Raw genomic sequence first — 56,883 nt, forward strand, 5'->3', positions numbered from 1 at the left:
CCAGAAACTGGGCGACTATTTGTTCAGCCGCGACTTGCTGATGGCAACCCAGGCACGCGTCGGTATGACCTAGCTCCAGCGCTTGCGGCGGGTTAGGGGAGGTGAAGCTGTGGTCATGCCGCAGGTCATTGGTCATATACAGCTTGCCGGGCATATGGCAGTTGATGCACCGCGCGCCAGGCGAGCCATTCGGGTGATTATGATGGGTTGGCGAGTCATAATTTTTGCTTTGCAGGCCGCTGCCCTGAATCGCCAGGCGAATGGGCTGGGCGTTGCCGTTGTGGCACTGGGTGCACACGCCATTCCCCGTTGCGCGCAATTCACCGCTGTGCGAGTTGTGACAGTCGGAACAGATGACCCCGGCGATGTACATCTTGCTCTGCTTGAAGGACCCGTACTCGAAGACTTCTTCCTTGATCTTGCCGTCTACTTCATACAGGTCCGCGCTGAGAATGCTTGGCAGAAAATCGTCCATCAACGCATTGCCGTGTTGGTAGCCGTCATCGAGCGGCGCGCGGCGACTGTGGCAGCGGGCACAGACTTGTACTTCCTCAGCGGGAGCGATAGCTAGGCTCGCAGCAAAGCCCATGGAGCCTTCTTGTTGCTTAGGCATGGGCGTAGCGCTGGCACTGTTCTTCTCAGCCCAGTCCAAGTGTTCCGCCGCAGGCCCATGACAGCTCTGACAGCCCACGCCGAGCGCTTTCCAATGGCTGGCGAAGGTATCGCCAGCGGCATCGTAGTCGCGCTGGAAGTCACTGGTATGGCACTCAATGCACATAAAGTTGGCATTCTGCTGGTTGCCGGTCCAATGCAGGCGGTCCTGATGATCCACGCCCTGGCCTTCGTAGAGGTGAAACCATGCCTGTTGCTGGGTATCCCAGGCCATGCCGTGGGCTTGCAAGCGCCCACCAGGCAATTCCAGCAGATATTGCTGCAGCGGCTCCAGGCCGAAAGTGTAAGCCACCTTGAAGTCCGCAGGCTGGCCGTCGGCACCAGGCGTTCGCACTACAAAGGCGTCGTCCTGGCGCAGAAACTGGTGGCTCTCGGTGTCGCTGTCGACCTGCTGGCCGCTGAAATCCCCGAGTACGCTCTGCGCGGTGGCTGGCTGCATGGCCAACTGATGATGTGAGCCTTGCCAATCGGCAAAGGCTGCGCTGTGGCAGCTCTGGCACTGGGCCTCTTCTACCCAATGGAGCGGGACTATATCGGTTATTTGCGTGACTACCGGCTCAGGTGCTGGCCGCGACTGTATCACCCACAAGGCAGCACCCAATGAGCCGAGCAATAGTAAAACCAGCAGCCAGATCCAATGCCTGCTCATGAGTGCGATTTAATCCCTGTGCCCATTAACGCGCATTATTGTGAGGCGTTATTTTATGGCTGGAGTATCGGGCCATCAAGCAAAGCGCGCAAGCAAAGGCTGACGGGGCAAGAGAGCGTTAGTTGCGCAATTTTGTGGGAGCGCTGGCCTCGGTGCGAAGGTGGGTTTCTCTTCGCTGCGAGGCTGCGGCTCCCAAGGTTTGGGGGGGGCTGGAGATCAGCCGGGTTGTGCGTCTGCTTGCTCCGGCGTCTCAATACACAGCTGATTGCGCCCGCTGTGCTTAGCGTGATACAGCGCCTTGTCCGCGCGCTTAAGGGCCGCTTCCACGCTGTCGTTACCCAACATAATTTCGGCAATGCCGATACTCACGGTGCAGCGCACCATATCATGAGTGTTGACCGGTACTTCCAGTGCCTGCACCGATGCGCGAATACGTTCCGCGCATTGGCTAGCCTCCTGCAGATCCGCTTCTGGCAACAGCACAACAAACTCCTCGCCACCGAAGCGCGCAACCAGATCATGAGTGCGGCTGTGTTTTTTCAAGGTTTGCGCGATGTTAACGATGACCTGATCACCGCAGCTGTGGCCGTATTGATCGTTCACGTGCTTGAAGTGGTCGATATCAATCACCAGCACGGCCAGTGGCGTACCCTTATTCTTCGCCAACTCCAGCAGATAGTCAGCCTCGGAAAAGAAGAATCGGCGATTGTACAGCCTGGTGAGCGGGTCGGTAGCGGCCTGTTTCTTCAGCTCCTCCTGGGAGGCGCGTATATCCTCCAGGATCTTGATCCGGTGGGAGATGATGAACGCCAGGGTCAGCGCTTCCAGCACTATGCCGATCCCCACGCCGTGGCTGTTTAGATAAGTGGGTGCAATGATGCCCTTGTAAAACAACACGGCGATACCATTGAAAACGACAAAAAAACTGTGTCCGACCAGGAAATACTTCACTAGCGGATTACCCTTGCGATACAGCGAGATGCTGACGGAAAAGGTAACTATCATCATCAGCGCCGCGAGGGAGCTGGCAGGCTTGAGCGCCGCGGAAATATCAAAAAAGCCCCAAACCAGCGTGCCACAGAGGAGCAGAAGCAGGCCCTGAAGAAAGCGGTGCTCGGTCGGATAGAAGCGTCTGGTTTCAAACACGGTCATCATGAACAGCAGCAGGAAGATCGGCATAGTGATCAACGATATATTCAGTTGGAATACATCGCTGCCATATACGTCGAAGAAGCTGGCAACCAGGCCGTAGGACAGCGCAATCCACACCAGTCCGGAGATCAGGTAGAACGAGTAGAAGATATTCTCTTTCTTGCTGGTGGCGAAATACAATAAACCGTTGTAAACAACCAGTGCGAGCAGCATGCCCACCATCAGCGCAATGTCGCTACTGATGCTGATCAGCGCGCGCCTGGAGGCTTGCTCATCAAGTATCTGCACGGCAAACCATTGATGCGAGTAGACATGGCTACGCAAGTACAATGTGGTGGATTGGGCGGCTGGTAACGTCAGGGGATAAACTGCGGTGCCGTTATACATAAGCTGGTTATCACCGACCTGCTCCAGATCGAGCACCTGCTGATCCACTAGTTGGCCATCGCGTTCTTGGTAAAAGTCGATTGAACGCACATGATAGGCATGTGGCAAGTGCACAAACAGCCGCTGTTCCAGACCGCTGGCGTTGTCCAGAATGACCTTGAACCAGGTGACCCTGGCGCTTGTGCCGAGCGTCGTTTTGCTGCCGGTGGTGGTAAAAGGCAGGGCAGTAACCTCTTCGTAGGACAGGCTCTGTGACAGGTCCACGAAGTAACCCATGCTGAACTCGCTCAGCGAGATTGGGCTTTGATCGATGATGACTCTAGGTTCGGCTGCTAACGGGCTTGAACTCATCACCAACAGCGATAGCAGTAGCAGTTTTCTGAGTAGGTCCATCTACGATTGCCTGTTTTGCTCGTGAGTGCACTGCATGGCAACCTACAGGCTGCCGCATTCCGTCGCATACCCGACAAATATAACCCCATTGACGGCCTAAGCCCAGCTTCGGGTCAGCGTTCGTTGACTCGAATGGCTGGCGCTACTGCTGCTTCCTGTTCATCCAGCCATGACCTGAGTCCCCTCTGCCTGCACCGCATCCTCCCGCTTGAGCTGCTTGTGCTGGTCCTCGTTACTACCCTGTTTCCAGTAACTGGAAATATACAGATCGCCTCGGTCTACCTGGCGCTCATCCCGAAAATACTGGCGGAGGGCGCGCATGCCGGTGAATTCGCAAGCAGCCCACACGTTTACGCGGCCGTCCGGCCAGTGCAACTGGCGCACACGGCTGGCGAGCGCTTCGGGGCGTTGGCCGGGCTGGTGATTGATGATCCAGATCAGTTCCATTCCGGCGGGCGCGTTGAGCGGTTGAATGTCGGCCTGGTCTATCACTTCCAGTATCGCGGCACCCTGAGCATCAGCGGGCAAGGCTTCGATATTGACGCTGATCGCTGGCAGCGCAGTCATGTCGCCTACCAGCAGGAAATAGTCCGCACTGTGGTCCAAGGGCTTTTTCAGGCCAGGACCGCCGACCATGATGCTGTCGCCGACCTTACAGTGGGTGGCCCAGTTTGATGCCGGGCCGCGGTCGCTATGCAGCACGAAGTCCACGTCCATCTGGTCTTCGCGTTGCTTGCGGATCGTATAGGTGCGCATTAGGGGTTTGCTTTCAGCTTCGGTGGTGAACATCAACTTGATGTAACCGCCAGCCTGGTCTTCGGGAAAGTCCAGCATGCCGTCACCACCCAGGGTGACGCGCAGCATATTGGGCGTAACGGTCTGCTTGCTGATGACGTGCAAGGTGCGGGGTAGTGCGCGTGCCATGGATGTTCCTCCGGAGGAATCAATGACCGGACGTGTGTCGTCCAGGTTGTAGGTCATATGCCAGGCAGATACGGAAAGATGCTTGGCCTCTGTCGGGCGCAAGTCAGGGTGCTCATATTAACGCAAAAGGTGAGGGTGGATCGATAGCAATAGGCTGTTGCAATGATCCTGGTGCTGGCATACCCCAGCCTGAGCATAATGCTGCCATTGGCCGAATGGAGTTCAGTTTATGCTTGGTAGCAGTGAATGGAGTAGTGCGGATGCGTCACGCATCATTGAAATGGCCTGGGAAGATCGCACGCCGTTTGAAGCAATAGAAGCTCTGTATGGCCTTAGCCAGCCGGCGGTGATTCAATTGATGCGCGCGCAGCTGAAACCAGGGTCCTTTCGCCTGTGGCGCAAGCGTGTCAGCGGGCGCAAGACCAAACACGGCGCGCTGCGGGATCCGGGTGTTATTCGTGGTTATTGTCCGACGCAGTACAAGCGTTGATGGCTTTTTCAAGCACAGCGGCGTCCCTGCCTGAGTGCTGCTTAGTTTAAATCCGGAACTGGCCGACCAACGTACCCAGACGGCCGCCAAGTGCCGCCAGTTCGCGTGCGGTCTTGGCACCATTGGCGGTTTCATCTGCCACGCTTTCAACCGCGGTGGCGATCTGGTGCACGCTGCGATTGATCTCTTCAGCCACTGCCGTCTGCTCCTCTGCGGCGCTGGCAATCTGGGCGTTCATGGAGTTGATGGTGCCGATCAGACGGGCAATCGCATCCAGTGACATGCCGGCTTTATTGGCGTGCTCACTGGTTACTTCGCCAGCATCGCTGGAACGGCGCATCGAGGCTACTGCCGCTTCCGTTCCCTGTTGCAGGCGCTCGGTCATACCCTGTATCTCTTGGGTGCTCTGCTGGGTACGGCTGGCTAGCGCGCGGACCTCGTCAGCGACCACCGCGAAACCCCGGCCAGCCTCACCGGCACGAGCGGCTTCGATGGCCGCGTTCAGCGCGAGCAGGTTGGTTTGGTCGGCAATCGAGCGAATCACACCGAGCACACTGACGATCGACTGCACGTCCTTCTGCAAGGTGTCCAGCGTAGTGCCGCTGCTACGGATGTCCTGCACCAGGGTATGAATCTGATCGATACTGCCGTCAACAATCGACTTGGCGTCCTGGCCTTCACGGTCGGTCTGTTGCGCTGCTTCTGCCGCGCCTTGGGCACTTCTGGCTACCTCGTGCGCTGCGGATGACATCTCGTTGATCGCTGCCGCCACCTGCTCAGTCTCGCTGCGTTGCTGTGCCATGGCGGCTTCCGAGCGCTGGGCCTGAGACGAAACGTCTGCCACCAGCAGGGTCAGTTGGCCGGTCATGTCGACCGTTTGCCTGACCAACCCATGCACTTTCTCCACAAAGCGGTTGAACGAGGTCGCCAGTTCGCCGATCTCGTCATCGCTGGTAACGGGCAGCCGGCGGGTCAGGTCACCTTCACCTTCGGCAATATCGTCCAGGTTGCGTTTGATCTGTTGCAGCGGGCGTAGCAGGGTATTGGCCAATATCACCCCGGCGATGCCAAATACGATTAGCAGGATGGTCGCGATCACCAGAATACTGGTGATAATGGTTCTCACCCGCTCGCTGATGGCAGCTTCCACCTCGGCGAGTTGCGCGTCTATACCGTCCAGATTGATGGCGGTGCCTACAGCCATGTCCCATTTGGGGAGATAAAAGCTGTAGGCCAACTTTGGCACCAATACCGCATCATTGCCGGGCAGCGGCGAGGAGTAATTGACATAGTAGGTATTGTCCTTCGCAACGCGGACCAGTTCCCGGTTGATATACACGCCGTTGGGATCACGTCGCTCCTTTAGGCTGTTGCCCACATCTAAAGGGTTGTCACCGCGGAAGAGTCGGACCACATCTGAGTCATGACCGAAGAAATAGCCATCTGCGCCGAATTTTATCTTCGACAGCACGGCGATGGCCTGCGCACGACTGCGCATATCGCCGTTACTGGCGTCGTCATAAAGAGTCTGAACCGAACCAATAGCGATCTGGATGTAGTTGCGCAGCTCAGTGCGACTCTCCAGCAGCAGCCGTTCCCGCGTGGTCTCAAGCTCATGTTCGGCAAGACCTTCGAGGATCTTCGCCGCCGCGCCGCTCAGCACCAGAGCAAATAGGATAACCGGCACCAGAGCCAGGAGGACAACTTTCGATTTAAGGGTCATGCGCATGTGTTTCTCTCTGAGGGGTCGGCAGTGACGCACATGCCGTATGTTGGCTATCGGCAGCGACAAGGGTTACTGAAGACAATGGCGCAAAGAAATCGCCTCGCAACCCCTGGGAGGGCCGAGTTCCACCTCGGCCAGCGTGCGGGCCTGCGATATCTGGGTCGAGATGGAACTCGACCGTCTTGGGGCACGCTTCGGCTGGCGGCATTCTCTCAGCTCAGCAAACCAAGCCAACCTGACAGGGCCAGCAACAGCCCCATCAACTGATTGAAACGACGCAAGCGGGTGGGCGATTGCAGGCGGGTCTGCGCTTGTACGCCCAGCCAGGCCCAGAGCAACATGCAGGGAATGGCTATCAACAGAAACAACAGTGCCAACAACCATGCCGGGGCGCTGGCACTGGCCATAAAAACGCTAACTACCGCCAGCGCAACGGTCCAGGGTTTGGGGTTGATCAGTTGCATCAACGCTGTTGCCCAGCCGCTCAAGGGGCGCCCATTCTCTATGGTGGTGTCGATATCAACTGGCGCGCACGAGATTTGCCAGCCCAGATAGGTCAACCAGAGTGCGCCCGCCCATCCAAGCAGTTGCGCCAGGACCGGGACTTCCAGCAGCGTGTGGCCGAGCCCCGTTCCCACGGCCAATACCAGCCCGGCTGATGCCAGACAGCCTCCGGTGATGATCGGCAGCGTAGCGCGCAAGCCGAAGCGCGCGCTGCTGCTCATGGCCAACAGATTGGTAGGGCCGGGGGTGATGGAAGCGACAAAGGCGAACAACAGAAAAGGTAGCAGATGAGTCAAGGTGGATCTCCCGAGAGTAGGTGTCGGGGAGCTATTCTCAGCGCTTGCTCAGATACCGTCTGGAAGGTGTGTGCAGCGCTGTCGATATCTTGCTGGTGTCAAGCCGTAGGCGCGTTTGAACCAACGTCCCAGATGGCTTTGGTCGGCAAACCCCAGGCTCGCGGCAACCAGTGCTGGCGCCTCACCAGCGGCCAATCTGCGGCGCGCTTGAGAAAGCCGCAGTTGAACCAGATAGGCGTGCGGCGCCAGTCCGAATGCAGCCTTGAAAGCGCGGTTAAGACGGAAGCGATCAACACCAGTCAGCCGGGCCAGTTCCGTCAGGCTGACATCGTCCTGTAGGTGGGTGTGCAGATAGTCCTGAGCCAGCCGAGCCACTTGCGGCATGCGTGGGTCGGATTCGGTCCGTCGGCGCCAGTGCATCTGGCTGGTAAGCTGGGTCAGCAGATAGTCCAGAGCCGTCTGCCGTACAATGCGCAGCTCCTGCTGGTGCAGGGTCTGGAAGGTACTGGCAATAGCAAAGATCAGCTGCGGGGATTGCCCCACGGTCATGCTCATGGCTGGCACGCAGTCTTCGGGCGCATCACCAAACAGGCCACGCAACTCCCGTTCCAGCCAGTGCGGGTCGAGATACAGCATGGAGTAAGTGAAACCTTCTGCCGTCGGTGCCTCACCATCGTGAATCTCGCCTGGCTCCATAAGCATGACTTTGCCTGGCACGCTGTCATAGCGCTGGCTTCCGCAATGGAAGCGCTGCACTCCCTGCTCGGTAAAACCCACCAGATAGCTGTCATGCCAGTGCGGATCATAGGCATGCCCCTCAAAATGCGCACGAATGGTCTCAATTCCGGTATCGGCATCCTGTTTGAGATCAATCCAGTTGCGTGCGCTCATGAGTATTCAGTCGGTAGACATGGGGATGCTGCATCATAACGCGAGGGGGGAGAGTGTCTGGAAGATTTGTGCAGAGCAGAGGGCGAGCACCCGATTTCCAGGGTGCTCGGTAGCAAGGTCTACCGCTGATTCGGCCCCATCCATTTAGCCACTTTAGGTGCCTCGTAAGCGTGTATCTTGGCCAGTACAGAGTCCACATCCGGCGACACTATCAGCATTTCGCGGTGGGCCTGCCTCATGAAGCCTTCGTTCATTGCGTGGTCGAGGAAGGCGATCAGTTTGTCGTAGTAGCCAGAGGCGTTGAACAACGCACAGGGCTTCAGGTGATGGCCGAGTTGGCCCCAGGTCCAGATTTCAAACAGTTCTTCAAAGGTGCCGACGCCGCCGGGCAGGGCGATAAAACCGTCGGACAGATCCGCCATCATCGCCTTGCGCTCATGCATGGAGCCCACTTCGCGCAGCTCGGTCAGACCTTCATGGGCCAGCTCACGCTCGACCAGATGACGCGGGATAACGCCGATCACTTCACCGCCGGCAGCCAGCGCCGCGTCAGCTACTGCGCCCATCAAACCGACTTGTGCGCCGCCGTATACCAAGCCGATTCCCGCTTTGGCCAGTGCCGTTCCCAATTGCTGGGCTGCTTCAATATACACAGGTTGATTGCCGGCGCTGGAGCCGCAGAAAACACAAATTCTCACAGGGATTCCTTAAAGGAGGTTGCGGGGGGGAGGGTTATCATACTTCTTTTGTCTGATTCGTGAGTAAGCCAGAGGTCGAAAAATAGGCAAAATGCAGGACGCGCACGCCGAGCTAGTCGCGTACAACACCGGACGGAGCGCCGCGCGATCCGAGCGCGAATCGGATCCACAGCCCATAACCATCATCAGGCCCTCAGTCACTGATACAAACGTCAGAGGCCTAATGCCGCCGCCAGCCCCCGGTAGATCGTTTGCATTACTACCCGACCTAGTCTGCCGGGAGGGCAGAGCACGGATGGCAATCCGAACTTGCTACTGGTGCCAGTTGTTAAATACAATCAATCTCATTTAGCTTCCTCCGCCCAGGCCCCTATATGACTGAATCAGCGCCGCCACAGGAACAGAGCCTGCACGCCCTGTATCGCGATCACCGCAGCTGGCTGGAAGGCTGGCTGCGGCGGCAGACGGGCAATGCCTGGGATGCAGCTGATTTGAGTCAGGACACCTTTATGCGAGTGCTGACCAGCTCGCAGAAGGTGGCTGATATCCATGAGCCCCGTGCCTACCTGTTGACGGTGGGCAAGCGGCTGTTGAACACCTTTCACACCCGCCGCAGTCTGGAGCAGGCTTATCTCAATGCGCTGCTTCAACTTCCCGAACACTCCGCGCCGTCGCCGGAACACCGTTGGGCGCTGCTGGAAACACTGCAGGCGCTAGACGAGCTGTTGGATGGTCTGCCGGCCTTGGTGCGCAGAGCTTTTCTCTGGAGTCAGCTGGACGGCCTCGGCTACCGTGAGATAGCCGCGCGGCTTGAAATATCCGAGCGTACAGTCAAACGCTACATGGCTCAGGCATATGAACACTGTTTGCTGATGGACCTGTGATGAAGGCTGCTCCGGTAACCAGTGAAACCCGCGAAATGACCCGTGCAGCGGCGCAGTGGCTGGCGCTGCTGGACTGTGATGAGTTCAGCGAGGCGGATCTTGCCCGTCTGCAGAATTGGCGCAACAGCCATCCTGGGCACGAGCGTGCCTGGCAGCGTGCTTTGCTGTTGCGCCAGCGTTTTTCTGGTTTACCGCCAGAGTTGGCAATGGCCTCATTGGATCGTCCGGACCTGGGCCGGCGTAGGGCGCTCAAACAGGCACTTGGCGTGGCGGTGGTATTACCAGCGGCCTGGTTGCTGGGCAGGCAATTGCCGGTGGAGGTGTGGCGTGCCGATCTGCACACCGGCACGGGGGATCAGCAGCAACTGACGCTGGCCGACGGCAGTTTGTTGCAACTGAATACCGATAGCGCAGTTGATCTGGATCTGCAGGCAAATCAGCTGAGGCTGGTGCGTGGAGAAATAGCGCTCAAGGTCCCAGGCAGTTCAGCGCTGAGCTTACTCCTGCCCTATGGTCGCGCTCTGGTCAGACAAAGCGAGGTCTGTGTGCGCCTGGATGATCAACATTGCCGTGTTTCGGTCGTCAGCGGTTCGGTGCAAGTGCTGTCCTCCGTCGGCGCGGCTCAGGTCATCAAGCAAGGCCAGCAGCTCAGCCTGCAGCGCTCTGGCTTTGGGGCGGTGCAGCCTTTTGACCCTTCGCTGCCGGATTGGCGCGAAGGTGTGCTGATGGCGCAAGACCAGCCATTAGGCGATTTTTTGCGCGAGTTGAGCCGTTATCGTCCAGGGCTATTGCGCTGGGACCCGGCGCTGGAGCGGCTGCGGGTCACCGGCAGCTTCCGCCTCAATGACACCGATCGCGTGCTGGCACTGTTGGCTGCAAGCCTGCCTCTGGCAGTGCAGTCGCGCACCCGTTACTGGGTCACCCTGGTCCCGCGGGAAAAAACGGCCTGAAGACTGTCCCTTTTTTATTTCTCGCCAGTCAGTGTGAGTAAGAGAAATAATTGAGGGCTTTATCTATGTTTGTAGTATCTCCTGGCCGTAACCGCTCAGCTCCTTTCCGTCTTCGTTCGCTGTTGCAACTGGGACTGGCAGTGGGCCTGAGCATCAGCCCCGTGGTGATCTCCACCAGTTGGGCCGAGGATGCCGAGCGTCGCAGTTATGAGGTCCCCGCTGGCAATCTGGGCGCCGCTTTGACGCGCTTCGCCAGTCAGGCGGGCATCAACCTCTCGGTTGATCCGGTGCTGATGAGCGGCCGACGCAGCGGCGGGTTATCCGGCGACTACAGTGTTGATGAAGGTTTTGCGCAACTGTTGCAGGGCAGTGGCTTGCAGATTCAGCCGGTGGGCAGCGACGCCTATACATTGATACCTGCACCTCAGCGCGGTGACACGCTGGATATGGCGCCCATGACGGTTATTGGCGCTAACGAGGGCAATGCGGAGGGAGCGCGATATGTCGGTGGTCAGGTGGCTGGCCGTGGCTCGCAAGGCCTGCTCGGCTCGCGGCACTTTATGGAAACGCCCTTCAGCATGACCAGCTACACCAGCGAGACAGTGAAAAATCAGAATGCGCGGACCCTGGGTGATCTGATTGCTGCTGACCCCTCGGTACGGGCGACCAACCCGGCGGGCGGACGTTTTGAACAGTTCACCATCCGCGGATTCAGCCTGTTCAACAGCGATGTAGCCTTCAATGGGCTCTACGGCATCATGCCGACCTATTCAATTGACATGGAAATGGCCGACCGCGTCGACATCATCAAGGGCCCGAGCCAACTGCTTAATGGCATCTCGCCCAGGGGGGCGGTAGGCGGTGGCATTAACCTGGTGTCCAAGCGCGCGACGGATGCACCGCTCACCGAGTTCACCGGTAGTTATGCCTCGGACAACCAGATTGGCGGGGCAGTGGACGTCGGCCGCCGGTTCGGGCAAGACCACCAGTTTGGCCTGCGTTTCAACGGCGTCAAGCAATCCGGTAATACCGAATGGGATCACCAGAGCGTCGAGCGCGAAATGGCCGTGCTAGGCCTGGACTTTCGCGGTGAACGTGTGCGCTTGGCCGCAGACATGGGGCATACCGAACGCGACACGGATGCGCCGCAGGAACGCGTGCTGGTGGGGGCCGCCGCCGGGGTGCCGGATGCCGACAAGGTACATGACAACTATGCGCAGGCCTGGAGTAAGGCGCGTACCGAAGATACCTTCGCGATGCTCAGCGGCGAGTTCGACCTGACCGATTCTGTGCTGGTCTATGGCGCGGCAGGCGCACGCGAAAGCGATCACGACTTCCTCCGCCACAACGTCTCCATCCTCAACGACGCCGGTGATTTCAACGTGCAGCCACGCGATTTCACCCGTGACGAGAGCGTCAGGACTGTTACTGCGGGCGTACGCAACGGGTTCAATACCGGGTCCGTCAGCCATGAGCTGAACCTGGCCGCCAGTTATTTCTATATGGACTTTACCAACGGCGGCGCCCGTTACGCCACGGCGCCGAGCAACCTCTACGATCCGCTGGCCACCCCGGCTCCCACCACACCGACGCGCCTTGACAATGAGGTCTATACCGAGAACCGCTTCAGCGGGGTAGCTCTGGCAGATACCCTTGGCTTTCTGGATAACCGTCTACTGCTGACTCTGGGTGCGCGCTGGCAGCGGGTCAAGGTCGATGATTGGACCAATGGTGTCAAAGGCGCCACGGCTTATGATGAAGAAAAGGTGTCGCCCTCGGCCGGGGTACTGTTCAAGCTGAGCGAGCAGTTATCGCTCTATGCCAACTATATGGAAGGCCTGAGCCAGGGCAAGATCGCGCCCTCGACGTCCGTTAACGAAGACGAGATATTCCCGCCGTTTACCAGCCGCCAGGTCGAGGTGGGCGCCAAGTTTGACCAGGGTACTTTTGGTGTGACTGCCAGTGTCTTTCGCATTAAACAGCCGGCCTACGAAACCAATGCCACCACCAAGGTTTTTGGGCCTAATGGCAAGCGCGAGAACAAGGGCATTGAGCTGAGTACCTTTGGCGAGCCGATCCAGGGCTTTCGCCTGCTTGGCGGCCTGATGTACATCGACAGCGAATTGACCGCTACCGTGGGAGGCATATCCGATGGTAATAGCGCTCCAGCGACGCCGGAGTACAGCGTCAACCTTGGCGCTGAGTGGGATGTGCCAGCCGTTTCAGGTCTGACCCTGACCGCACGCGGCATTCACTCAAGCTCACAGTACCTGGATCAGCAAAACAGCCAGAAGATTGATGGCTGGGAGCGCTACGACCTGGGTGGGCGCTATACCTTCCAGGCATCGGACAAGAACGTCACCCTGCGCGCCAGCATTGAGAACGTGATGGATGATCGTTCCTGGATCTCTGCCGGGGCATCGGACGACAGCGCAGCGGGGCTGACGATCTCGACGCCGAGAACCTATTTGCTCTCGGCAACCATTGGCTTTTGATGTGCCGGAGCAAATCGGAAGTGTTACCCTGAAAAGGCTACTTCATCGATAGTAGCCCTTTCAGGCTAACCATAAAAGCAGTCTGGATACGGTAATGCCCGTCACCAGGCTGAACGTAAAGCTCAGAAGTGTGCCCAGTAGCACATATTCCGACACTGGCCGCCTCGCTGTGTGCGTATCGTTGAAACGCATGATGCTTTTGGCCGCGAGGAGAAAGCCGATGGCCGACCACTGACCGAGCAGCACGAAGGTGAGAATCAAAAAGCGCTCTAGAAAGCCTATCAGTTTGCCCGCGTTTTTCAGCGAGGCTTCGTTGCTTAGGTCGGTATGGTTGAGCCAGGGCCGCAGCAACTGAGCGATCAGTGCAGAGGTGGGGTGTAGAACAAATAAATAGGCAATCAGCAAAATCAGTATCTTTGGTTCGAACAGCGCCGAGACCAGCACGCCTAGTTCTCGCCAGTTATGCGTGTGGCTGCACCAGATGGCCAGCAGCAATGCTAATGGCAGCAGATGAGTCAGCACCAGGTCTATGGCAAACGTCCGGGCTTTGAGCTGCTTCAGCGTCTCCATCAGTAGTTGGCTAGTGACGACCAGCAGTGCCGCAATCATACTCCAGCCGACGCCGCTGTTTGCGGCCAGCAATACAACGCCGACGGCTAGGCCGTAGGCCAATGCTTTGGCGGCCAACCAGTTGTGTCTGCGCCGCTGCGAAATGTCGGCGGACACGGGCGACATGCAGATAAAAACAGTCGCCAGGATGTGAATCAGCAGTAATAGCAACAGGGCGGCGCTATCAGGCATCTTGCAGCTCCTGTACCCATACGCGGGTGCGCTCAATGTAACGGTCGATCAGTTCAGCGTTGGCGCGTTGCAGTGCCTTGTGTACGGTGACGCGGGACTTGCCCAGCGTCTTGGCCAGGTCCTTTTGGCTGGACTGCTGCGTGGCGTGCAGGAAATAGGTCTCTGCCTCGACCCTCGTCCAGCTTTCGATGATGTTGGCAACAAATTCGGTCGGCAGTTCGGTGCGGTCTAGTAGTTGCTGGGCATGGCTAAAGATCCCCAGTGTCGTTTTCTTCATGGCGTCCAGTCCCCGGCCGGAAAGCACAAAGGCCTCGCCGTAGTGATTGACACTGGGCGCAGCGCCAATACCGATGGCAATACGCGCATCAAAGCGTTCGCCCTCAGGGCTATTGGCAATCAGCCCCGCACGCAATACTACTGCGCATTCAAATGCTCGCTCCGGGGCGTTGAGCGTTATCTGAAAGCCGTCACCACGATATTGCTCGGCTTTGAATTCATAGATGCCGGCGAGCTCTTGCAGCTGAGCCTGCAATTGCGCGATGTAGGCGTGGGTGTCTTGGACCGATTGCGAGTCGATCAGGTCGCCGGTAATGACTGCTGAGATATTCATCTGAACGTTCGCTATTAGAAGTTTGAAGTTAAAGCACGCGTTAAAAGTAGCCTATAAAGGATAATTTTTCAAAATTAGCACTATTTGGCTAATTAATCTGAGCAGGGTCACATTGCGATGACCCTTCGGACCCAGCTGTCGTAGAGCCTAGAGCGGGGAGAGCGGGGGTATTCCAGGCAGTCTATTTGCTTATCAACGCGGCCCGTCGGTTTTGGTAAAGCGTGGCCTATTGGCCATCGCAGTGCGGGCATTGAAAGCTTAAGGCTTTACCTCATGGCGTGTTACCGCTAACGTCAATGGCATCAACGAATTCGCACAGGGACGCCATGAATACCGACGCCAGGCCTACCGCACTGCAGGACTCCTCCAACGGCGCTGAAGCGACCGTCGCCGTACTGGTGGATTGCGACAACGTCCCACCCGAGATTCTGCCATATGCCCTGCGCGTGGCCGCGCAGTTCGGGCGGGTGGCATTGCGTCGTGGTTACGGCAACCACACCACCCTTGCAAATCGCTGGCAGGAGGCGCTTGTGCGGCAGGCATTCACGCCGCACCTGCAGTATCAGTATGCGTCCGGCAAGAACACCGCCGATATCGCGCTGGCGCTGGACGCCCTCGAAGCGATGTTCGACCATCGCGCCGACATTTTCTGCCTAGTCACCAGCGACTCCGACTTCGCCTACCTGTGCCGCAAGCTGCGCGAGCGCGGGTCACGCGTGTGCATTGTCGGCGAAGGCAAAACTCCGCAGGCGCTACGCAACGCCAGCGACCAGTTCTTTGAATGGTCACCGGCCGAATCCGACCCTGATGCCACCACTGACTCGGCAGAAAAGGCCCCGGCTAAAAAAGCCCAAGCCAAGCCGAAAGCCGCCAAGGCCGAGCCGAACAAAGAGCCTGCCAAAGAGCCGAGCAAGGACGCCAGCAAACTATCGACTAAACAGCGCCCGCGTTTCGTAGTGGACGCCGTGTCACTGTTGGCTAGCGAATCTTCTGAAGGCAAAGTCGGTTTGGGCGCGCTTGGGCAGTATCTCAAGCGCACCGATCCGGCATTTTCCCCGAAGACTTACGGGCACTCAGGGTTGCTGGATATGGTGAAGACTTATGACTTGTTGGAGTTGAAGCAGGAGGCGGGCGCTGGCTGGTTTGTATTGTTGGCGGATGCGAAAGGAAGTTAGGATGAAAGCGGTGTGGCTTGGGTAGAAATGACCATGAACCTACTCGAAATAACAGTGCTGTTTGTAGTGATGACGCTTTTGGCGCTGGTCCCCAGCACCAGTGTAGCTCTGGTGGTGGCTCGATCCTCGACCGTCGGATTCTGGAATGGCGTCGCGGTTGCGGCCGGTATCGTGTTTGGCGATCTGGTTTTTGTTTTTTTTGCCGTTCTCGGCATGGCTGCCCTGGCAGAAGTGATGGGCAGCTTTTTCCTGGTCCTGCGCTATCTGGCGGGGGGCTATCTGATCTGGTTCGGTATCAGCCTCCTGGGATCAACAGCGTCACTACCTGTAGGGGCTTCCGGCCGCTCGGTATCAAGCTTATCAGCAAGTTTTGCCTCTGGCTTAATCGTCACCCTGGGCGACGTGAAAGCCATCTTTTTCTATGCGAGCCTGTTTCCCGCCTTTGTCGATCTAGCCACCATCACTGCTTCAGATGTCGCAATAATTGCCGTGGTGACTGTCGTTGCAGTGGGTGGCAGTAAATTGGGTTATGCCTATGCCGCAGGCAAAGTCTTGGCATTGGTGAGTGGGTTCAAGGCGCGCCGCGCGCTAAACATGACCGCTGGCGGGTTTATGCTTGGCGCGGGCGTGTATGTCATGGCAAAGACTTGATGGTTTAATCCATCCTCAGTCATTCAAGACACCTTTGAGAATCGCGTAGACCACACCGGTGGTGACCACGACTAGCACAATGTCGGTGCCGACCCGTCGCCATTCGTACCCTTCGTATCTGGGCATGCCGCGCAGAGCTCTGTCATCCAAGCGTTTGCCGTAGCCTTTGGGTAGCGGCCGACCTTGTTGGATTGACACGCTGCGCGGGACCTTAGGGCCAGCGCCGATTTGTTGTCGGTTGCTGTGGAACAGGTTGTGCAATTCGGAAAAGTCCTCCGGCGGCGCAGCCGAGAGATGACGATTGTCAGCCTCTTTGCCGGGGCCACTCGATGGCCTATCCGCACGCTGCTCGGTACGTTGTGGGTCCTCGCGACGCGATTCGCGGCTTTGCGCCTGAGCCCCGGCTCCCGACGTCATCAGCATCAAAGCGGCTACGGCATAGCCAATCCGGCGCCGTGCGTGGTTGTTGAGGCGCCCGAGTATTTTGACCCGACGGCCAGGCTTTGCCGGCTCCGGGAAGCTGATCGCAGAGGCCGCGTCGATGCTGTTCTGCTGGCGGTAGGCAGACGACACCGGGCTGACCGAACTCCAGGAGGAGCCCAGCTCGGACAAGGGAAGCATCCTGGTCGTATTGCTGGTGGGAATGCGAATGCCGTTGTAAGTCATGATTACGTTCATGTTGATATACCCTCTTGCCACCGGGCCGATATGGCCACTGATGGGCACATTCTGGAAGCGGAGCCGTTAAGGCCCGGTTAAAGAGTTTTCACCTATTTTCGCCGTGTGAACGGATAGTAGAGCGTTAACCGATTCTTAACCCTGGCGAGCCGAAACTTCTGAGCTTGATCTTCGCCATCCCGGGCGTGATGATTGCCCGGCGTCGCTGGCGCTGCAGGCCGCACCTTGATGAGAGTGACACGACATGCTGGATATTCTGCTAGTGGAAGACGACCGGGACCTGGCCGCGACTGTTATTCAGTATCTGGAGCTTGAGGGCATCCGCTGTGACCACGCGGACAACGGCCTGATGGCGCTGGAGCTCAATCAACGCAATGCCTACGACGCCATGCTGCTGGACCTCAATCTTCCCAGACTCGATGGTATCGACGTGTGCCAGCAGCTGCGGACGGAAGGCAACGACGTGCCTATCCTGATGCTCACCGCTCGTGACCAGTTGAAGGACAAGCTTGATGGTTTTCGCGCCGGTACCGACGACTTTCTGATCAAGCCTTTCGAGCTACAGGAGCTCGTGGTGCGCGTAATTGCGCTTACGCGCCGACGTAGCGGGCAGATAAAAGTCCTGCAGTGCTCTGATCTGCGCATGGATCTGAATGCGCACGAGGCCTCGCGCGCGGGCACCGCCCTGAAACTCTCGCCCATCGGCTGGAAGTTGCTCGAGCACCTGCTCAGAGCCTCGCCGGCGGCAGTGCCCCGGCAAAAGCTGGAACAGGCAGTGTGGGGCGACGACGTGCCCGACAGCAACGCACTCAAGGTACATATGCATCACTTGCGCCGTGCCATTGATGGCGGGATCGGTCACCCTCTGCTACACACCGTGCCGGGCTACGGTTTTGCGATAAAGGAAACGGCGCCATGATCCGGCTGCTGGGTTTGAAGTGGCTGGCATTGCTGACGGCAATTACGCTGGGGATCGGGCTGTTGATCGGGTACACGCTGTTGTCGGCGCATTCCTATGTCAGCGGGATGGACAGCATCGTCTCTGGGCAGTTGGGCCGTGCGGCGATGCAGACTGTGGCCTTTGAAACGGGTCAGCCTATCCCGCGGGAGGAGTACATCATCACCCGCACCTGGGCTCAGCAACCGGCGTCCATTCGCGAAGCCTTCGACGAACCGCCGCAGCAACCAGGCGTGCTCTATAAGGTGCACGTGGGTGAGGTGGGGCCGCAGGGGCGTCTCTATTTTGCTATTCGGCAATCCACGCCCGCAGGCGATCGGTTCGTCACACAGCAATTGGGGCCTATGCCACCTCTGTCGGTGGGGGTCATGTCGCCACTCCAGAGCCGGTTGATCAACCTGATGCTTATCGGTTTGGCTGGCGCCTTGATGATTGGGCTTATCGTGGGTTTTCTTTGGCGCCGGGTCTCGCGCCCCATTACTGCGCTGGGGGATTGGGCGGCAGGCTTGGACCAGCATAACCTGAGTGAGCCGGTACCGGATTTTGTCTATCCCGAACTGAATCGGTTTGCTGAACTGGTGCGCACCAGTCTGACCACCGCGCATGAGGGGCTGGAGCGCGAGCAACTTTTCCTGCTTCATACCAGCCACGAGCTGCGTACACCCATCAGTGTGGTACGCGCCAATCTCGAATTATGGCGCAAAGTGCAGGCCTCTGGGGTGCCGCGAGGCGATCCGCGCGAGGCCGAGATCATTAACCGCATCGACCGTGCCAGCCTGACGATGAAGGATGTGACTGAAACCTTACTCTGGCTCGGCCGCGACGATACGGCCACACATCCCTGCACCCTGCTGCGAGTGGACCAACTGATAACCGAGCTGGTGGACGGCCTTTGCTATCTTTTGCACGGCCATCCAGTGCAACTGCAAGTGGACTTGGAGCCGGCAGAGCTTCTGCTGCCAGAGTTGCCCACGCGCATCGTATTGGGCAACCTGATTCGCAACGCCTTTCAGCATACGCAGAGCGGTACGGTGATTATCTACCAGTGCGGAGGTTGTGTGAGGATCGTCAACAGCCAGCAAGAGCTAAGCGAGCAGAGCAGTCATACAGGCTTTGGACTGGGGTTGAAGCTAACAGAGCGTTTTACCCACAGGCTCGGCTGGCGCTACACCAACGAGCCTGTGGCAGCGGGCCGCAAGGTTGAAATCATGCTGCAGAGTGTGACCTCTTCCTGACTGCAGACCGCCATCGCGAGATAAGCCCGGCCCACCGAATTACCCTCTGCTCGTCTCCTGCCGGAGCCTGACATGAGCGCGCCTCACACATTCCCAGCTTGCCAGAAGACGTATGTTTACAACGGCGCTGGATAAACTGGTCGATAACGCTTTAGCCTTAACCCTCCCTTAACCGCCCATCCCCGTAGTCTATCCACCGCTGTCCCATACTTGCCCTTCCGGTGGATACCCTATGCCGCGTTACGTACTGACTTCGATCTTCTGGGTAGTCAGCCTGTTGTCAGGTTGTGTCAGCACTGGCAATCGAGAGAACTATGTTGAGCAGGCCACCCACTTGTCGCAGACGGTATCCGTTCGGACCGATGAATATGAAGCCGGGTCTGCAGCCCACTTGACCGATCTGATTGACAGTCAAGAGCTACGGTCTCTCGTTTATGAAGCACTTGAAAATAACCCCGGCTTTCAACAAACCTTTTTAGCCCTTCAGCAGAGCCGACTTCGCTTGCGCCAAAGTCAATCTGAGCGATACCCGGAATTAGCGGCTGGATTCGACATGAGCAGAGCCGAAGATACTGACACTCAGTATACGGGCTCGATGACGCTCAGTTGGCAGTTGGATGTGTGGCAGCAGATTGAAGACGGTATCAACGCTGAAGAGCAAAATCTGTTTCAACAGCAGGCTATCTACAGGGCGGCCAGGGATACGTTGGCGTCAGAGGTCATGAATAGCTGGCTGAGTCTCCTGGCGTTAACACGCACGTTGGCCATTGAGCAGCGGCGGTTGAGCACCTTAGAGCTCAACGAGCAACTGATTCTGGAGCGATACCAGCGTGGTCTCAGCTCTCTCGATGACCTCGACAGCGCTCGAAGCTCTACCTTTAGTACCCGAGCATCGGTGCGCGAACAGGAACAATCGATTCAACAAGATGAGCGCGCGCTGAATAGCTTGTTAGGTCGGCTGGAAGAGAATCAATACGAAGTACCAGATCAGTACCCGGTCGTGTCCCGCGCTCAAATGGATCTGCCGGAGCAGACACTGGCTCGGCGCTTCGATCTGCAAGCTGCGTGGCATGCCATTGCTGCAGCCGAAAGCGATGCGCGTGTGGCCTACAAGGACTTGCTTCCTCGAATTGATATTCAGCTAGCCCTGCAAGATGTGGCGGCCTCGCCTGCCGACGCACTACTCACTGACCCGGTCTGGACGCTACTGGGACAACTGACTGCACCGCTTTTCCAGGGCGGCAGGCTCAGGGCCGCTGCGGAAATCGCCAATCTGGAAACCGCTAGTCGTTATCAGAGTTATCGGGAAACCTTGCTGACGGCAGTTGAAGAAGTCGGTAACGCCCTGACTCGTGAAAAAGCCTTGGCAGCGAGGCATTCCTACATACAGCAAGCACTGGAAAAGCAGCAACTGGCCTTTAACCGTTATCAGGACAAATACCGTGCGGGTAACGCCACCATTCTGGAGTTATTGACTGTGCAGCAACAGACCTACGATCTGGAAGCGCAACTCGAAACGCTGACCTACAACCGCCTTAGCAATCGCATTACTCTGGCGCTCGCGCTGGGTCTGGGAGTCTCCGAATGAGCCGTAAAATCACCCGTGGTGTCATGTTAGCCCTGGCCTTTGTGTTTTTCGTCGGGGTGTTTATATACAACGCCGGGCGAATGTATGAATACCGCGAGGCAATGCAGCAGGTACCTGCAGCGCAGGAAGCACTGAGCCCGACCGTTGCTGTGGTGGAGGTGGCTGCCGCCACTCATCGAGCACAAGTTGACGGGGTAGGCAGCGCCAAAGCGCGGTTTGAGCTGGCTTTGAACAGCCGTGTGAGTGGACAGGTCGAGGCGGTGGATGACAGTTTTGAATCAGGCCGGTTGGTCACGGCGGGCTCCGTGCTGGCGAATCTAGAGGATAGTCTGCTACGAGCCTCAGTGGAATCCGCTCGTAATACCCTGGCCAGTGCTCGGGTTAGTTACTTGGAGGAGCAGCAAGCGTCCGTCCAGGCGCAGAAAGAATGGTCTTCGTCCGGACTGAGCGGGGAGCCAATGTCTGCCCTGGTATTAAGAGAGCCGCAATTAACCGCAGCCAAAGCAGTTTTGGACAGTGCCCAGCAGGCTTTGGCCGCTGCGGAGAAAGACTTGGCCAGCACCCGCATTAGAGCGCCGTTTGATGCCATCGTCGTGAGCCGGGATATTGCTCCCGGCAGTTACCTGCAAGCTGGTAGTGAAATCGGACAACTATTGAGCGCCGAAAGGGTAGAGATCGCGGTTCCCCTCTCTGCTCAGCAGTGGTCTGTTTTGCCTGACGAGAGTGAACTTCTTTCAGGGCACTACGCAGTTGTGTTGTCGCATACAGAGACAGGTAAACGCTGGACGGGCCACGCGATTCGCACCGAAAAGCATCTGAGCAGCAGCACCCGCCAAAGGTCGCTGGTAGTGGCGGTGGATCAGCCGCTCAGTCAGGATCCACCATTGTATCCGGGCGCCTTTTTGAATGTCTTGATTCCTGGTAGTGCCATGGAGAACCTGTGGCAACTGCCGGCCTCTGCTCGGAGTCAACGTGGCGAGATATGGACCGTCACTGACGATAGCCTGCTGAAAACATATGCCGCTGATATCCGCTTCTCCGATCAAGAGCACATTTACGTAACGCCGCCCGAGGGATACCAAAAAGCACTGGTGGTAGTTCAGCCACTGAGCAGCTACAGCGAAGGGATGAAAGTTAATCCCCAAAAGGAACAGTTTGATGAGTGATCAGCACGAATACAGGGGCATCATCCCTTGGTTTACCGCCAATCCGGTGGCCGCCAATCTTCTGCTGATACTCCTTATTGTCGCAGGTTTGTTGACGGTCAGCGGTCTGCGCAAGGAAGCATTTCCGGCGATGGACCCGGAGACTGTCACTATTTCGGTGACCTATCTCAGCGGCTCCGCGCAACAGAGCGAGGAAGGTATTGCCATCAAGATCGAGGAGGCTTTGGAAGGGGTCACTGGCATCAAGAGCCTCTCTTCCTCCTCCAATAGCCGAGGGGTGACGGTCTCTGTTGAAAGACTGTCAGACTACGATCTGGATGCGCTGTTGCGGGATGTCAAGAACAAGGTCGATAGTGTTTCCAATTTCCCGGTGAGCGCTGAGAAACCGGTAGTAGAGAAAGGTCAGCGGGAGTCTCATGCGATCACCCTTCAGCTGTATGGGGATGTGGGGCGCCACACTCTCCAGCAACTGGGTGACCGACTGAAGACAGAGCTGCTGGCTCAGCCGGACATCAGCCGTGTGACCTATTCTGGATGGATAGATCCGGTCATGGCAATTGAGATCGACGAAGCGCGATTGCAAGCCTACGGTTTGTCGCTGACCGATGTGCAGACTGCCATCAACCAGTTTTCGTCGAATACCTCAACAGCCATCATCCGGCATGATCGTCTGTTCCTGCAGCTCAAGGCGTCGGAGCAAGCTTACTACGCCACTGAATTTGCAAAAATCCCGCTGATTCGTACAGCGGCGCTAGGGATTGTAACTCTGGGTGAGGTAGCCATCATTCGCGACACCTTCGATGACACCATGCCCGTTCTCTCCCGCTTTAATGGTCAGAGTAGTCTCGCTCTGGACGTCGTCAGTACCGGGGACGACGATGTTCTGCGAACCGTAGCAGCGACCGAAGAGGTTGTCAGGCAATGGTATGCCAGCGGAACGCTGCCGCTGGGCGTTGAGCTCGTGAACTGGAACGATAGTAGCGAAAACATTGCCAGCCGGCTGACGCTGTTGGCAGAGAATGCTCTGGTAGGGATTGTGCTGGTATTCATCTTGCTGGCCATTTTTCTAAATCTGACAGTGGCGTTCTGGGTCGCAATGGGATTGCCATTTATCTTCTTTGGCACGCTCTTTTTTATGGGGAAAAGCTTCGCCGACCTGTCGCTAAATGAGTTCACCACGTTTGGTTTTATCATGGCCCTTGGTATCGTCGTGGACGATGCCGTGGTGGTCGGCGAAAGTGTGTATGCCACCCGGGAAAAATATGGCGATACACTGGCCAATACCATCAAGGGCACTCTGGCGGTGGCCGTCCCTACACTGTTCGGTACGTTTACAACGGTAGCCGCATTTGCGGCGCTATCGCAAACCAGCGGTATGCTGGGTCAGTTATATGCGCAGTTTGCGGTCGTGGTTACCATTTGCCTGTTGTTGTCGTTGGTGGAGAGCAAGCTGATTCTCCCCGCGCATCTGTCCCATTTGCGTACCCACCGAGAGGCGCAAAGGGCAAACCGCCTGACGCGTGGCTGGCAAAAAATACAGAATGGCGCCAATGCTGCTCTGACAGGATTCAATCGCCGTATTTACGCCCCGCTTATAGAGAAAGCCATAACCCACCGCTACGCAGTCGTTATGTTCGGCATAAGCCTCCTTATGCTGGTGATCGCGATGCCCTTCAACGGCACTATTCGCATCAGTTTTTTCCCGGATGTGCCTGCTGAGACCGTCACCGCAAGCTTAACCATGCACAAGGATGCCAGCTATGGATTGACCCACGAGGCTCTGCGCCAACTAGAGACTAACGCCTTTCAGGTGGACAAGGCTTTGCGAGCGGACGGTAACAGTGAGCAGCAGATGTCGTATATCGCCAACCTGCAAGTTATTTCCGAGGATGACCAAAGTGGCACTGTGACTGTCGAGTTGGCGGACAACGCACCTTACACATTGGTTCAGTTTACCCGTCGCTGGAGGGAGCTGGTCGGCAAGCCTGAAGGCACCAAAACCTTGAGCATTCAGAGCCGTCAAGCGATGGTGGATGCCCTGCGCATCGAACTGCGTTCCAGTGACGATGACATACTCTACCGGGCTGGCAATGAGCTCAAACTGCATCTCCAGGGAATAACTGCAATCAGTGGGCTCGATGATAATCTGACACCCACTCAACCACAGCTGAACCTGCACCTGACAGAGCAGGGTAAAGCCCTGGGCATGACCACTGATGATTTGGCTTCACAGGTTTATCAGGCCTTCAGCGGCCAGGTGGTGCAGCGATACCAGCGCGGCAATGACGAAGTAGAAGTAAAGGTGCGTTACCCAGAGGCAGAACGAAGAAGCGCGGCCGATATCTTGAATGCCAAGGTTCGTACTCCCGCGGGCGACGTTGTGCCAATGTCGACCGTCGCACAAGCAACTTATGGCTTCTCTCGCGACAGCATTACCCGCATTGATGGGAAACGCGCGGTATATTTGACCGCCGATGTGGAAAAGGACGCCATATCGGTTACTGAATTGGTCAAGAACCTACAACTGACCATCGCTGCGGATTTGAAGAAACAGTACGCCGGCCTGGATATTCAGTTCGGCGGTGAGGCCGAACAGCAACAAGAGACCTCATCGTCCATGGCGTCCATGTTTTTACTGGCCTTGCTGGCAATCTATATGTTGCTGGCCGTGCCCTTGAAATCCTACATTCAGCCGTTAGTGATCATGACGGCGATTCCTTTCGGCATCGTTGGTGCCATTTTTGGTCACTGGCTGAACGATCTTCCGCTGAGCATATTGTCCCTGAACGGCGTCATCGCACTTAGCGGCGTAGTAGTGAACGACAGCCTGTTGTTGGTTAGCCAGTACAATCAGGAAATCCAACAAAACCAGAATCGCAAGCAGGCCATGATTACTGCTTGTACCGGCCGCTTGCGACCAGTACTGCTGACGTCGGCAACAACCTTTGCCGGGTTGATGCCACTGCTGAGTGAGACGTCCGTACAAGCGCAGTTTCTAATCCCCGCAGCTGTTTCATTGGCTTACGGGATCGTATTTGCGACGCTGGTCACCTTGATCCTGATACCTTCACTGGTCACTATTCAGGAGGATATTGGCCATCGTCTGGAGCGTCTGGCGTTCAGACGGCGGCACAACGAAGGAACTCATGTGCCCTGATAGCTATTTTGTTGGTAGAAACGCCCGTCATCTGCCGAGGCGCACGTAGTAAGCCTGTATTCCTACAAGAGCATGGCGGGTTCCGCCTCGTAGGCTTCATGTAACAAGCTGATGAACGGTGCTGCTTCGGCGAAAACAGTGGCAGCAATAGCCGTGACCGCGATCCCGGGTGTCCATGAATTCATCACTGCGGCTGCGGACAACTCCCGGAGACGTTCGAAGGTTATCGCCTCATGGCGCTGGGGAATATCAAGACGCTCCAGTTGGCGCTGGACTATTCCCATCATTGTCCCCCGTAGCATTGAGGCCTCTGGCCAGATAACCGCGTCGCCGTCCCAAAAGACAAGGTTCCATATCGTTGCCTCGCTCAAGTGCCCGCGGCTGTCTACGAAGGCTGCATCGTCGAAGCCCTGGCGTATGGCTTGATGCAAATAGAAGGTTTTACCGGACTCACCTGTACTCAACCGCAGCGGGCCATCAGGTCCTTGGGACGGTGGTCCCGTGCGGATGAGAGCTGCCGGTTCTGCATCCATGCTGGCTGCTGTGAACTCGCCCTTAGGGGAAAAGACAGTGACCGTTAGTGATTGGTCTTTCGGGCCATCTTCAATGCTTGATCGGATGTAAGACAAGAGTTGCTCATCGGCCAGCGCTCTTCCAAAAAACGACACAGAGGCGTTTCGCAAACGGGCCAAGTGAAGGTCTAGCCCCTTGATCTTGCGATCTCGTACCTGCATTGCTGTGAAGTGCGCGAATCCCGCAAAGGCCAAGGAGATCAGTTCTGGATGGGTGGCCGGTTGTCCGTTGATTCGGGCCTGGCAGTTGTTAACGTTATCGAACATGAGGTTGACTCCTGATTGAACTCAGCTTGAGGAGCCACTACCCTAAACCCTGACGGCGCTGTCAGAGTCAAGAGGCTGAAGATGAGAATAGGTGAGTTGTCAAAGCGCACCGAAGTAAGCGTTCGCATGCTGCGTTATTACGAAGTGGAAGGCCTGTTGAAGCCAAAACGCAGCGCAAGTGGATATCGTGAGTACGCACCGGAAGAAGTCCGGACTGTCGAGCGGATCAAGCTGCTCGGCTCAGCCGGGATGACTCTTGCGACTATTCAGCAGTTCTTACCTTGTGTGAGAGGGGAGGGGCTTGCCTTCGAACCCTGTGACGAACTACGCAATGTCTTGCACGAGCAAATTCGCCTGGCTGACCAGAAAGCAGAGCAACTGGCCCAGAGCCGGAGCATTCTGGAGAGCTTCCTATACGAGATTGAACACGGCTGAACTCAAGGATCTTGGTGCAAGGGGCATAGAGGATGGATGAAGCAGAATCCCTGAATAAAGCTATTCATGAAGAGGTGACACTCTCTCCGTACGACGCGAGCTGGCCGGCATTATTTACACAGGAGCGGGACCGGCTCCTTACTCTGTTTCCAGGTGAGTTTCTGGCGATCGAACACATTGGCAGTACGGCTGTACCTGGTCTTTTGGCCAAGCCGATTATAGACATCATGATTGGAGTGGATTCGATGGCGCGTGCCGATAAGCTGATGGAGCCGCTGTGCCAGGCAAAATACGCTACATCAATGGAATTCAACGCCTCCTTGACTGATAGGCGCTGGCTTATGCGATGGGCCGATGGACGCAGGACGCACCACCTCCATCTTATGCTCTACGGCAGCCAGGAATGGGAGTGGCGCTTGGCATTTAGGAACCTGCTGTGTGCCGATACCAGATTGGCGCAAGCCTACGAGGCTAATAAGCAATTATGGGCCACAGAGTTCAGGTCAGATAGAGAGGCCTATACTGCAGCCAAATCAGACTTCATTGGCAAAGCACTGAAAAGCACAGTTTAGTCCCGGCTATGTCACAAACCCGAAGGCTATCCCGTCTACCTCTGCACAACTTCCCGTGGAGACTTTTCCACAGTACGCACAGCAGAGGAACACATCATGGAAACACGTCTGAATGCCTACAAGGCCGCGCCTGAGGCCATTGCCGCAATGACCCGGCTGGAGGAGTATCTTTGTCATTGTGGGCTGGAATACAGCCTGATCGAGTTGGTGAAAACACGCGCTTCCCAGATAAATGGCTGCGCCTATTGCCTGCACATGCATACCAGCGACGCACGGGCAGCAGGGGAGAGCGAAGCACGCCTTTATCTCTTATCTGCTTGGCGTGAGTCAGCGCTCTACACGCCGCGTGAGCGCGCAGCACTGGCCTGGACCGAGGCCTTGACGCAGCTCGCTGATACCGGCGCTCCCTCACAGGATTACGAACAGGGCCTCGCCCATTTCAGCGAGAAGGAGTTTGTTGATCTCACGTTACTGATCGGCGCAATCAACGTCTGGAATCGGATCAGTGTCGGTTTTCGTGGCGTTCATCCGAACGACGTGGAACGTCATAATTAACCAGGGTAGAGGAGTTCCGGCCGTGACGGATCAGCCTGCGCAGCAGTTCAATCATTGGCGTCGTTATCTGACCAGCGTTGCCTATCGGATGCTGGGGTCGGTAACTGAGGCCGAGGATGCGGTACAGGATGCCTATTTGCGTTGGCATGACACCGACCACGGGTCGGTGACTGACGTGCGGGCCTATCTGACGACCATAACCAGCCGTCTGTGCCTTGACCGTTTGCGCGCAGCGCACCGTCATCGGGAGGTGTACATTGGCCCCTGGTTGCCGGAGCCTTTGCTAGAAGCCCCGGACGCTGCAACGGATGCCGAAGCGCTGGCCAGCGACGTGTCTTTTGCCTTGATGCTGGCGCTGGAACGGTTGTCGCCCCTGGAGCGCGCGGCCTTCCTGCTGCATGACGTGTTCGGCTTGGACTTTCGTCAGGTTGCTCTCAGTCTGGACCGCAGCGAAGCCAGCTGTCGGCAACTGGCAAGTCGCGCGCGTAAAAGCGTGCAGGCCGAGCGCCCGCGCTTTCCGGTAACGAGTGGCGAGCACAGCCAATTAACCGAGCGCTTCTTCGACGCCGCCCGCACTGGTGATGTGACGACGCTGATGGCATTGCTGAGCGACAGCGTCATTCTGCATACCGATGGTGGTGGCAAGCGTATTGCCGCTCGACGCCTGATTTTTGGTGCCGACAGAGTCAGCCGGATGTTTGCTGGCTTGGCCCGAAAATCGAACTCTACACAACCGCTCTGGGTTCAGTCTGTTCTGGTGAACGGCTTGCCGGGGTGGTTAACCATTGAACAGGATGGGTTGCCGCAAATCACCACGCTGGATGTGGTGGATGGCCGTATTCAAGCGGTGTACGTGGTGCGCAACCCGGACAAGTTGAAGCACCTGGCTGAGTATCTACCAGCGGCGCTTGCAGGTAATTGACTAACGCAGGCCCTCAGTCTTCAGCGCAAAATACACGACCATCTTCAGATGGCGGTGTTCATCAACAATCAGCATCTCATGGACAAACTTCTGGAGCTTGCCGTCGGTACCTGTGATGCTGGTAATCCCCCGCACGTAGCCGTCCATATTGGGGGTTGCCCACCAACGGCGGAAGTCTGGTGACAATCGGCTGAGCTCGTCAATCAGGTCCAACATCACCGGGTCTTCAGGGGCGACGGCGAGATCACAGCGAAACTGCGCCAGCAGGCGCGATGCATCCTGTTGCCAGTCCGGGAGCCAGCGCAGGTCGGGCGTCGCAAAGACGATCCGCAGCAGGTTGCGCTCAGCAGGCTCACGCTTGCCAAATCCCAGTAAATCATCTGCTTGAGTGTTCCAGCCAATCACATCCCAGCGCAGATTCATCACGTAGGCGGGGCGGGCCAGCTCATCCATCAGTGACTGGATGTAGGGTGAGATGGACTGCTCCTGATAGGCCTCTGGCGGCGGAGCTCGGTGGTGCGCCAACAGAAAGAGGTGACAGCACTCGGCGTCGTCCAGCTTCAGGGCTCGGGAAATGCTTAGCAGAAACTGCTCGGAGACCTGAATATCACGGCCTTGCTCAAACCAGGTGTACCAGGTCAGTCCAACCCCGGCGAGCGCCGCCACTTCTTCGCGTCTCAGCCCCGGCGTGCGTCGTCGCCCGCCACTGGGTAGCCCGACATCGGCCGGGGTTAATTTGCGGCGGTGATGCAAGATGAACTCGGTAAGGTCGCTCTGTGTTCGCGCCAGTCTGCTGTCCGCCATACCATCACCATTAGTAATAGGATAATTGACTATATTGTAACCCTATAAATGAGCCATGAAAATGCGGTCTCCCATGCCGGGATTGGAGGCCGTAATGTCACTCGAGCACAATGTAGTTACCCCGTACTGCACCGACGCAGAGCAGGAATCACCACGCACCAAGGCGGGCATAAAGGAGTGGCTTGGCCTTGCCGTATTGGCACTGCCGACCATACTGCTGGGGCTCGACATCACCATTCTCTATCTGGCGCTGCCTGCGCTGGCGATAGATCTGCAACCAACCAGCGCCCAGGCACTGTGGATCATGGATGCCTATGGCTTCATGATTGCGGGCTTTCTGATCACCATGGGCACGCTGGGCGATCGTATCGGTCGTCGTCGCTTGCTGATGATCGGTGCTGCGGCCTTTGCTGGCGCCTCTGTGCTGGCCGCTTATGCGCCGAGTGCCGAGTTGCTGATTGCCGCCCGGGCCCTGTTGGGCGTAGCAGGTGCGACCCTGATGCCGTCAACCCTGGCCCTGATCAGCAATATGTTCTTTGATGCCCGCCAGCGCGCCCTCGCGATTGGTATTTGGGCGACCATGTTTGCCTTGGGCATGGCCTTGGGTCCAGTGGTTGGCGGATTGCTGCTGGAAGTGTACTGGTGGGGCGCCGCTTTTCTGATAGCAGTGCCCGTAGTTGCAGTTCTGCTGGTGGCCGCACCCTGGCTGTTGCCGGAGTACCGCGACTCCCTGGCCGGGCGTATGGATATTGTCAGCGTGGGACTATTGCTGACCGCCATTCTGCCCAGCATCTACGCCATCAAGGAGTTCGCCAAAGCCGGCGTGACGCCGCTGGTAGTGGTTGTGCTGGCTGTCGGGGTAGCGGGCATCCTGGCTTTTATAAGGCGGCAACGCATGCTGTCCGATCCGCTACTGGACCTCCAGTTATTTGCCAGCAGGACCTTTACCGCAGCACTTGTGATACTGCTGGTGGGCTTGATTGGCGTTGCAGGCATGATGCTGTTGGTTACCCAGTACCTGCAGTTGGTGGCGGGCTACTCGCCCCTGGTTGCCGGACTGTGGATGGGGCCTCCCGCCCTGATGATGGTGCTGGCCGGTGTGCTTGCTCCGTTGTTTGCACGCCGCTTTCGTCCTGCCTTCGTCATCGCCGGGGCCTTGGTTTTTTCAAGCATTGGTTGCGGTATGCTGGCGTTGGTAGATGCCACGACAGTCCAGGTATCGCAGGTAGTTATCGGTTTTTCACTGGTTTACCTCGGACTGGGCACCATTGCTGCATTGGGAACAGACCTGGTGGTTGGGGCTGCGCCGTCAGAAAAAGCGGGTTCCGCCTCGGCGATGTCCGAAATGGTTCAGGAATTGGGAGTGGCATTTGGCGTAGCACTGCTGGGCAGCTTGGCTACCTTGTTGTATCGAGTGCAAATCGCCAGCTCGATTCCCGCAGAAATATCCGACGAAGCCAATAGCGCCCTAGGAGACAGCCTGTGGGCGGCCAAGTCTATTGCTGATCAGCTACCGGCGGGCATGCTGGACGAAGCGCAGCGGGCCTTTACGCAGGGAATGACGGTGGTGGCGACGGTAAGCGGTGTGACCATCTTGGCCCTGGCGCTGATGTCCGTGCTAGGGCTCCGTCACGTGCAGGTAATAGGGGAGGGAGGCGGCCGGGAGTAGCTATCACCAGTCCATGCAGGTGTACAAATAGACAAGTAGCCAGGTAGGAGCCGCGGCCCCGCGGCGAAGGTTTCCCGTTCGCGACGGGGCCGTCGCTCCCACCTGGCCCGGCATTACCACAAGCCCTGGTGCTTTCAAGCGCATCCTTCAAGCGGGCTCAAGCTCCTTTGCAGTAGCCCCGACTGTCGTCGTTAGTTCAGCTACCAGAGACTCCACCATGCGGTGCGCTTCGGCAATGGAGTCAGCTAACATGGCGCCGCCTGTTTCCTCATTCTCAATGGCAATGCAGTGGATGTGAGCTATGCCAATAAACTCGAGTGCCGTGCTTAACGCGGGCTCAAGATGATTCATATGTTGTAGTACTCCACCGGGGCCGAATCCCGTGCCTCCTCTGGATGAAAGGATAACCGCGTGCCTTGGCCGGTCGGCCAGAAGAGGGGTGAAGGGGGTCTCCGGGGTATTCGGATCAAAGCTCACCGTACGGCCAACGCGCACTATCTGATCAACCCAGGCCTTGAGCGCCGCAGGCATGCCGAAGTTATACAGTGGCGCGCCTATCACCAGAATGTCTGCAGCAAGCAGCTCATCAACCAGCTCATCGCTTTCAGCCAGTATCTCTGCCATCCAGGGCTCCTGTTTTGGCGCGGGAGTAAAGGCTGACTGAATCCATTCCCGGTTGATAAAGGAGGGCGGGGTCTGGCCTACATCGCGATAGGTAACGGTGTCTGCCGCGCGCAGTGCCTGCCACTGACGGACGAACTGGTGAGTAAGGTTTCGGCTGTGTGAGCCGTGATCATCAGTGCCGGCAAGGCCGGGCCTGGCACTAGCGTCGATATGTAGGATGTGCGGCATGAGGAGCCTCCTTTGAGAGTTGAATTCATCTGTATTTCACAGCAGACTCAGGCTATGTCCGCGCAGTAAGCGCGACAAACGATCTTTTCTTTATGATATGGATGAGTTGAGCTCACCTATGACGCATCGTCGCCTTCCTTCTCTTTCGGCACTCCGCGCCTTTGAAGCGGCGGCCCGGCATGAGAGCGCCAAGCAGGCCGCGCAGGAGTTGTCCGTTACCGCCACGGCTATCAGCCACCAGATTCGCGGGCTGGAAGAGGCGCTAGGCATAGCGTTGTTTTTGCGCAAACCCAGGCAGCTCGAGCTGACGTCCCAGGGGCGTGAATTACAGCAAGTGTTGGAAACCGCCTTCGACAGCATCAGTCAGGTGGTTGAGCGTATGAGTGCCGTGCCCCAGCGCCAGGCGGTCACGCTCTCCACTACCCCCGCGGTCGCGGTGCGCTGGCTGCTGTCCTGGGTCTGCATGTTGCGCGACACGCATCCAAACATTGATTTGCGCATCCATGCATCCCACGAGCCGGTAGCCCTGGATGGCGTCACGGCTGACCTTGCGATTCGCTATGGTGATGGGCGCTGGCCCGGGTTGATAGCGGAAAAGCTGTTTGATAACACCTTTGTCCCGGCCTGCAGTCCGCACCTGGGGTTGCATGATGTGGCGCAACTGCCCTCACATCCGTTGATTCACTTCCGTCCGCAGGGCATAGCGAGTGCGCCGCTGGACTGGTCCACCTGGCAGAAACAGGCCAAGGTCCCAGGGCTGGATGTGAATGCCGGGCTGGTGTTCTCCGATGAGACCCACGCCATTTCCGCCGCCGTTGGCGGCCAGGGCGTAGCGTTGATGGGGCGTGAATTGATCGAGGACGAACTGAAGGAAGGGCGCTTGGTACAACCTTTCGGGCCGGAACTGGTAGGCAAACCGTTCTATCTGGTCTATCCCGAAAACCGCCGGAACGATCCGACTACTCTGGCGATCCGCGATTGGGTGCTGGCAGTACCTGGAGGACTGTGTACGCTTTCTGCCCCAACTGATAGGTCACAGTGAAAATTTCTACCTACGTCGGTAGAATCGCGGTTCTTTTTTAACCAGCGCCGGATACCGCACCATGAAGCTGCTCCAGGAACTTATCCACCCCGAGCTTGCCACCCGTGAGGGCAGGGCGCTGAGGCGGTATGCTGCGCGGGGGATAGTGCTGCGTGAGGACCGGATCCTGCTGCTGTTTACCGAGCGCTATAACGACTTCAGTCTGCCCGGCGGTGGTATTGATGAAGGCGAGGATATTGCTGTGGCCCTGGTGCGGGAACTGGAAGAAGAAACGGGCGCGCGCGATGTGCAGGTCAAGGAGCACTACGGCTTTATCGAGGAGTACCGACCGTACTGGAAGCCCGATTACGACCTGATGCACATGACCTCGCATTTCTTTGTCTGTGACGTGGCGCAGGAGCTGGCCGACGTGCGCATGGAGAGCTACGAGATTGCCAATGGTATGAGCCCCATCTGGATTTCCGTAAACGAAGCCATGAGTCACAATCGGCAAGTAATGGCTCGCCAGGAAAACACCATGGGGCAGTCGATTCAACGAGAAACCTTCATGCTGGAAACGATCTTGCGGGAGCTGGTGCAGCAGGGCTAAACTCTGAACGGCTGCAGCTAAAGCAGAATCAGTACTGCCATGGCGCTGCTGAGCCTTAGTGGGTTTTTTTCTGCTCCAATAGCGCTAGCATGGCCTTTGCTGGCCAGATACATTCTTTACCAGACTTTACCCCGCAAGGCCGCTGTGCAAGCCAAGCGCCTGCAGCGTAAGTATTCAGGTCGGTGATTGGAATATTGTCGTACCAAAGCATATGGTCCAGGTCCAGGGCCATACGGTTCATCGTGCCCTGCACCGAACGGTCGCACTGGCTATCACAGGCCAATCTGGTTAGCGCGCTAGCAGCCACGTCCAGCTGTGCCTGGTTGGCTCCAACCTTGAGCAAGGTATTCATCAACGCATCCTGAAAGAAGGCGTCCAGCTCGACAAAATCCGGTTTGGTCAGGCAGGTGATTAGTACCGGAAAGCGCGTTGCATCGTGGATGAAGATCACGCAATTACGGCGTTGCTGGGTAATCAGGTTGGCGTGCCAGCCACTTAACAGGCTGTCCGCTGCATCGTTGGTCGCTTCTGGCGGGCAACGTGTGCCGTTCAGCCGTCCAAGGGAATCCAGCGGCAGTTTGGCGAAGAGTTTGCGGGTGCAGTGCAGACGAATCATCTATCAATCCATGGGTACGATTGGCGGAAAGGCAACACAGGCTCAAGTGCTAGATTATCAAGCCCCGGTGTCTGTTTAAACTAGCGGAAATCCAGAACGGTAAGAGCAGGACAAGATCAATCGCAAACGAGGATCTAATGTCAGTGCTATAAAGCTATATGGCTGACTCATCACCACTGCTGGCTAAATCGACTGATAAAAGGATTTCCATTGCATATCAGGACCATGCTCCACCGCGCAGTTGATCCATCCGCACGCACCCAGGGCGTCTCGTTGTTTAACCTGGTGATCTGTGTGCTGATCCTGATGGCTGTTCTGGTAGCAATACTTGAAACAGAGCAGACACTGGTTGATCAATTCCTTGGTTTTTTCCGGGTTGCCGAGTGGCTTTTCTTTGTCATTTTCGTAATCGAATTCTGCCTGAGAGTGTATGTCGCGCCACTTAACCCCAGGTTTTCTGGACGCTTCGGACGCTTTCGCTACCTGTTCAGTTTTTGGGCTCTGATTGACCTGTTGGCGCTGCTGCCCTTTTTGCTGACAGCCACGGATGCCACAGCCTACTATCTTCGCCTTGCACGGCTCTTTCGCGTGCTTCGGATCGCCCGGCTGGGACGCTTTACTCAGGCGTGGAGGCTCCTTGGCGGGGCCTTTTATACCCGTCGTTATGAGCTCCTGGTTAGTGCTCTTGTAGCCCTATTGCTGCTGCTTGTTTCCAGCACTTTTCTGTATCTGATCGAGGCCGAAGGGCAGCCTGAGGCATTTGGCAGTGTGCCTCGTGCTTTGTGGTGGAGTGTGGCGACACTGACGACTGTCGGCTATGGTGATGTAACACCTGATACGGCGGCTGGGCAGTTCTTTGCTGGTCTTACCGCTGTGGCGGGTATTGGATTGGTGGCCATGCCAACAGGCATTCTTGCGGCAGCGTTCAGTGATGCTTTTCAAAAGAAAACAGTTGAAAACTGAGGTGGGTGCTTGGCCGCAGGCCGAAATAATTGGCTTTGACCAAACACAATAAAAAGGATAAACGTACATGGAACGGCCAGAATACGTGGTTCAAGCTGAAGTGGCCCGGTTAATACCGGTGGTAGCGGATACCAGTCGAGAGCAGCGTGCGGCTTCGGTCTTGCTGGCGGCAATGCGCGGTGTTTATGAGTTCCGGCAGGTGATGTTTGCTTCACTGGGCCACCGCGTAAGCGGTAGGGCGCGCATGGGTGCCTGGACCGAAGTCGCCCTGGAATGTGACATGGATATACCGAAAAAAGACCGGCCAGACGGGCTGGTGCAGTTGGTCACCGGCAGTAAGCAGTGGTCAGCATTGATAGAAGCCAAAATCGGCAATGCTGAAGTAGGTGAGGAGCAGTTGAAGCGTTATCTGCTGCAGGCCAAGAAGAACAAGATTAATGCCGTCATTACCCTAACCAACCAGTTTGTCGCTCTGCCGACCCATCACCCGGTAAAACTTCCCAAGACGCTACTGAAAGGCGTGGAGCTGTACCATTGGTCGTGGATGTTTGTAGTCACCCAGGCCACGCTACTGCTTGATTCGGGTGAAATTACTTCGCCAGACCAGCGCTTCGTCCTGGAGGAGGTGTTGCGGTATCTCAGCCACGACACCAGCGGGATAACTCGCTTCGACAGCATGAACCGTGAGTGGAAGGATGTGGTCGCCAAGGTCAAAAGCGGAGCCGTACTGGGCAAGGGCACAGAGGAGGTGGAAAACACCGTATCCAGTTGGCACCAAGAGCAACGTGATCTTTCTCTGGTCATGAGTCGGAAGCTGGGGCGGCAGGTAAAACAAAAGATCAGCAAAGCCCACCGTAGCGATCCTGTTCTGCGGCTAAAAGACGACTGTGAGCTGCTGGCAAAAGAGCAAAAGCTGGTCTGTTGCCTGGACATACCAGACGCCGCAGCTGACCTGGACATCGTTGCGGATCTGACCAAGCGCACAGTAACTTGTTCCATGCGTCTAGGTGCACCGCAAGACAAAATTCGCAGTTCGGCGCGGGTGAACTGGCTGATCAAACAAGTAGGCAAGGCAAATGCAGAGGGCATTTACGTCAAAGCTATTCGCCCAGGCCGCGCCGAAGAAACGCAAACACCGCTGGCTAAGTTGCTGGCTGACGGCAACGCGCTGGAAACGCTGTCCACCAATGTGGTGCCCAGTGCATTTGAGGTCTTTTACATGGCCGACCTAGGCGCGCGTTTCTCCGGCCCCAAGGTGTTCATCGAGGAGCTGGAAAAGGCCGTACCGCATTTTTACCAGGAAGTAGGGCAAAAGCTCAGAGCCTGGGTTGCACCGCCACCTAAATTGCAGAAACGCGATCCGGTAGAGGTGCTTGCGATTGAAGATAGTGAAGAGGCGGAGCAGGCAGCCAGTGAGTCCGTTGAGTGCTGAGACTCTTTGATGCAGCTGTTTTGAAAGTCTGCCTCCCATGCCCGCTTTGCGTCAGGAATCCCGTTTAGTGTTCTTGACCAGGTTTTGGATCAGATCTATCGGCAACGGGAAAACGATGGTGGATGCGTTGCCGGTGCTCATGTCCGCCAATGTCTGCAAATAGCGCAGTTGCATTGCTCCAGGCTCGGTGGACATGACCCGCGCCGCTTCGACCAGCTTCTCCGAGGCCTGCAACTCGCCTTCGGCATGAATGACCTTGGCCCGGCGCTCGCGCTCGGCTTCGGCCTGACGGGCAATGGCGCGCACCATTGATTCGTTGAGATCCACATGCTTGATCTCGACGTTCGCCACCTTGATGCCCCATTCCTCGGTCTGGGAATCGAGAATCTCCTGGATATCCGAGTTGAGTTTGTCCCGTTCGGAGAGCATTTCGTCCAGGTCATGCTTGCCGAGCACCGAGCGTAACGTGGTTTGCGCGAGCTGGCTGGTAGCGTCGGCAAAATTTTCGACGCGAATGATTGCCCGCTCCGGATCAACCACTCGATAGTAAAGTACAGCGTTGACCCGCACGGTCACGTTGTCCTTGGATATCACGTCCTGGGCGGGAACATCCAGTGCCACCACCCGCAGATCTACCCGCACCATCTGCTGAATACCGGGAATAACGATGACCAGACCGGGTCCCTTGACGCCCTGAAAGCGGCCCAGAAAGAACACCACCCCGCGCTGGTATTCGGGCAAGATCCGGATGGCCGAGGCCAGCACGGCCAGGAGAAAAAACAGCGGGACCAGATAGGTTGCTAAGTCGAACATGGTGGACTCTCCCTGAGCTATGGGTCGCGTTTGTCGTTGGTGGGTTTGAGATGTAATAACAAGCCTTCCACTTTCTCGATAAGAACCGGTTGGCCAGCGTGGACCGGCTGATCGGCAACGGCATTCCAGCGCTCACCGCTGACTTGCACGTGGCCTCGATAGCGCCCTTGCGTAGCGTCTGTCCAGGGCTGAAAGTCGTCGGCCGCAACCGCGTCTTGCCCCACCATCTTGTCGATGCCACTGATTGCCGGCTGATGCCGCAGACTGACAACACGGGTCAGGGTCCACAGCATAAAGCCGGCGGCGACAGCAGCAATCCCGCCAATCATCGGTAACGACACCTGCTGGTGGGTACCATCCATCAGAATCACTGAACCGAAAATGAACGCGAGCGTCCCGCTAACCCCGAGAATGCCGAAGCTGGGCGCGAAAGCTTCAGCAATAATCAGCGCCAAGCCGAGCATGATCAGTGCCAGCCCGGCGTAGTTGACTGATAGCACCTGGAACGCGAACAGCGCCAGAATCAGGCATACCGCGCCGAGAATGCCAGGGAACAATTCTCCGGGATTCGACAGCTCGAAAATGATCCCGTAGAAACCGATGATCATCAGCAAGAAAGCGATGTTGGGATTGGTGATGACTGACAGCAGCCGGGTTCGCCAGTTCGGATCTACCTGCTTGATCAGCAGATTGGCCGTCTCCAGGATTTGATCACCCGACGCCATGACTACGTTACGACCATTGATCTGTTGCAGCAGGTCGTTGACATCAGTGGCGACAACATCCACGACGTTGCGCTCCAGCGCTTGCTGTGCGCTCAGGTTGACCGCTTCGCGCACCGCTTCCTCGGCCCAGTCGGCGTTACGGCCATGGCGTTCAGCCAGGCTGCGGATGTAGGCAACCGAATCTTCCAGGACCTTGCGCTCCATAGCAGAGCTACCGCGCCGGGGTTTGTCCTCACTCTCGTCTGCATCTGCATCTGCATCTGCATCTGCCTCTGCATCCGCATCAGGTGCTGGCTCAGGATTGTCAGTGCCCGGCATCCCGCCCATTTGCACCGGCGTCGCCGAGCCCAGGTGGGTGGCTGGTGTCATGGCGGCGATGTGGCTGCCATACAGGATGTAGGTGCCAGCACTGGCGGCGCGAGCGCCGGCGGGCGTCACGTAGGTGGCCACCGGTACCGAAGAGCCGAGAATGTCGCGGATGATCATGCGCATGGATTCCATAAGCCCTCCCGGCGTATCCATGCGGATGACTAGCAGCGCTGCCTGCTCTTGTTCCGCCTGCTCAATCGCCCGCGCCACATAGTCCATCGTCGCCGGGCCTATCGCCCCTTCAATGGTGAGCACGATGGCACTGCGCTGGTTTTGCTCGGCCTGCACGCCGGTAACCAGGCTGGCCAGCAACAGGAGCAGGCTTGCCGCGACAAGGCCGGCGCTGAAGCTGAGCCTGGCGCGGCTGCTGGGTGCGTAAGTAAACACTGACAGTAGCCCTCCGCTGAGTAGTGGCGAACACTTATTTCAGCCTAGCAGAACCTCCGCAGTATGCCCGGGAGCATTGCCCGGTCAGGACGTTATGGGTCGTTGCTGATTTTACCTGAATGATCCTCTTGCCCTGGTACTGCGACAAGCAAGTCGTCCTGTTCAGGCGGGCTGCCCAGGCGGTCATTAGCTTCGAGTAGCCGCATCAAGCGTTCATGGGTGACGGCGTTGTGCAGTTCGATTTGCCGCTGCTCGTTGCTCAATGATTTAAGTAAGGCTAAAGCCATGAAGATCATCAGCAGCATGAAGGGCAGGGCGGCGAGGATTGAAATGGTCTGCAGGGCAGCTAACCCGCCGCTTAACAGCAATACGCCAGCCACCAACACCTGAATCACGCCCCAGGTCAGGCGTGACCAGCGTTTGGGTGTCAGCACGCCGTGGCTGGTGAACATGCCAAGGACGAAGGTTGCCGAGTTGGCTGAAGTGATGACAAACAGGGTTATCAATACCAGCATCAGCACGCTGGTAATGCTGCTGGCGGGCAACTGGCTGAGAGTGGCAAACAGGCCAGCGCTCATCTCGTTCGCGACCGTAGTGCTGATATCGGCCCCGGCGAATAGTTCAAAAAATAGCGCCGAGCCGCCAAAGGTAGAAAACCACGCTATGCTGAGCAACACTGGCATGCCGATCACGCCGATGACAAACTCGCGAACGGTGCGCCCGCGCGAGATACGCGCGATAAAGCTGCCGACAAACGGCGCCCAGGATAAACCCCAAGCCCAGTAGAAAATGGTCCAGCGTTCGACCCAGTCGTCGGCCGTATAGGGCGACATCACCAGGCTCATGCCTATCATATTGCTGGCGTAATCACCCAACGCGGTGGTCATGACACCCGTGATAAAATCGGTTGGGCCAAAGATAAATACGAACAGCAACAGTGCTGCAGCCAAGAACATGTTGGCGTCACTGACATAGCGAATGCCGCTTTCCAGTGGAGCCAGGGCGCACAGCAGGAAGATTACCGCCACACTAGCGAGAATGACCAGTTGTTGCGTGCTGCCAAAACTGATGTCAGCTACCGTGACCAGGCCACTGTTGATTTGAATGACCCCCAGACCGAGGGTGGTGGCCACACCGAAAACAGTCGATAGCACGGCCAGTATGTTGATCGCGTGACCCCAACCGCCATCGACCCGGTCGCCAAGGGTGGAGCGAAAGGTTTCGCTGATCAGACCCGGGCGCTGTTGACGGAAGCGTACATAGGCGATTGCCAGCCCGACTACGGCAAAGTTGGCCCATTGATGAAAGCCCCAGTGAAACAACGAATATTGCATCGCCAACTGGGCTGCTTGTGGGCTACCAGAGGGTGCTTGGGCAAAGGGCGGATTGGCCAAATGGCTCATGGGCTCGGCCACGGCCCAAAACACCAGGCCAACACCCATGCCCGCTGAGAAGATCATACCCAGCCAGGCCAGGTAGGAAAACTCGGCTGCCTCACCATCTGCGCCGAGGCGAATGTGGCCATAGTCACTCAGGGCAATGCCTACGCAAAAAATAAGAAAGCCGGTAGTGGCAAAAAGATACAGCCAGCCAAAATGCAAGGTAGTGAAACTCAGTGCCTGATCGGCCCACTGGGCCAGTTGTTCGGGGCGGCTTGCGCCAAGCACAACAAAAAGCGAGAGCAGGGTGAGGGAGGTGTAGAACACCCATCCGGGGCGTTGCTGCATGGGCGGATCCTGAGCTGACTGACAAACAGCCCACACCCTAGCACAGACCGGGTGGCAGTCTGCAAGCAAGCAGCAACATGGTGCAGCTGCTCTAATCCGCCATTAAGTGTCTGTTGATCAGGCCTGGGTTTTACACTTCAAGGGTAAGCTGAGTCGCGCGTAGGGCAAAACACAAGACCGGATCCCGTGTCGCAACATCGTGCCGCGGCTCTCAGTAATGGCCAAGCAGTTTCCACCACAAACCACCGATCACCACCCAAATGAGTAGATTCGCCACGCTCATAACAAAGCCTGCTTTCCACCATTCCCCCAATGTCAGGTAGCCCGAACCGAAAATGACCGGCGACGTGCCGGTGGCGTAATGGGTCAAGGTCATCATAATCGAGGATGTGGCAGCCATAATGAGCACAAATGGCATGGCCGGTGCGCCGAGGCTCAGGCCAACGGTAAGAAACGCGGCCATCATAGCTGTGATGTGCGCAGTGGTGCTGGCAAAAAAGTAGTGGGTGTAAAGGAAAGTCAGCACCAGAAGCGCAGCCGCTCCCAACCAGCCTATGCCCATCATGGTAATCCAGTTCTGCATATTGGCGGAAAACCAGTCAATCAGCCCCGTTTCATTAAGCTGGTTCGCCATCATGATCAGTGCGCCAAACCACAGCAGCGTATCCCAGGCATTTTTTTCTTTCAGTACATCCTCCCAGGTCAGCACCCCAGTGAGCAGCAGCATTGAAAGACCGATAAACGCAGACGTCGTGGTGTTAAGCGTGACCGCAGCGCCGAAGAAAAACGCTGGGATATCCGCCCATAGAAGGAGCAACACCAGAAAGACGAACAACATGATGCCTTCATTTCGACTGATTTTGCCCAGCTCTGCCAGTTTGTCCCGTGCCATTTGCGTGGCGTTAGGGGTTTCCTTAATTTCCGGTGGGTAAAGCAGGTATAAAATGTAAGGCATCGCCAGGATCGCAACCAAGCCTGGAATCAACATGGCGACGGCCCAGGTGACCCAGCTTAGCTGAATCTCCGCGCCGGTGGCAGATGAAATAAGCTGCACAGTCAGCGGGTTGGGCGCGGTGGCTGTAATGAACATGGCAGAGGTAATCGGGTTGCTATGGTAGTTCACCAGAGCCAGATACTTGCCGATTTTGCCAGACGTGTTGTCCTCTGGGTGTGAATCAAAGCTATGGGCAATAGAACGCATGATGGGGTGGATAATGCCGCCTCCCCGGGCGGTGTTGCTGGGCGTTACCGGCGCAATGCACAGCTCCGAGAAGGCGAGACCATAGCCGATCCCCAGTGTCCGCTTTCCCAGGATGGAAATGAAATAGTAGCCAATGCGAGCTCCTAGGCCGGTTTTAATCAATCCGCGTGAAATCATGATCGCAATCGCGATTAACCAGATGAGCGGGTTGGAGTAACTGCTCAAAGCAACGTTGATGGCTTTGCCGGGCGTATCGCCGGTGACTCCGCTTGCCGCAACAATGGAAATAGCAATAACGGAGATAGCGCCAATGGGCATGGCTTTACCGATGATAGCGACAATGGTGCCGACAAAGATTGCTAGCATGAGCCATGCGTTAGAAGTAAGGCCTACGGGCAAGGGAATGACTAGCCAGATGACGAATGTGACGGCCACAGCGATAGCGGTCGACCAGGGTTTGAAAGCAAGTGTCGACATAGTGGAGACCTATCGGTTGAAGGCAGTTTTTAAGCGGCGTACTCGGTATAAACGCTATAGAGCGTTTGCGGCCAATAAAGTCTATATACATTTCAAGTAAGTCTCCTTGTTTCAGGTCAACTACCCAGTTCCATTTGACCCCATTCCCGTTGAACCCTGCTGCGTCAGCATGTCGCGCAACGGCTTGATCATGATCAAGGAGCCCTATCCCTGGCGCTCACTACTATCGGCCCCAACGCACACCGATGGAGTGGATAATGAAAAAGGGACCGGTATTGCTGGCAACAGTCTCCGCGCTGATTGCTACGCAAGGCGTTTTCGCGAAACAACCCTTCGCGCTTGACCCCAGCATCATTACCGCCACTGGGATGCGCGAGTCGTTGCTGCTGAGTCCAGCGAGCGTCACGCAGCTTGAGCGTTACCAGATTGAACGGGCTCCTGTGGCTGATGCCGCTGAGCTATTTCGCGATATACCCGGTGTCACGCTGGCCGATTCCGATACGCCCGGCATGAAGCGTATCTCTATTCGCGGTGAGAGCAGCCGGCGGGTGGCTATCAAGATTGATGGTCAGACCATGACGGATCATTCCACCTACGGTTCGCCATTGCTTATCGATCCGGCCACCATCGAGCGGATCGAGGTCATCCGCGGCCCCTCGTCGGTGATCAATGGCTCGAATGCGATTGGCGGGGTGGTGAACATCATTACCCGGGGCGGGGGTGACAAGCCACTGGAGGCCCATGCGGGTGCTGGCTATTATTCCGCAACACAGGGTTATCGCAGCTCTGCCGGGCTCGGCGGCAGCCTGAATGGCTTCGATTACCGACTGGCTTTGTCGCGCAGCGAGCATGGTGATCGCCGCGTTCCGGACGGCACGCTGGATCATTCAGACTACGACAACGAATCAGTCAGTGCGCATCTGGGTTACCGCTGGGCTAATCAGCATCTGGCGTTGAAGGCCGAGCAGTTCAACCTCTCGGCCAATACCTGGACCGACCCCGCTCCCGGCGAGCAACTGACCCTGGCATTCCCTGAGCGCGATCAAACCCGCTATGCGTTTTTCTATCAGGCCGAAGGGGTTACCGACTGGCTCAGTCGCCTGTCGCTCGATGGCCTCCAGCGCCAGGTAGACCGTACTTTCACCAATAGTGTGGCCGTCAGCGGCATTCCCTCGGTCGCGGTGGACAATCTCGCCGTAGACGATCTCCGCACCCGCGGGCTGACGCTGAAAGCCGAAATGGACCTGCTTGCGAACCAACCGACGCTGGCTGGCATCGAATACCTGCAAGATCAGCTCAATGCAGACAAGCACACGTCCACCACCACACTGTTGCGTCCTGGGCTGCCGCCGGTCAGCAGTTCCCGCAGCTCTGTACAGGAAGCCGAGCAAAGTACTCTTTCGGCATTTGTGCAGCAGCGCTGGCAGTTTGCGCCGGATTGGACTGGTCATCTAGGCGGGCGCTACTACGTAGTCGAGTCGGACCTCAAGCGCAGCACCGACCGCAGTCAGACAGACAGCCGCGATGAGCGCTGGCTGGGTTCGCTCGGTCTGGTGCATCAGCTGCAAGGCAACTGGTCACTGCGAGCCACCTATGCCGGTGGTTATTCCTACCCGACGCTGACCCAACTGTTTTCGGTGGCTACCGGTGGCAGCGATGTGCACTACGGTAACGCTGAACTGAAACCGGAGCTGGCGCGTACGGTCGAGCTGGGCTTGCGTCATGAATCGTCACTGGCGGCACTGGATGTTGCGCTCTACCGAACTGACGCCAAGGACTATATCGACCGGCAGCGCTTATCTGTCACCCCGGACGGTTTCCTACCACCCAGCTCCTCGCGACTGCGTCAGTGGCAATACGTCAACGTTGATGAAGCCCGTAGCCACGGCCTGGAAGTGGCGCTGCAATGGCGCGCAGAGCTGCTCCTCAAGCCCTATGCATCCTTCAGCCTGGCCCGCCGGACCTTCCATTTCGGCAATCACAGCTCCACTCGCCACAGCGGTCTGGCTGAAGCCAGTGGCACCCTCGGGCTGCGCCATTTTTCACTGCCAAGGCAGGGTTGGCTCAGCGAAGTGGACCTTTATATGCGGGCCTCTGAGGGCGCAACGCGTGAGGATGATCAGGGGCTAGTGAGCGATCAGGCGGGCGGTTTCGCGACGCTGAATCTGAACTGGAAAGTCGATTATCAGGAGCGCGTTAGCGTAAGCCTGTTGTTAGGCAATTTGCTGAACCGCAACTATCGCCCGCTGGATGAGCTGCCTGGCGCGCAGCGCCACGCCGATCTGGAAGCAACGCTGCACTTTTGAGCCAAAACAACCACGGCAGCAGCAGGCAGTCAGCGCTCGTTGCCATTTCGATGAAGCAAGATGAGGGATTTATCATGTATATCAAAAAGCGTCCGTTGGCATTGGCTATTGGCTTGTTGTTGCTCAACACTGCAATGCTGGCCCAGGCCGTACCGGCTCCGGAAGACGCGAGTTCGGCCTATCAGGGCGGCGCGTCTGAGGTTGACCCGGCATCGGTTGGGGTGGTTCGATCGCCCGGTGCCCCCGACCTTACCGAAGCCGAGTTCGAGTATGCCCAGAAGACTTATTTCGAGCGCTGCGCGGGTTGTCATGGTGTGCTGCGCAAAGGCGCAACCGGCAAGCCGCTGACGCCGGACATCACCCAGCAGCGGGGTCAGGCTTATCTTGAGGCATTGATTTCCTACGGATCCGCAGGGGGGATGCCGAATTGGGGCGCGGCTGGCGGCCTTACTGCGGATGAAATCAGGGTAATGGCGAGCTATGTTCAGCACGCGCCGCCAGTACCGCCGGAATGGGGCATGTCCGACATGCTTGACACCTGGAAAGTGCTGGTCAAGCCGGAAGATCGGCCGACGAAACAGATGAACAAGCTGGATCTGGGCAACCTGTTTTCGGTCACCCTGCGCGACGATGGCAAAATCGCCCTGATTGATGGCGACAGCAAGAAAATCGTCAAGACCATTGAGACTGGCTACGCCGTGCATATCTCGCGTATGTCCGCATCCGGGCGCTATCTGCTGGTGATCGGGCGGGACGCCAGAATCGATATGATCGACCTGTGGGCCAAGGAGCCGACCAAGGTCGCCGAGATCAAGGTCGGCATTGAGGCGCGTTCGGTGGAAACATCCAAGTTCGAAGGCTATGAAGACAAGTACGTCATCGCCGGGGATTACTGGCCGCCGCAGTACGTCATCATGGACGGCGAGTCGTTGAAGCCATTGAAGATTGTATCAACCCGCGGGATGGTCGTTGGCACCCAGGAGTATCACCCTGAGCCGCGCGTGGCGGCGATCATCGCCTCCCACGAGCACCCGGAGTTCATTGTTAACGTCAAGGAAACCGGCAAGGTACTACTGGTCAACTACGAAGACATTGATAATCTCACTACCACCAGTATCGGCACCGCGCCTTTCCTGCATGATGGTGGCTGGGATGTGACTCACCGTTACTTTATGACGGCTGCGAACAACTCCAACAAAGTGGCGGTAATCGATTCGAAAGAGCGCAAGATGACCGCTCTGGTCGACGTCGGCAAGATCCCGCACCCGGGCCGTGGCGCCAACTTTGTTCACCCCCAATTCGGTCCGGTCTGGGCCACTAGCCATCTGGGCGATGAAACCATCTCTCTAATTGGTACCGATCCGCAGGCGCATCCAGACCAGGCCTGGAAAGTGGTAGAAACGCTGAAAGGGCAGGGCGGCGGCTCGCTATTTATCAAGACCCATCCAAAGTCCAACCACCTGTACCTGGATACCACCTTCAATCCGGATGAGAAAATCAGCCAATCGGTGGCGGTTTTCGCTATCGACGATCTCGACGCGGGCTATAAGGTGTTGCCCATTGCCGAGTGGGCCGGGGTGACCGACGGTGCCAAACGCGTGGTTCAGCCTGAATACAATCAGGCCGGAGACGAAGTCTGGTTCTCGGTCTGGAGTGGCCAGGAGGAGCAGTCAGCGATCGTAGTGGTGGATGACAAAAGCCTGAAGCTCAAGCACGTAATCAAGGACAAGCGCCTGATTACTCCGACCGGTAAATTCAATGTGAACAACACCCAGCACGACGTCTACTGAGTGAACTCGCCCGCGCAGGCATCACGCCTGCGCGTTCAGTGCATACCATCAGGCGGCTCCGCAGGGAGTCGCTTGATTTTTGAGCGATACGCGGGCTGATGGGGCAGGACTTGTCTTGGCCTCTCGACCTGACGCCATTCCCATAAACCTCACGAAAGTTCGTCTGAGATTGCGTGAGGTACCTCTTTTGTATCCCTTTTGGTCAGTATTTAACGATTGCAATGTCGACCAAAATAGGAATATCGGTCCACTCCTAAGGATTTGCCAATGAACTTCCTCAACAATTTGTCGATGCGCGGCAAATTGATAACCCTCGTTCTGCCTGCCTTGATTGTTGTTCTGTTTTTTGCAGGGTTAAGTATTACGCGTAATGCCGATGATCTCGGCAATACCACCAGATTGCAAAACATGGTCCGGCTTGCGGAGCAGGGTGACCCCCTAATCGAGTCGCTGCAGAAAGAGCGCGGTCGTTCCGCCATCTACTTTTCCAGCGCTGAAAACTCAAGCGAAGAACGACAAGTAGTACAGGCACTTGACCGCCAGCGTGAGCAAACCGATCAAGAAATACGCGATTACCAGAAAAGCTTGGCCGTGCTGATGTCCGACTCGGAATTTGACGATAGCATCCGCGCCAGCATTGACCGCCTCAAGACACAACTGGGCAATCTTCCCGCGCTGCGCCTAAGCATCGACAAACGCAGCATCGAGGGTCCCGAGTCCGCCAGCAGCTACACGAGTGTGATCATGGAGACGGTAAACCGTATCCCTTTGCTGGTGCGCCGGGCGAACGATGCTGAGGTTACGCGCTACATCAATGCCTACTTTGCCTTGGCCCAAGCGGCCGAAATGTCGGGCCGCGAACGTGCTATCGGCTCCGCACTGGTGCTCCGTGGGAGTTTCGACCTGCCGACACTCGGGCACCTGTCTGCCCTGGCTGGCCAGCAGGAGGCGTTTATACTCTCCGCCAGCGCCATGCTTGGCTCGGATGATCCCGTGCGCAGACAGCTGGAAGGCTTCTACGGCATAGATCAAAACCGGGCGCTGCTTGCCCAGAGGGAAAGGCTGTTCAGCACCCCGTCAGGTATGGATGCACTCGATGCCAGTGAATGGTTTAACGCCGCTACTGCCCGGATAGACGTTATCAACACCATACGCAGGCAAAGCCTGGAGCACGTTGACCAGCTAGCCGGGGCAGGTGTAACCAGGGCTCGTAACAACCTTTTTGGCGCATCAGCATTTGCCGGCGTTGCCATCCTGGTGGTGATCGTTCTAATGATGGTGATCATCCGCGCCATTCACCAGCAGGTGAACTTGCTTCTCTCGGGAGTCCGTTTCGCCATGGACAACAAGGATCTGTCTCGTGAGATCCCTGTTTCCAGCAAGGACGAAACGGGCATCATTGCCGAGGCTATCAACAAACTGTTTGCCAGCTTCAGTAGTGCCTTGCAGCAGATCGACAAGGCCAGTGTACAGCTGGCTACTGCCACAGAAGAAACCAGTTCAACCGCCAACCTGAACACGTCCCAGGTTAAAAAACAGCAACAGCAGATTGAACAGGTAGCGGCCGCCACTGAAGAGATGTCGGCTACCTCTGAAGACATTTCCCAGAACACTCACCAGGTGGCTGATGCTTCCAGCCGAGCGATGAAAAAGAGCCAGACTGGAGAACAGGTTCTCCATGTCAGCGTTTCCCGGATCCGGTTACTGGCCAAATCGGTACAGGAAGTGAATCAGGTTATAGAAGAACTTGATAGCTGCAGCAAAACCATTAGTGGCGTGGTAGACGTTATTCGGCAAGTTGCAGACCAGACTAACTTGCTGGCGCTGAATGCTGCAATTGAAGCCGCACGCGCGGGTGAGCACGGCCGTGGCTTTGCAGTAGTGGCTGATGAAGTGCGCACACTAGCTAGTCAGACACACGAATCAACCACACAGATTGAGGGCATCATAAATGGCTTCAAGGAGATCACAGATAGCGCTAGCCGCTCCATCTTAGCTAGCCACAAATTGGCGGATGAAACCTGCGAGCAGGCCGCTGAGATGGAGAAGACCTTTGCGGACATTCTTGTGGACGTAAACAGCATTTCGGATATGGCGACCCAGATTGCCACCTCCTCTGAAGAACAGGTTGCAGTTACCCGCGAGCTCGCGGGCAATATGGAGGCTGTAAGTGAAGCAGCCATACTGACCTTAACCGGCTCACAGGAGATAACCCAGGTGACTCAGGAACAAGCCAGGCTCGCTCGTCAACTTCAGGACTTGGCCAACGAGTTCAAGGTAAGCAACCCGGCCTGATACTGGTAGAGCCAAACCTTATATGGAAGGCACCTGGGTGGTCCCATAAGTCAGTCACGATATACCGAAGAAATTGGAGTCATACACCTGGCGGAGCGAGGCATTTGAAGAGCAGGTAAAGCAGACCTTTGGTTTGTAGGCAGCGTTGGCAACGCAACCTGGTTGGCGCAGGACACGCGGTTGCATCTGTTCTGCCGGGCCCGCTCAGTTGGCGACGGTAGGGCTGTCTGCAAGGCTATAGCGCTTGCCACCGTTGCGCTTGGATATGTACATGGCTTCATCCGCCAACGCAACCAGCTGCAGCTCATTCAGGCCGTGCTCGGGATAGAGTGCTATGCCCAGGCTTGGCGTGCTTATCAAGGTTTTGCCATCAAAGACGTACGGATCGCTCAGGCTGACGAGAATTTTCTCGGCCACCAGGATGGCATCTTCTCGCTTGCTGATATTGTCCAGCAGAATAGCGAATTCGTCGCCGCCCAAACGGCCAACAGTGTCGGACTCGCGCACACAGTGTTTCAGGCGCCGGGCCACTTCCCGCAGCAACTGGTCGCCTGTGGCATGGCCAAAGGTATCGTTGATCTGCTTGAAGTTATCTATGTCCAGATACAGTACCGCCAACCTCAAGGCGTCTTTTTGTGCCCTTTGCAGAGCGCTTTGCAGGCGGTCGAGGAAGAGTGCGCGGTTAGGCAATTCAGTCAGATGGTCGTAGCGGGCAAGAAATTCCAGGCGCGCGTGCGTGCGTTTGCGCTCTATCGCCGTGGCTACCTGGCTCGAAACAAACTGCAGTAGCTCTTTATCCTGTTCGCTGTAACGCACAGCGCCGGAATAGCTCTGCAACACCAGAGCGCCAATGGTATCCGCGCCCGCTATCAGTGGCACACCCAGCCAATCAAGGGAATGCTTGCCGGTTGCCGTGCCGATCTGTGTAAGCCTGTGCGAGGCCGTCTCAGGTGTTAACAACAGGGCTTTGCCACAGCGGATAACCTCGGCACTCAGGGTGCCGGATGCCAGCGGTTGAGGCGGCGGCGGGGTGTCGAACTGGTCAACATAATAGGGGAAGCTCAGCTCATCCTGCGCGGTATCGTATAGCGCTACAAAGAAGTTATCGGCGGGCAGCAATTGCCGGATTATTTCATGCGTCCGGGCGTACAGGGTCTGCAAATCTGCCGTCGAGTGAGCCGCTTCCGATATGCTGTACAGCGCTGCCTGCATCGCTTCGGCACGCTTGCGTCTGGTTATGTCCCGCGCTACACCCACCCGTACCTGTTCGGTCTCAAGCCATTGGGCAGACCACATGATATGCACAATGTGGCCGTCTTTATGAATGTAACGGTTCTCATGATCATGAGAGGGTTCGCCAGAGTTGATGCGTTGTATGATTTCGCGGCTGGCATCGCGATCATCCGGGTGCATCATGTCATAGGCAGTACGGCCAATCATTTCATCGGGCCGGAAACCGAAAACCCGCTCACTGGCCGCGCTGACCGAAAGAAAGCGACCCTCAATATCCACCACACAGACAACGTCCAGTAGCAAATCCAACAGCTTGTCGTGGGGCAGGTGAGGGTTCGAAGTCATGGCATTCACTATACGGGCACTTTTACAACGGCCGCTAGCGCGATAGCGTTTTTCTGGCCAGACAACATAGCGCCGTTGTTTCCACAGCAATCAAGATGGGCCATGGCAAAGCGCGTGACAGCAGCCGATATTGACCTGGACTTGAGCCAGAGCGACGAGCAAACGCTATTTAATCGCCGCCCCGGTGTGGTACTGCCCCCCCGCACCTGACCGGCACGCCCCCTGGGAAGGCCGAGTTCCACCTCGGCCAGCGCGCCCGATGCAGACACCCCTGGTCGAGAAACTCGACCGTCCCGGTAGTCCTGTGAAAGAATCAGCGCGCATCCAGGTTTTCTCAAACGCTCACCCGGCCATATTCGCCATACAAGGAAGACGCCCTCATGGTAAGGAACACCCCTCTGAAAAAGTATATTGCGATATTTGCTGGCGCTTATCTGGCGATGATGATTATCGTCGCAGTGGTGCTGACACTGCTGGATCTGGAAGGCAATGCCGGCCTCAGCATGGGGATGCTGATCGGGTCGGCGATGGCGGCCGGTCATTACTTCCTCAGGGATCAACAACGCCTGCCGACGGCGTCAGAGAAGACCTGGCTGATTAGCCTGTCCTACCTGGCGTCTATTGTGGTGTCGCTGGTATTCGTCGCCGTCATAGCCGTGCTTGAACCCGAAGGTGTGGCGGGTATGTGGGTTATGGTGCAGGCGCAGTCAACGGTTTTCCTGATAGTGATGGTGCTGGTCTCGCTGGTCTGCCTTCTGGTGTTGTGGATGGCTTATGGATTTTTGCTCAAGAGGCAGTTCCTGGCGATGCAGAAAAAGGCGGCAGCTGAAAGCGCCAAGCAACGTTGAGGGCAAGGCCGCTCCGGTCGAACAGCTCGCATGGCCGCGCTCCGACCACCAGTACATGACTTCCCGCTCAAAAGCCGGATAATGGCGGCCAATTCGTTCCGCTCGTCATTCTGGTGCCCCCATGGAAATCAAAGTCAACTTTCTCGACAACCTTCGACTTGAAGCCAAGTTCGATGACTTCACGGTGGTGGCTGATCAACCCATCCGCTACAAGGGTGACGGCTCCGCGCCGGGGCCGTTCGATTATTTTCTCGCCTCATCGGCCCTGTGCGCGGCTTATTTTGTGAAGCTTTACTGCGACACCCGCAACATCCCCACCGACAACATCCGTTTGTCGCAGAACAACATCGTTGACCCTGAGAACCGCTATAACCAGATCTTCAAGATTCAGGTCGAGTTGCCAGCAGATATCTCCGCCAAGGACCGCCAGGGCATTTTGCGTTCCATCGACCGCTGCACGGTAAAAAAGGTCGTGCAGGCCGGCCCCGATTTCGTGATTGAGGAAGTGGAAAGTCTGGATGCCGACGCCCAGGCATTGCTGATGCCCATGGCGATGGGAGAGGGCACCCGGGTGCTGGGCAAAGACCTGCCGCTGGAACAGACCATCGCCAATATGTCCGGCATTCTGGCGGGCCTGGGTATGAAGATCGAGATCGCCTCGTGGCGCAATATTGTCCCCAACGTCTGGTCGCTGCATATCCGCGATGCGCAGTCGCCGATGTGCTTTACCAACGGCAAGGGCGCGACCAAAGAGGCCGCGCTGGCCTCAGCGCTGGGCGAGTTTATCGAGCGGCTGAACTGTAACTTCTTCTATAACGACCAGTTCTGGGGCGAAGACATCGCCAATGCGTCCTTCGTGCATTACCCCAACGAGCGCTGGTTCAAGCCCGGCCGTAAAGATGCGCTGCCGGCCGGGATCCTCGACGATTACTGCCTGGAGATCTACAACCCCGACGGCGAGCTGCGTGGCTCGCACCTGATAGACACTAACTCCGGCAACGCCGAGCGCGGCATCTGCTCGCTGCCCTATGTGCGCCAATCAGATGGCGAGGAAGTGTATTTCCCCTCCAACCTGATCGAGAATCTGTTCCTTAGCAACGGCATGAGCGCCGGCAACACGCTGGCCGAAGCACAGGTGCAGTGCCTGTCGGAAATCTTCGAGCGCGCGGTAAAACGCGAGATTCTCGAAGGTGAAATTGCACTGCCCGATGTGCCGCCCGCCGTGCTGGCGCAATACCCCGGCATTCTGGCCGGCATTCAGGGGCTGGAAGAGCAAGGCTTTCCGGTGCTGGTCAAGGACGCCTCACTGGGCGGACAGTTCCCGGTGATGTGCGTCACCCTAATGAACCCGCGCACTGGTGGTGTATTCGCCTCCTTCGGCGCGCACCCCAGTTTTGAAGTAGCGCTGGAACGCAGCCTGACGGAATTGCTCCAGGGCCGCAGCTTCGAGGGCCTGAACGACTTGCCCCAGCCTACCTTTGAAAGCCAGGCAGTGACCGAGCCGAACAACTTCGTTGAACACTTTATCGACTCCAGCGGCGTGGTGTCCTGGCGCTTCTTCAGTGCCAAGGCCGATTTCGAGTTCGTCGAGTGGGATTTTGCTGCCGAGGGCGAGCACGCCAACATCGAAGAGGCCGCAACCCTGTTCGGCATCCTCGAAGAGCTGGGCAAGGAAGTCTACATGGCCGTCTACGACACCCTGGGCGCTAACGCCTGCCGCATCCTGGTGCCGGGCTATTCCGAGGTGTACCCAGTTGACGACCTGATCTGGGACAACACCAACAAGGCGCTGCTGTTCCGCGCCGACATCCTCAACCTGCACAGCCTGGACGACGACGGCCTGCAAGCGCTGATCGAACGCCTGGATGAAAGTGAACTGGATGATTACACCGACATTAAAACCCTGATAGGCATTGAGTTTGACGACAACACCGCCTGGGGCCAGTTGACGATCCTGGAACTGAAACTGCTGATCCATCTCGCCCTGCAGCAATTTGAAGAAGCCAAAGAGCTGGTCGAAGCCTTCTTGCAGTTCAATGACAACACCGTTGAGCGTGGCCTGTTCTATCAGGCCCTGAATGTGGTGCTGGAAGTGGAACTGGACGAAGAGCTGGATCTGAACGATTACGAAGCCAATTTCCGCCGCATGTTCAGTAACGAGCGGATGGACGCCGTGATCGGCTCAATGGATGGCAGCGTGCGCTTCTATGGCCTGAAGCCGACCAGCATGCAGCTGGAAGGCCTAGACCGGCACCAGCGCCTAGTCGAGAGCTACAAGAAGTTGCACGGCGCGCGGGGCAGGGCGGCGGGCTTATCCGATTAACGTTCTCTAGAGGTTGGAGTGCAGTTCCTGCCAAGTCAGCTTTAATTAAAATAGCCTTTCTGATTGTAGTAGCCGCTTGTTACCCGCAGGCCGTCATACCAGTGCATGCTGGCCTCACCCAAGATAGGAGGACGAAACATGACCGCTAAGAAATTATTGTTGCTGGCCGGTGATTACACCGAAGATTATGAAACCATGGTGCCTTTCCAGGCACTGACCATGCTCGGTTATGAAGTACACACGGTGTGTCCGGAAAAAAAAGCCGGGGATACCGTGCGTACCGCCATTCACGACTTTGAAGGTGATCAGACCTACACCGAGAAGCCCGGGCACAACTTCGCGTTGAACTACGATTTCGACCAGGTCAAGGTAGAAGACTATGTCGGCCTGGTGATACCCGGCGGACGAGCTCCGGAATATCTGCGCCTGAATGACCGAGTGATTGAAATTGTGCAGCAGTTCGACCAGGCCCAGAAGCCGATTGCCGCCGTATGCCATGGCGCGCAGATTCTGGCCGCAGCAGGCGTGCTCAAAGGCCGGGAATGCAGCGCTTATCCGGCCTGTGGGCCTGATGTGAAGCTCGCCGGCGGTACCTATATGGATATCCCGGTGGATCAAGCCCACGTTCAGGGCAATCTGGTCACGGCCCCGGCCTGGCCGTCGCATCCCGCCTGGTTGGCAGCTTTTGTCAAACTGCTGGGTGCTAAGATAACGCTGTAGCTCGTATAACTAACAATCAGGTGGTGGCCGCATGTGTGAGCTCTACGTCAAAGCCGATCCGATTCTATACGAATCGCGTTCTCGCTCACTGCGCATCCGCGGCGTGGTTACCACACTGCGGCTGGAAAATCAGTTCTGGCAGATTCTTCAGGAAATTGCCGAGGTCGATGGCATGACCACCAATCAGCTGATTACCAAGTTGTATGAGGAAATTATGGAGTTGCGCGGCGAAGTGGAGAACTTCGCTTCGTTTCTGAGGGTTAGCTGCACCCGTTATCTGGCGCAACGCGAGGCGCGTCCGGTGCCGCTGGCACTGGTGCGCGCCTCAACAGGATGACGAAGGCGAGATCGCTCAAGGCGCCAGCGCCCGGGTACCTGAGCTGCGCAGAGTGTCCTTGATAAAGCTGATACGTCGGTCAATTTCCTGCTGGATATCAGCGCTCGCCTTGAGGTTGGGATTCACCTGCAATGCGCTGCGAATCTCCGCGCTACGGCTTGCTGCAATGCTCATGCTTGTATCCTGGCCGCCTGATACTGAAATGCTCAATAATCTGATCAAGCGGCACCATAGACGAGGTTGGCGCTGCCACCAAAAGTGAACTGGTTGCCATCTGCGTCCCCTCTCTGGTTGCGTTCATGTCTGCTGGGGTCTGCTGGCCTATGCCCACGAAGGGACTGCTCGCCACCGCTGCTGGAGCAGCTATTGTCGGTCACCCGGGCCGAGCTCAAGTGGGAAGTCTGCGCGCACCCCGCTTACTGATCCACAGCGCGATAATAATCAGGCTGCCGCCGATCGAAAGCGGCAGTAAAGCGGTGTCGGTACCCCAGACCACCAGATTGAGCAGCAGGCCCACCGGTACGGAAAGATTGTTCATCACGGCGAGTGTGCCGGCGGATACCAGCGTTGCGCCCTTGTTCCAGCAAAACTGCCCGACTGCCGTGGCGAGTACCCCCATCCAGAGCAGCACGCCCCATTGCATCGAACTGCTCGGTAACTGCTTGGAATCGCCGAATAGCAGCCAGGCCGGCAACACCACCAGCAGCGCGCCCAGGAAGAAGTAACCGAAGCGTCGATATAACGGGATCTCGGACGGAAAGTGCTGTGCCAGGTGCTTGTAGCCGATCTGTCCACTGGCAAAGGTGAAGTTGGCCAGTTGCATCAACAGAAAGCCGCCAAGAAAGCCAGCGGAAATGCCGTCGAATCGAATGACCCCCGCGCCCAGTACGGCAACACCGGCGGCCAGGAGTGCCCAGGGATTGAATCGTCGCCGCAGCGCATCATCAATGAGCGTTACGTGCAGCGGGGTCAGCACCGTGAACAGCAGGATCTCCGCCACGCTCAGCAGATTGAAGCTCAGGTACAGGCAGATGTAAGTCACGCCAAATTGCAAGGCCCCTACCAGCGTGACCCCACCGATGAACCGGGGATCGACACCGCGCCAGCGCGTCAGCGGCAGAAACACCAGGCCGGCCAGTAGAACGCGGGTCAGCACCGAAAAGTAGGGATCGACCTGGCCGGCCAGATGGGCACCGATCAGATTGAAGGACACGGCCCAGAGCACCGTGACGAAGAGCAGATAGGTCATGTCGCCTCCATTACAGGAGCGTAACCATAACGGCTCGGCAGCAAATCGGCTACGCGAGTTGTGCCGCTATTTCGAAAAGGGCACAGATTCACTCTGCTCTCTGCTCTCTGCGCCTGCACAATCAGGTGTGCCTTGGCTATGCTATGGTGCCTCTTGTCACAGATTATCTATCAAAAACAGCGAGATAAAGTAGATGCCCTATACCTTCGAACACCTCAAACAACATTGTCAGCCGGAATGGGATGCCTATATTCAGCATGACTTTGTTATTCAGCTGGGCGAGGGCAGGCTGGCGCCGGAGTCGTTCCGTCACTACCTCAAGCAGGACTATCTGTTTCTGATCCAGTTTGCCCGCGCCTTTGCCCTGGCGGCCTACAAGAGCACCACGCTGGACGATCTGCGGCACGCCAAGGCAGGGCTTGCGGCAATAGTCGATCTGGAGCTGGGCCTGCATATTCAGTACTGCAAGGAATGGGGGATCAGCGAGCAGGAATTGCAGACCTTGCCGGAAGCGCGTGCGACCCTGGCCTACACCCGCTATGTGCTTGACACCGGCAACCGCGGAGACCTGCTTGATCTGCACGTGGCGCTGGCGCCCTGCCTGGTCGGTTACGGTGAAATCGCCAACTGGCTCAACACGCGGGCGCAGACGCTGCGTGGTGAGCAGAATCCCTATGATGCCTGGATAGGGATGTACGAGAGCGCCGAGTTTCAAGACGCAATGCATGCCGAGATCGACTGGCTGAACCGGGAACTGGCGGACGTAACGCCCCGACGCTTCGAGCGATTGGTGCGGATATTCAGCGACGCGACCCGGCTGGAAATCGACTTCTGGGCAATGGGACTGGAGCTTCGCCAGTAGTGATAGGTACATAACGAAACAGAAGCGGGCATCATGGTCCGGGGGCCAATAGCTCAGTGGTCGCTGGGCGGTAGTTGAGCCTGTTGCCGCCGGATTATTGGCTAATCAGCCACTTTTCAACTAGGACGTAAACCATGTCGTCCGATATCACCCTGCAACTTCAGATCACTCCTCGCCATAGCAAACCACGCATCTGGCGGCGTATCAGGGTTGTGGCTGCCCTGCGAATACCACGCTAGTGGCAAGACAGAGGGCACTGGCGAGAATAGGTTTGATCATGTTTGTGAACCAAACCACGCCCGCCCAAGGAATATACGGTGGTCCTCTTGTTGCTGACTGAAAACAGAGCTATTTATCAAGGGTCACCTGAATGGTTTTGCTCAAGGCTTTCCAGCGCGGCAGGATTTCTTCCGGTGGCGGGGTGAACTCAGTGAGGTCATCAACCCCTTTCTGGAA

General features: G+C 57.1%; 49 protein-coding genes (1 of these 49 cut by a window edge). 28 read left to right on the top strand and 21 right to left on the bottom strand.

Annotation, left to right across the window (positions count from 1 at the left end; translation table 11 throughout):
• The 3 genes from K787_RS23360 to K787_RS0115550 form a co-directional block, all read right to left on the bottom strand.
• Positions 1–1,321 carry the 5' portion of a tetratricopeptide repeat protein gene (locus K787_RS23360; protein WP_022963732.1) on the bottom strand. The gene continues 965 nt to the left of window position 1, outside the view, so the window shows 1,321 of its 2,286 coding nt (coding positions 1–1,321); its start codon is at positions 1,319–1,321; its stop codon lies beyond the left edge, outside the window.
• Between the two features lie 216 nt (positions 1,322–1,537).
• Positions 1,538–3,253: a sensor domain-containing diguanylate cyclase gene (locus tag K787_RS23365; protein ID WP_022963733.1), complete on the bottom strand. Its 1,716-nt coding sequence runs from the start codon at positions 3,251–3,253 to the stop codon at positions 1,538–1,540.
• A gap of 159 nt (positions 3,254–3,412) precedes the next feature.
• The gene (locus K787_RS0115550) at positions 3,413–4,177 is read right to left on the bottom strand and encodes a siderophore-interacting protein (protein ID WP_022963734.1); all 765 of its coding nucleotides are present in this window, start codon (positions 4,175–4,177) and stop codon (positions 3,413–3,415) included.
• 229 nt (positions 4,178–4,406) lie between these two features.
• Between K787_RS0115550 and K787_RS0115555 the strand changes: the two genes are divergently transcribed.
• The gene (locus tag K787_RS0115555) at positions 4,407–4,667 is read left to right on the top strand and encodes a TIGR03643 family protein (RefSeq protein ID WP_022963735.1); all 261 of its coding nucleotides are present in this window, start codon (positions 4,407–4,409) and stop codon (positions 4,665–4,667) included.
• A gap of 46 nt (positions 4,668–4,713) precedes the next feature.
• Here K787_RS0115555 and ctpM read toward each other — a convergent pair whose 3' ends face one another.
• The 4 genes from ctpM to K787_RS0115575 form a co-directional block, all read right to left on the bottom strand.
• On the bottom strand, positions 4,714–6,396 hold the full coding sequence (gene ctpM / locus K787_RS0115560; protein WP_022963736.1) for a methyl-accepting chemotaxis protein CtpM: 1,683 nt from the start codon (positions 6,394–6,396) through the stop codon (positions 4,714–4,716).
• 209 nt (positions 6,397–6,605) lie between these two features.
• Positions 6,606–7,193, bottom strand: coding sequence for a LysE family translocator (locus K787_RS0115565; protein ID WP_022963737.1), 588 nt, complete (start codon positions 7,191–7,193; stop codon positions 6,606–6,608).
• Positions 7,194–7,241: 48 nt separating this feature from the next.
• On the bottom strand, positions 7,242–8,084 hold the full coding sequence (locus K787_RS0115570) for an AraC family transcriptional regulator (protein ID WP_022963738.1): 843 nt from the start codon (positions 8,082–8,084) through the stop codon (positions 7,242–7,244).
• Positions 8,085–8,203: 119 nt separating this feature from the next.
• The gene (locus K787_RS0115575) at positions 8,204–8,788 is read right to left on the bottom strand and encodes an LOG family protein (protein ID WP_201765120.1); all 585 of its coding nucleotides are present in this window, start codon (positions 8,786–8,788) and stop codon (positions 8,204–8,206) included.
• Positions 8,789–9,156: 368 nt separating this feature from the next.
• On the opposite strand from K787_RS0115575, the gene K787_RS0115580 reads away from it, so the two are divergent.
• The 3 genes from K787_RS0115580 (at position 9,157) to K787_RS0115590 (ending at position 13,111) form a co-directional block, all read left to right on the top strand.
• Complete coding sequence (locus tag K787_RS0115580) at positions 9,157–9,666, top strand: sigma-70 family RNA polymerase sigma factor (RefSeq protein WP_022963740.1); 510 nt, start codon at positions 9,157–9,159, stop codon at positions 9,664–9,666.
• Positions 9,663–10,616, top strand: a complete 954-nt coding sequence (locus K787_RS0115585; RefSeq protein WP_028614998.1) for a FecR domain-containing protein — start codon at positions 9,663–9,665, stop codon at positions 10,614–10,616. The genes K787_RS0115580 and K787_RS0115585 overlap by 4 nt, the downstream gene beginning before the upstream one ends.
• A 65-nt stretch (positions 10,617–10,681) precedes the next feature.
• Positions 10,682–13,111: a TonB-dependent receptor gene (locus K787_RS0115590; RefSeq protein ID WP_022963742.1), complete on the top strand. Its 2,430-nt coding sequence runs from the start codon at positions 10,682–10,684 to the stop codon at positions 13,109–13,111.
• A 60-nt stretch (positions 13,112–13,171) separates the two neighbouring features.
• On the opposite strand, the gene K787_RS0115595 is transcribed toward K787_RS0115590, so the two are convergent.
• The gene (locus tag K787_RS0115595; RefSeq protein WP_022963743.1) at positions 13,172–13,912 is read right to left on the bottom strand and encodes a hypothetical protein; all 741 of its coding nucleotides are present in this window, start codon (positions 13,910–13,912) and stop codon (positions 13,172–13,174) included.
• Positions 13,905–14,522, bottom strand: a complete 618-nt coding sequence (locus tag K787_RS0115600) for a hypothetical protein (protein WP_022963744.1) — start codon at positions 14,520–14,522, stop codon at positions 13,905–13,907. Before K787_RS0115600 ends, K787_RS0115595 begins: the two co-directional genes overlap by 8 nt.
• Before the next feature lie 326 nt (positions 14,523–14,848).
• Here K787_RS0115600 and K787_RS0115605 point away from each other — a divergent pair, with 326 nt between their 5' ends.
• Complete coding sequence (locus K787_RS0115605; RefSeq protein WP_022963745.1) at positions 14,849–15,697, top strand: NYN domain-containing protein; 849 nt, start codon at positions 14,849–14,851, stop codon at positions 15,695–15,697.
• 33 nt (positions 15,698–15,730) lie between these two features.
• Complete coding sequence (locus K787_RS0115610; protein WP_028615000.1) at positions 15,731–16,348, top strand: LysE family translocator; 618 nt, start codon at positions 15,731–15,733, stop codon at positions 16,346–16,348.
• Positions 16,349–16,363: 15 nt separating this feature from the next.
• On the opposite strand, the gene K787_RS25600 is transcribed toward K787_RS0115610, so the two are convergent.
• Positions 16,364–17,026: an RcnB family protein gene (locus K787_RS25600; protein WP_022963747.1), complete on the bottom strand. Its 663-nt coding sequence runs from the start codon at positions 17,024–17,026 to the stop codon at positions 16,364–16,366.
• Positions 17,027–17,270: 244 nt separating this feature from the next.
• Here K787_RS25600 and K787_RS0115620 point away from each other — a divergent pair, with 244 nt between their 5' ends.
• From K787_RS0115620 to K787_RS0115640, 5 genes are all read left to right on the top strand, one after another.
• Positions 17,271–17,945 (top strand): response regulator transcription factor, encoded by a 675-nt coding sequence (locus K787_RS0115620; RefSeq protein ID WP_022963748.1) that lies wholly within the window; start codon positions 17,271–17,273, stop codon positions 17,943–17,945.
• Positions 17,942–19,219 carry a sensor histidine kinase gene (locus tag K787_RS0115625; RefSeq protein WP_022963749.1) on the top strand — a complete coding sequence of 426 codons (1,278 nt, stop codon included), beginning with the start codon at positions 17,942–17,944 and terminating at the stop codon, positions 19,217–19,219. Before K787_RS0115620 ends, K787_RS0115625 begins: the two co-directional genes overlap by 4 nt.
• Positions 19,220–19,451: 232 nt before the next feature.
• Entirely contained in the window at positions 19,452–20,807 is a 1,356-nt protein-coding gene (locus tag K787_RS0115630; RefSeq protein ID WP_022963750.1) for a TolC family protein, read from the top strand.
• Positions 20,808–20,887: 80 nt separating this feature from the next.
• Complete coding sequence (locus K787_RS0115635; protein ID WP_161785947.1) at positions 20,888–21,973, top strand: efflux RND transporter periplasmic adaptor subunit; 1,086 nt, start codon at positions 20,888–20,890, stop codon at positions 21,971–21,973.
• Entirely contained in the window at positions 21,966–25,130 is a 3,165-nt protein-coding gene (locus tag K787_RS0115640; protein ID WP_022963752.1) for an efflux RND transporter permease subunit, read from the top strand. Before K787_RS0115635 ends, K787_RS0115640 begins: the two co-directional genes overlap by 8 nt.
• A gap of 62 nt (positions 25,131–25,192) precedes the next feature.
• Here the strand turns inward: K787_RS0115640 and K787_RS0115645 are convergent, their stop codons facing one another.
• Entirely contained in the window at positions 25,193–25,969 is a 777-nt protein-coding gene (locus tag K787_RS0115645) for an aminotransferase class IV family protein (protein WP_022963753.1), read from the bottom strand.
• Positions 25,970–26,050: 81 nt separating this feature from the next.
• Between K787_RS0115645 and K787_RS0115650 the strand changes: the two genes are divergently transcribed.
• The 4 genes from K787_RS0115650 to K787_RS0115665 all read left to right on the top strand — a co-directional run bounded on the left by K787_RS0115650 (position 26,051) and on the right by K787_RS0115665 (position 28,453).
• A complete protein-coding gene (locus tag K787_RS0115650; protein WP_022963754.1) occupies positions 26,051–26,404 on the top strand; it encodes a MerR family transcriptional regulator in 354 nt (117 codons plus the stop codon).
• 32 nt (positions 26,405–26,436) lie between these two features.
• Positions 26,437–26,976: a GrpB family protein gene (locus K787_RS0115655; protein WP_022963755.1), complete on the top strand. Its 540-nt coding sequence runs from the start codon at positions 26,437–26,439 to the stop codon at positions 26,974–26,976.
• Between the two features lie 96 nt (positions 26,977–27,072).
• A complete protein-coding gene (locus K787_RS0115660) occupies positions 27,073–27,531 on the top strand; it encodes a carboxymuconolactone decarboxylase family protein (RefSeq protein WP_022963756.1) in 459 nt (152 codons plus the stop codon).
• Positions 27,532–27,553: 22 nt separating this feature from the next.
• Positions 27,554–28,453 carry a sigma-70 family RNA polymerase sigma factor gene (locus tag K787_RS0115665; protein ID WP_022963757.1) on the top strand — a complete coding sequence of 300 codons (900 nt, stop codon included), beginning with the start codon at positions 27,554–27,556 and terminating at the stop codon, positions 28,451–28,453.
• Here the strand turns inward: K787_RS0115665 and K787_RS0115670 are convergent, their stop codons facing one another.
• Positions 28,454–29,257 (bottom strand): helix-turn-helix transcriptional regulator, encoded by an 804-nt coding sequence (locus K787_RS0115670; RefSeq protein WP_022963758.1) that lies wholly within the window; start codon positions 29,255–29,257, stop codon positions 28,454–28,456. It abuts the gene before it with no gap.
• 94 nt (positions 29,258–29,351) lie between these two features.
• Here K787_RS0115670 and K787_RS0115675 point away from each other — a divergent pair, with 94 nt between their 5' ends.
• Positions 29,352–30,926: an MFS transporter gene (locus tag K787_RS0115675; RefSeq protein WP_022963759.1), complete on the top strand. Its 1,575-nt coding sequence runs from the start codon at positions 29,352–29,354 to the stop codon at positions 30,924–30,926.
• Positions 30,927–31,073: 147 nt separating this feature from the next.
• Here the strand turns inward: K787_RS0115675 and K787_RS0115680 are convergent, their stop codons facing one another.
• Positions 31,074–31,778, bottom strand: a complete 705-nt coding sequence (locus K787_RS0115680) for an FMN-dependent NADH-azoreductase (RefSeq protein WP_022963760.1) — start codon at positions 31,776–31,778, stop codon at positions 31,074–31,076.
• A gap of 118 nt (positions 31,779–31,896) precedes the next feature.
• On the opposite strand from K787_RS0115680, the gene K787_RS0115685 reads away from it, so the two are divergent.
• Positions 31,897–32,820 carry a LysR substrate-binding domain-containing protein gene (locus K787_RS0115685; RefSeq protein WP_022963761.1) on the top strand — a complete coding sequence of 308 codons (924 nt, stop codon included), beginning with the start codon at positions 31,897–31,899 and terminating at the stop codon, positions 32,818–32,820.
• 61 nt (positions 32,821–32,881) lie between these two features.
• The gene (locus K787_RS0115690; RefSeq protein ID WP_022963762.1) at positions 32,882–33,409 is read left to right on the top strand and encodes an NUDIX hydrolase; all 528 of its coding nucleotides are present in this window, start codon (positions 32,882–32,884) and stop codon (positions 33,407–33,409) included.
• 55 nt (positions 33,410–33,464) lie between these two features.
• Here the strand turns inward: K787_RS0115690 and K787_RS0115695 are convergent, their stop codons facing one another.
• Entirely contained in the window at positions 33,465–34,025 is a 561-nt protein-coding gene (locus tag K787_RS0115695) for a DUF6933 domain-containing protein (RefSeq protein ID WP_022963763.1), read from the bottom strand.
• A gap of 225 nt (positions 34,026–34,250) precedes the next feature.
• On the opposite strand from K787_RS0115695, the gene K787_RS0115700 reads away from it, so the two are divergent.
• On the top strand, positions 34,251–34,988 hold the full coding sequence (locus K787_RS0115700; protein ID WP_022963764.1) for an ion transporter: 738 nt from the start codon (positions 34,251–34,253) through the stop codon (positions 34,986–34,988).
• A gap of 67 nt (positions 34,989–35,055) precedes the next feature.
• Positions 35,056–36,420, top strand: coding sequence for a hypothetical protein (locus K787_RS0115705; protein WP_022963765.1), 1,365 nt, complete (start codon positions 35,056–35,058; stop codon positions 36,418–36,420).
• A gap of 51 nt (positions 36,421–36,471) precedes the next feature.
• On the opposite strand, the gene K787_RS0115710 is transcribed toward K787_RS0115705, so the two are convergent.
• From K787_RS0115710 to K787_RS0115725, 4 genes are all read right to left on the bottom strand, one after another.
• On the bottom strand, positions 36,472–37,233 hold the full coding sequence (locus K787_RS0115710) for a slipin family protein (protein ID WP_022963766.1): 762 nt from the start codon (positions 37,231–37,233) through the stop codon (positions 36,472–36,474).
• A gap of 17 nt (positions 37,234–37,250) precedes the next feature.
• Positions 37,251–38,714 carry an NfeD family protein gene (locus tag K787_RS23370; RefSeq protein ID WP_022963767.1) on the bottom strand — a complete coding sequence of 488 codons (1,464 nt, stop codon included), beginning with the start codon at positions 38,712–38,714 and terminating at the stop codon, positions 37,251–37,253.
• 92 nt (positions 38,715–38,806) lie between these two features.
• Complete coding sequence (locus K787_RS23375; RefSeq protein WP_022963768.1) at positions 38,807–40,441, bottom strand: BCCT family transporter; 1,635 nt, start codon at positions 40,439–40,441, stop codon at positions 38,807–38,809.
• A gap of 211 nt (positions 40,442–40,652) precedes the next feature.
• Positions 40,653–42,119, bottom strand: a complete 1,467-nt coding sequence (locus K787_RS0115725) for a DASS family sodium-coupled anion symporter (RefSeq protein WP_022963769.1) — start codon at positions 42,117–42,119, stop codon at positions 40,653–40,655.
• Positions 42,120–42,376: 257 nt separating this feature from the next.
• Here K787_RS0115725 and K787_RS0115730 point away from each other — a divergent pair, with 257 nt between their 5' ends.
• The 3 genes from K787_RS0115730 to K787_RS0115740 all read left to right on the top strand — a co-directional run bounded on the left by K787_RS0115730 (position 42,377) and on the right by K787_RS0115740 (position 48,510).
• A complete protein-coding gene (locus K787_RS0115730) occupies positions 42,377–44,425 on the top strand; it encodes a TonB-dependent receptor plug domain-containing protein (protein WP_022963770.1) in 2,049 nt (682 codons plus the stop codon).
• A gap of 74 nt (positions 44,426–44,499) precedes the next feature.
• Positions 44,500–46,215 carry a cytochrome D1 domain-containing protein gene (locus K787_RS0115735; protein WP_040641067.1) on the top strand — a complete coding sequence of 572 codons (1,716 nt, stop codon included), beginning with the start codon at positions 44,500–44,502 and terminating at the stop codon, positions 46,213–46,215.
• A gap of 267 nt (positions 46,216–46,482) precedes the next feature.
• On the top strand, positions 46,483–48,510 hold the full coding sequence (locus K787_RS0115740; RefSeq protein ID WP_022963772.1) for a methyl-accepting chemotaxis protein: 2,028 nt from the start codon (positions 46,483–46,485) through the stop codon (positions 48,508–48,510).
• 204 nt (positions 48,511–48,714) lie between these two features.
• Here the strand turns inward: K787_RS0115740 and K787_RS0115745 are convergent, their stop codons facing one another.
• Positions 48,715–50,088 (bottom strand): GGDEF domain-containing protein, encoded by a 1,374-nt coding sequence (locus tag K787_RS0115745; RefSeq protein WP_022963773.1) that lies wholly within the window; start codon positions 50,086–50,088, stop codon positions 48,715–48,717.
• 380 nt (positions 50,089–50,468) lie between these two features.
• Between K787_RS0115745 and K787_RS0115755 the strand changes: the two genes are divergently transcribed.
• The 4 genes from K787_RS0115755 to K787_RS0115770 all read left to right on the top strand — a co-directional run bounded on the left by K787_RS0115755 (position 50,469) and on the right by K787_RS0115770 (position 54,316).
• Positions 50,469–50,936, top strand: a complete 468-nt coding sequence (locus K787_RS0115755) for an ABZJ_00895 family protein (protein WP_022963775.1) — start codon at positions 50,469–50,471, stop codon at positions 50,934–50,936.
• Between the two features lie 121 nt (positions 50,937–51,057).
• A complete protein-coding gene (locus tag K787_RS0115760; RefSeq protein WP_022963776.1) occupies positions 51,058–53,259 on the top strand; it encodes an OsmC domain/YcaO domain-containing protein in 2,202 nt (733 codons plus the stop codon).
• Positions 53,260–53,397: 138 nt separating this feature from the next.
• The gene (locus tag K787_RS0115765; RefSeq protein ID WP_022963777.1) at positions 53,398–53,979 is read left to right on the top strand and encodes a DJ-1/PfpI family protein; all 582 of its coding nucleotides are present in this window, start codon (positions 53,398–53,400) and stop codon (positions 53,977–53,979) included.
• Between the two features lie 31 nt (positions 53,980–54,010).
• Positions 54,011–54,316, top strand: coding sequence for a ribbon-helix-helix domain-containing protein (locus K787_RS0115770; RefSeq protein WP_022963778.1), 306 nt, complete (start codon positions 54,011–54,013; stop codon positions 54,314–54,316).
• A gap of 15 nt (positions 54,317–54,331) precedes the next feature.
• On the opposite strand, the gene K787_RS25235 is transcribed toward K787_RS0115770, so the two are convergent.
• Positions 54,332–54,490: a hypothetical protein gene (locus tag K787_RS25235; protein ID WP_022963779.1), complete on the bottom strand. Its 159-nt coding sequence runs from the start codon at positions 54,488–54,490 to the stop codon at positions 54,332–54,334.
• A gap of 214 nt (positions 54,491–54,704) precedes the next feature.
• Positions 54,705–55,565: a DMT family transporter gene (locus K787_RS0115780; protein WP_022963780.1), complete on the bottom strand. Its 861-nt coding sequence runs from the start codon at positions 55,563–55,565 to the stop codon at positions 54,705–54,707.
• A 193-nt stretch (positions 55,566–55,758) separates the two neighbouring features.
• On the opposite strand from K787_RS0115780, the gene tenA reads away from it, so the two are divergent.
• Positions 55,759–56,427, top strand: a complete 669-nt coding sequence (gene tenA / locus K787_RS0115785) for a thiaminase II (RefSeq protein WP_022963781.1) — start codon at positions 55,759–55,761, stop codon at positions 56,425–56,427.
• Positions 56,428–56,883 lie beyond the last annotated feature (456 nt).

The sequence above is a fragment of the Halopseudomonas pelagia CL-AP6 genome, assembly GCF_000410875.1.
In the GTDB taxonomy this organism is placed as follows: domain Bacteria; phylum Pseudomonadota; class Gammaproteobacteria; order Pseudomonadales; family Pseudomonadaceae; genus Halopseudomonas; species Halopseudomonas pelagia.

Coding starts and splice junctions, on each gene's coding strand:
- K787_RS0115725 (WP_022963769.1), bottom strand. CDS start 42,119: ATGTCGACACTTGCTTTCAAACCCTGGTCGACCGCTATCGCTGTGGCC.
- K787_RS0115690 (WP_022963762.1), top strand. CDS start 32,882: ATGAAGCTGCTCCAGGAACTTATCCACCCCGAGCTTGCCACCCGTGAG.
- K787_RS0115605 (WP_022963745.1), top strand. CDS start 14,849: ATGAATACCGACGCCAGGCCTACCGCACTGCAGGACTCCTCCAACGGC.
- K787_RS0115570 (WP_022963738.1), bottom strand. CDS start 8,084: ATGAGCGCACGCAACTGGATTGATCTCAAACAGGATGCCGATACCGGA.
- K787_RS0115550 (WP_022963734.1), bottom strand. CDS start 4,177: ATGGCACGCGCACTACCCCGCACCTTGCACGTCATCAGCAAGCAGACC.
- K787_RS0115760 (WP_022963776.1), top strand. CDS start 51,058: ATGGAAATCAAAGTCAACTTTCTCGACAACCTTCGACTTGAAGCCAAG.
- K787_RS0115610 (WP_028615000.1), top strand. CDS start 15,731: ATGAACCTACTCGAAATAACAGTGCTGTTTGTAGTGATGACGCTTTTG.
- K787_RS0115755 (WP_022963775.1), top strand. CDS start 50,469: ATGGTAAGGAACACCCCTCTGAAAAAGTATATTGCGATATTTGCTGGC.
- K787_RS0115675 (WP_022963759.1), top strand. CDS start 29,352: ATGTCACTCGAGCACAATGTAGTTACCCCGTACTGCACCGACGCAGAG.
- K787_RS0115685 (WP_022963761.1), top strand. CDS start 31,897: ATGACGCATCGTCGCCTTCCTTCTCTTTCGGCACTCCGCGCCTTTGAA.
- K787_RS25235 (WP_022963779.1), bottom strand. CDS start 54,490: ATGAGCATTGCAGCAAGCCGTAGCGCGGAGATTCGCAGCGCATTGCAG.
- K787_RS0115765 (WP_022963777.1), top strand. CDS start 53,398: ATGACCGCTAAGAAATTATTGTTGCTGGCCGGTGATTACACCGAAGAT.
- K787_RS0115625 (WP_022963749.1), top strand. CDS start 17,942: ATGATCCGGCTGCTGGGTTTGAAGTGGCTGGCATTGCTGACGGCAATT.
- K787_RS0115660 (WP_022963756.1), top strand. CDS start 27,073: ATGGAAACACGTCTGAATGCCTACAAGGCCGCGCCTGAGGCCATTGCC.
- K787_RS0115680 (WP_022963760.1), bottom strand. CDS start 31,778: ATGCCGCACATCCTACATATCGACGCTAGTGCCAGGCCCGGCCTTGCC.
- K787_RS0115710 (WP_022963766.1), bottom strand. CDS start 37,233: ATGTTCGACTTAGCAACCTATCTGGTCCCGCTGTTTTTTCTCCTGGCC.
- K787_RS0115780 (WP_022963780.1), bottom strand. CDS start 55,565: ATGACCTATCTGCTCTTCGTCACGGTGCTCTGGGCCGTGTCCTTCAAT.
- K787_RS0115705 (WP_022963765.1), top strand. CDS start 35,056: ATGGAACGGCCAGAATACGTGGTTCAAGCTGAAGTGGCCCGGTTAATA.
- K787_RS23365 (WP_022963733.1), bottom strand. CDS start 3,253: ATGGACCTACTCAGAAAACTGCTACTGCTATCGCTGTTGGTGATGAGT.
- K787_RS0115735 (WP_040641067.1), top strand. CDS start 44,500: ATGTATATCAAAAAGCGTCCGTTGGCATTGGCTATTGGCTTGTTGTTG.
- K787_RS0115590 (WP_022963742.1), top strand. CDS start 10,682: ATGTTTGTAGTATCTCCTGGCCGTAACCGCTCAGCTCCTTTCCGTCTT.
- K787_RS0115770 (WP_022963778.1), top strand. CDS start 54,011: ATGTGTGAGCTCTACGTCAAAGCCGATCCGATTCTATACGAATCGCGT.
- K787_RS0115595 (WP_022963743.1), bottom strand. CDS start 13,912: ATGCCTGATAGCGCCGCCCTGTTGCTATTACTGCTGATTCACATCCTG.
- K787_RS0115555 (WP_022963735.1), top strand. CDS start 4,407: ATGCTTGGTAGCAGTGAATGGAGTAGTGCGGATGCGTCACGCATCATT.
- K787_RS0115645 (WP_022963753.1), bottom strand. CDS start 25,969: ATGTTCGATAACGTTAACAACTGCCAGGCCCGAATCAACGGACAACCG.
- K787_RS0115695 (WP_022963763.1), bottom strand. CDS start 34,025: ATGATTCGTCTGCACTGCACCCGCAAACTCTTCGCCAAACTGCCGCTG.
- K787_RS0115740 (WP_022963772.1), top strand. CDS start 46,483: ATGAACTTCCTCAACAATTTGTCGATGCGCGGCAAATTGATAACCCTC.
- K787_RS25600 (WP_022963747.1), bottom strand. CDS start 17,026: ATGAACGTAATCATGACTTACAACGGCATTCGCATTCCCACCAGCAAT.
- K787_RS0115655 (WP_022963755.1), top strand. CDS start 26,437: ATGGATGAAGCAGAATCCCTGAATAAAGCTATTCATGAAGAGGTGACA.
- ctpM (WP_022963736.1), bottom strand. CDS start 6,396: ATGCGCATGACCCTTAAATCGAAAGTTGTCCTCCTGGCTCTGGTGCCG.
- K787_RS0115580 (WP_022963740.1), top strand. CDS start 9,157: ATGACTGAATCAGCGCCGCCACAGGAACAGAGCCTGCACGCCCTGTAT.
- tenA (WP_022963781.1), top strand. CDS start 55,759: ATGCCCTATACCTTCGAACACCTCAAACAACATTGTCAGCCGGAATGG.
- K787_RS23375 (WP_022963768.1), bottom strand. CDS start 40,441: ATGCAGCAACGCCCCGGATGGGTGTTCTACACCTCCCTCACCCTGCTC.
- K787_RS0115635 (WP_161785947.1), top strand. CDS start 20,888: ATGTATGAATACCGCGAGGCAATGCAGCAGGTACCTGCAGCGCAGGAA.
- K787_RS0115630 (WP_022963750.1), top strand. CDS start 19,452: ATGCCGCGTTACGTACTGACTTCGATCTTCTGGGTAGTCAGCCTGTTG.
- K787_RS0115620 (WP_022963748.1), top strand. CDS start 17,271: ATGCTGGATATTCTGCTAGTGGAAGACGACCGGGACCTGGCCGCGACT.
- K787_RS0115745 (WP_022963773.1), bottom strand. CDS start 50,088: ATGACTTCGAACCCTCACCTGCCCCACGACAAGCTGTTGGATTTGCTA.
- K787_RS0115730 (WP_022963770.1), top strand. CDS start 42,377: ATGAAAAAGGGACCGGTATTGCTGGCAACAGTCTCCGCGCTGATTGCT.
- K787_RS0115600 (WP_022963744.1), bottom strand. CDS start 14,522: ATGAATATCTCAGCAGTCATTACCGGCGACCTGATCGACTCGCAATCG.
- K787_RS0115640 (WP_022963752.1), top strand. CDS start 21,966: ATGAGTGATCAGCACGAATACAGGGGCATCATCCCTTGGTTTACCGCC.
- K787_RS0115700 (WP_022963764.1), top strand. CDS start 34,251: ATGCTCCACCGCGCAGTTGATCCATCCGCACGCACCCAGGGCGTCTCG.
- K787_RS0115650 (WP_022963754.1), top strand. CDS start 26,051: ATGAGAATAGGTGAGTTGTCAAAGCGCACCGAAGTAAGCGTTCGCATG.
- K787_RS0115670 (WP_022963758.1), bottom strand. CDS start 29,257: ATGGCGGACAGCAGACTGGCGCGAACACAGAGCGACCTTACCGAGTTC.